The organism is Lichenicola sp. (assembly GCF_965198575.1).
Taxonomy (GTDB): domain Bacteria; phylum Pseudomonadota; class Alphaproteobacteria; order Acetobacterales; family Acetobacteraceae; genus Lichenicola.
Genome location: NZ_OZ240671.1, coordinates 3282815 through 3339012, shown reverse-complemented (window position 1 = coordinate 3339012; position 56198 = coordinate 3282815). Strand labels below are relative to the sequence as shown.

The window sequence follows — 56198 nt, the reverse complement described above, 5'->3', positions numbered from 1 at the left end:
ATACTCGCCGTGCGTGCGCAGGGCCCCGCGCGCCACCAGTTGGCGGATCACCCCGCGCCAGAACCCTTCCGGCTTCTCCCGCCCGATCCCGAACAGCGCCAGGGCGTCGTGACCGTGGCGCTTCACCGCCTCGGTCGACTTGCCGCACAGCACCGACACCACATGCACGGCGCCGAACCGTTGTCCGGTGCGATAGATCGCCGACAGCACCTTCTGCGCCGCCACGGTGCCGTCGAAGGTCAGCGGCGGTGACCGGCAGTTGTCGCAATGGCCACAATCGGTCGGCAGGATCTCGCCGAAGCAGGCCAGCAGCGCGCGCGTGCGGCAGCCGACCGTTTCGGCCAGCCCGATCATCATCTCCAGCCGCTGCCCCATCACCCGCTTCTGCGCCGGCGGAGCCTGGCTCTGGTCGAGCCAGTGGCGGGCGCGCGCCATGTCCTCGGCGCCGAACAACAGCAGCGTGTCCGAGCGCTCGCCGTCACGGCCGGCGCGGCCGATCTGCTGGTAGTAGCCCTCCGGGCTGTCCGGCATGTCCAGATGCACGACGCTGCGCACGTCCGGCCGGTCGATCCCCATGCCGAAGGCGATGGTGGCGCAGATCACGATCGGCTCGCCGGAGCGGAAACGCAGCAGGCCGGCGCGCTTCTCGATCGGCGCCAGCCCGGCATGGAACGGGATCGCCGGCCAGTTGCGCTCGCGCAGGGACCGGGCAATCCGCTCGGTCTTGTTGCGGCTGCCGCAATAGACGATCGAGGCCTCGTCCTTGTGCCGCCCGAGCAGCTCGAGCAGCTGGGTGAGCTCGGAGCCTTTCGGCCGGGCGGCGATATGCAGGTTTGGGCGGTGGAAGCTCGCCACCAGGATCTCGGCATCGGGCATCGCCAGCGCGTCGATGATGTCGGCGCGAGTGCGCGGATCGGCGGTGGCAGTCAGCGCAATCCGCGGCACCCCGGGCAGCCGCTCCGGCAGCTGGGCCAGCGCGCGGTATTCCGGCCGGAACTCGTGACCCCAGGCGGACACGCAATGCGCCTCGTCGATGGCGATGACGGAGATTTCCAACCGCGACAGCCGGTCCAGCATACCGGGCGACAGCAGCCGCTCCGGCGACACGTAGAGCAGGTCCAGCCTGCCCGCCGCCAGATCCGATCGGATCCGCGCGGCGTCCTCGCTCTCGAGTTCGGAATGCAGGGCGGCCGCGTTCACCCCGACCTGGCGCAGGGCTGCGACCTGGTCGTCCATCAGCGCGATCAGCGGCGACACGACCAGCCCCATGCCGGGACGGCAGAGCGCCGGCACCTGGTAGCAGATGCTCTTGCCGCCGCCGGTGGGCATCAGCACCAGTGCGTCGCCGCCCGCCATGACGCGATCGACCGCCTGCTGCTGCAGACCGCGGAAGCCGGGAAAGCCGAACACCCGCGCCAGCACCGCGGCCGGGCTGTCCGGATCACCACCATGGTCAGGATCCGCCGACCGTTCGAGCGTGGTCAGCATGGTCGGGTCAGGGCGATGCGAACCCGATCTCGACCCGGCGCGCGGATACGCCCGGCTGCTCGTTCGACGGCGCACGCGGGCTCTCGCGGATGCGGCTGGCTGCCACGCCATCGGCCTGCAAGGCTGCCGCCACCGCCTGGGTACGCGCCTCGGACAACGCCTCGTCGGCATCGAGGTCGCCATGTGCCGCCGCATAGCCCGCGACCAGCACGGTGACGTCCGGATGCCGGCTGGCGGCACCGGCAGCATGCAGCACCACGCCGCTGCCCGGACCATCGATCGCGGCGGAGCCCTTGGTGAAGAACACGACGTATTTCCGCCCGATCTCGTTGTCGCCAGCACTCAGGGTGGCGCAGCCCGAGAGCAGGCAGAATCCGACAAGGCATGACAGCCGACGCATGGGTGCTCGTTCCGATGTTGTTGCGGATACAGGTGCGGCCAAGGCAGGCCGAGCGTCAATCCGGGCGTGCCGCTTCCTCGGCATCATCGCGGGGGTTGGGGCGGCCGCATCAGCCTGCGGCGGCTGCGGCAAGGCCTCCGGAGAGCCGCCAGATGCGGTCGAGTCGCTCGACCCCGGTGAGCCGGTGCGCGATCAGGATGACGGTGCGGCCCGCCGCGACCTGGTTCAGCGTCGCCAGGAAGGCCTGCTCGGTTTCGGCGTCCAGCCCCGCGCCGGGCTCGTCGAGGATCAGGATCGGGGCCGGCGACAGCAGCGTGCGGGCAAGGGCGATTCGTCGGCCCTGGCCGCCCGACACGCCGGTGCCACCCTCCCCGATCCAGCTCTCCAGCCCATCCGGCAGCCCGCGCACAAACTCCGCGATCGCCGCCTGCTCGAGTGCCTGCCACAGGCTTGCATCGTCGGCATCCGGGCGGCCCAGCAGGAGGTTGGCGCGGATCGTGTCGTTGAACAGGTGGGTGGACTGGCTGAGCCAGCCGATCGAGGACCGCAGCGTGGCGTCGTCGAGGTCGCCGAGATCGACCCCGCCCAGGCTGATGCTGCCCGATTGCGGGATCGCCACTCGAAGCAGCAGCGCCGCCAGGCTCGACTTGCCGGACCCCGAGGGCCCCAGGATCGCCACGCGCGCGCCTTGCGGGATCTCCAGGGTCAGGTGCTCGAACACCGGCGGCCGGTCGGGCTGCCAGCGGAAGCCGACGTCGCGGAAGCGGATGGTATGGCCCTTCTGGACCGGCGCCGTGGCACGCAGCAGCGCCTGTCGAGCCTCGTCTCGCTGCAAATCCCGGCCGGGCGTGTCGAGCCCGACCACCCTGGCGGCGGCGTGTGCCACGTTCCCGGCGAGCGCGCCGGCGCGCACCAGCCCGCTTGCGGTCTCGAAGCAGGCGAACAGCACGAACAGCAGCAGTGTCGCGAAGATCGGATCGGTGCGCCCGAAGGCGAGCCCCGCCACCGAGGCAAGCACGACGACCACCGCAAGCTGCTGGCACAGGAAGGATGCCGCACCGGCCAGGGCGGTGCGCTGCGCCAGCGTCTGCTGCAACGACAGCAACGACGCCTCCCGGCCCTGCACCCCGGCCAGCATCCGGCCCTCCCCGCTGAAGGCGCGGACCTCGCGCAGCCCACCGACCAGGTCCAGCACCGCGATCCGCAGGCGCGCCGCACGACCTGCCAGTGCCGCGGAGTCGCGATACACCAGGATCGCGGCAGCGAGTGGCAGCAGCAGCGCCGACAACACGAACAGCAGTGCCAGCGCCACCGCGAGAGCCGGTCCGTGCCGCAGCGCCAGCAGGAACAGGATCGGCAATGCGATCACGGCGCTGGCCAGCGGCACCAGGATGCGCAGATAGAGGCCGTCGAGCGCCTCGACGTCGCCGACCATCCTGGAAAGCAGGTCGCCGGAGCGCCGGAACCCGAGGCCGCCCGCGGCACTGCGTGCGACCCGCCGGAAGAACCACACCCGCAGGTCGGCGAGTGCCCGGAACGTCGCATCATGCGTCGAGAGTCGCTCGCCATACCGCAGCAGCACCCGACCCACACCGAGCACCCGCAGCAGCAGCGCGGATGCCAGCACGAGCCCGGCGCCGGTGCCGGCGAGTCGCAGACCCGACGCTCCGAGCAGGGCCAGTCCGGCCACGAACGCCACCATCGACACCAGCAACCCGATCAGCAACCTGAGCGCCCGGGGTCGCCAGAGCGACAGGATCGCCAGGACCGGACGCAAGCCGCCGGTGCGGGGATCATCGCCGGCGGTCGACGCGGTCACCGGTGTCGACGGCGCGGCATCACCCGGAGCCGCGGTCATGCGGATGCGTCCTGTGGCAGAGCCGGAGCCGGCCGCCCCTGCACGATGCGGCCACGCGCGAGGTCGATCCGGCGTCCGGAGAAGGCGTGCGCTGCAGAGGAATGGCTGGCCAGCAGGACCGTCCGGCCGACCGCGAGCCGACGCAGGCTGTCCAAAATCTCGAGCTCGGTTGCCGGGTCGAGATGAGCGGTCGGCTCGTCGAGCAGCAGCAGCGGGGCATTGCGCAGGAACGCGCGCGCGATTGCCACACGCTGCGCCTGGCCGCCGGAGAGCCCGTAGCCGCCTTCGCCGATCCGCGTCTCCAACCCCTCGGGAAGGGTGGCGACGAAGCGGTCCAGGGCTGCGGCCCGCATGGCGCTGGCAAGTTCGTCCTCGGTGGCACCGGGCCGGGCGAACAGCACGTTGTCGCGCACGCTGCCGGCAAACAGCAGCGGGCGCTGGCCGATCCAGGAGGTCATGCGGGACAGCGCCTCCGGCACGATCGTCGCCAGATCTGCGCCGTTCAGCGTGATGCGACCCTCCTCCGGGCTCACGAAGCCGAGCAGCATCTCGATGATCGTCGACTTGCCGCTGCCCGACTGCCCTGCCAGCACCACCGTTTCGCCGGCCGGGATGCGGAAGCTGATGTCGTCGAGTGCCCGCCCGCGTGCCGGATCCCAGGAAAAGCCGACATGGTCGAAGGTCACGCTGACGCCGTGCGCGGCGACCGTCCGGACTGGAGCTGCCGCCACCTCCGGACCTGCACCCGGCAGGCCGGCGGACGCGGCGGGCACGATCGCGGGCGACAGGTCGTCCAGCGCCTCCGCCGCTCCCGCCGCCTGCATGCGATCCTGGTAGGCCAGCGCAAAATTGCGCAACGGGACGAAGAACTCAGGTACCAGCAGCAGCGCGAACAGCGAGCGCGGCAGCAGCGATGCGCCGACCCAGGATGTGGCCGCACCGCCGGCTGCGAGGAGGGTGCGGCCATCCAGCAGCGCGATGATGATGAGCGCCGCCGCCAGCGCGCAATCCAGTGCGGCGGAGGACAGGAACGCCACCCGGAGCACCCGCATGGTGCGCTGGCGCAACTCGTCCGCGGCGACGCCGAGCTTGGCAGCCTCGTCGTCGGCGCGTCCCGCCAGCACGATCGTCGCGATGCCGCGGACGCGATCGAGGAAGCGCGCCTGCAACCGGCCCATCGCGACGAACTGCCGCCGGGCTGCCACCGCGGCGCCGATTCCGAACACTGCCTGCGACACCGGCACCGCCAGCCCGCACAGCAGCAGCACCAGGGCGGCGCGTGGCTGCACCACCAGAACGACCACCAGCACCAGTCCCGGTGACAGCACGGCGAGGCTGGCCGCCGGGATCCAGCGGCCGAAGAACCCGTCCAGGCCCTCGATCCGATCCACCACCAGGGCGGTCAGCGCGCCACTATGTTGCCGACGAAGCAGCGACGGCCCCTGCGCCAGGATCGACGCCAGCGCCTCCCCCCGGAGCCTGCGACGCGATCCCGCAGCGGTGGCGGCGGCGGCGGTCTCCTGGCGGATCTGCAGCAGCGCCCGAAGCACCGCCAGCGCCGCGAACACCGCGACCGGCCACCACATGGCCGGGCCCGCCCCGCCTCGCTGTCCCGGCGCCATGGAATGCCCGCCACCGAGGCCGGCCAGTGCGGAGGCGAGGACCGCCGCAACACACCAGGCCTGACCGATCGCGAGGGCGGTCGAGGCCACGCCGCACAGGATCGCCGGCATCGCCTGGCGCCTGCCGATCCGGGACTGGGCGCGCGACCAGGCGCGAATGACGGTGCGGTTGCTGCTCATCTCACAGCCGATCTAGACACGACGGGGGACGATGCACAGGCCCGGGCCAGGAATTGCCGGGGCATTGCTCAAACTTCATGTGCGAGGCGCTGCCGGGCAGCCCGCATCACACGGGTGTTTCAGCCAGCTCATCGGCCTCGGAATAGGTCTCGACCTTGGGATGCAGCGGCACCAGCAGGGTGTAGCGCGTGCCGGTCGGCTTCTCCGTTCCCGGCCTGCCCTCCACGACCTCCAACGTGGCCGCGAGCTGGCGGGCGAAGCCGCGGATCAGCTGGATGCCAAGGCCGTCGCGAATCCCGGTCTCGGTCTCGGCGCGACCCGCCGGGATGCCGATGCCGTCATCCTCGATCACCAGGGTCGCGAACCCCTCGGTCTCCTCGGCGAGCTTCACCGACACGAGCCCGCTGCGTCCGGCCGGGAACGCGTACTTGATCGCGTTGCTGACCGCCTCGGTGACCACCAGCGCCAGCGGCACCGCCTGGTCGGTCGACATGACGATCTCCGGCGCCTCGATCTCGAGCCGGATCCGCCGGCCCTCCTTCTCGCCGATCGCCTGGAACAGCTGGCCGCACAGCTCCTCGAGGAACGATTTCATGTTCAGCGTATGCAGCTCGCCCTCGGAGTAGAGGTAGCGGTGCAGCGTCGCCAGCGCCCTGACCCGGTCCCGCGCCGAGGCGAATTCCGCCCGTGCCTCCGGCTGGCGGATGCGGTTGGCCTGCAGGTTCAGCAGCGACGCGATGATCTGCAGGTTGTTCTTCACCCGGTGGTGGATCTCCTTGATCAGCAGCTCCTGCTTGGCTTCGGCCCGTCGTAGTCGCTCCTCATGTGCCGCCAGGGCACCGGTGGCCTGGGTGAAGGCGCGCGACAACTGCCGCAATTCGACAGGCGTCATCCGGGTATGGCCCGGATCGTAGGCCCCAGCCCGGCGCCACTCCTTGACCGACTGGGTGATCGCCTTGAGCGGTGCGACGATCAGCACGTCCGCACCCATCGCCACCGCGGACATCCCGGCCGCCAGCAGCGCCATGATCGACAGCACGCGCCACAGGAAGGTCGATCGCGCAAGTCGTTCCTGGCGGCTGGGCTGGGTCAGGACCAGCAGCGAGACATCGCCGATCAACGGTTCGAGGGCACTCCCGACGTCGCCCGAGCGCGCCGCGTCGGCCTGACCGGTCCAGCCGCAATCGTTGCAGAGCGGCAGCCGCTGGCCATCGCGTGAGACCAGCCAGGCCTCGGTCTGGCCCCGTGGCCCCAACATCGAACGCCACAAGTCAGCCCGCTCGAGCTCGTCACGGTTCCAGCCCAGCGGCATCTCGGCCACCAGGGTGCTGCTGCCGTTCCCCGGCACGGCCAACCCGAGCGACATCTGCAACATGGGGCGGGTCTGATGTGGTCCGGTCGGGAGCACCGGACGGAGCGACACGACCCCCGCTGTCGGAACCGGGTCGTGCACGGCCGACCGGGCGGCCGCCGGCGGCGCAAGGACAGGATCGGAAGCCGTATAGGACGCCGGACCCGCCGGGTCGCCGCAGACCACCGACCGCCCGGAATCGAGCACGTCGAGACGGCTCAGCTGGGCGCCCTGGAAGGCCATGGCCAGGCGCAGCAGCGCGTGGCAATCCCCCGGATTCTGCAGCCCGGGCTGCTGCGCCAAGGCCCGGAGCATCCTCTCGACATCCGAGACCTGCTCGTCCGAGCGGATCTTGAGGGCCTGCGCCACGGTCGCCGCGCGGGTCACGCTGGCGTCGCGCGTCGTCTGGAAATTGTGCCAGGCCAGCAAGGCAGCCAGCGCCGCCATCGGCAGCACCGAGAGCAGGATGATCGTCATGAGCCGCGCGCTGACGCTGTCCAGGATACGCGAAGCCCGCCGGTGTCGCACGGTGTGGCCGGACTCGTCGTGCACCTCGGACGGCAGCATCTCAGCCGCCGCGATCGTCCTCGATCAGCTTGAGCAGATCATCCGGCACCGGCTCGTTCGCGACATCGTCGAACATCTGGTGAAGGCCTCGCTGCAACCACTGGTCGAATGCGTTGTCGGACTTCCGCTTCTTTTTCGGCTGAGAGTGCGAACGCCCGGTCGGAGGCTCGTCGTTCGCAGGCGTCATCACGCTGAGTCATCCCGATACTGAATTCGCAGGCGTCAGAACACGGAAACGAGCCCGAAGAGGGCCCGTTCCATCGGATCGTTCAAAAGCTTTGGACCGACCGGTGATGCGAGGCGATCTCGCCACACCGGCCGGCACGTCACATGTCAGGCGACGGCACGACCTGCACGGCTGGCCTCGAGGATACGGGCGTCCATCGCCCGGCTGATCGCACTCGCACGGGCCGCCGCAGCGCGGTCGTCCGCGCGCTCGGGCGCCTCACCGGTGAGCCAGGTCTCGAGCTGACGGCGTGCGCGGAACACGCGGCTCTTGGCGGTGCCGACTGCGCAACCGGTCGCCTCGGCCAGGTTCTCGTAGCTCATCCCCTGCACCACGACCATGATCAGCGCCTCGCGCTGGTCGGCCGGGAGACGGGTCATCGCCTTGCCGAGATCCTTCAGAGCCAGACGATCCTCATGCGGCGCCTCGGTCGCGAAAGCGGAGGCCGGCACATCGTCGATGTCGGTCGTGTCACGGCGCTTGCGCAGGTTCGAGATGAACCGGTTGCGCAGGATGCGATGCATCCAGGCCGGGAAATTGGTGCCGGGGATGAAGCTGTTCTGTGCCGACAGGGCGTTGCAGACCGCATCCTGCACGAGATCCTCGGCTGCTGCGCGATTGCGCGTGAGGGCCAGAGCCTGAACCCGCAGCTTGGGAAGGATCGTGATGACCTGGTCGTGGAAGCTTTTCGACATGGGTGCAGTCGCTCCGTGAAGTCTGAACGAGCAATGACCGGGAATTTGCGGGGGTTGCATCGTCATGCTGCATCAGCACTTCACGAAATCGGGAGCATGCTGCGCCGGGCCCGACCGAGCACGCGGTCTGCTACGGCACCGCCCATGCGGTCCGCTACAGCGAGAAACCAGACTGTGCCCGGAGGTGCCGCGCGGCGCTGACGAGTTGTGTGGCGTCCCGGTTTGGAGCAAGCCTTTACATGAGGGGCTTCATCCGCGACCGTGCGGCCGCGATACCGGCTTCGGCGCATGCGGGGTTCGTGCCGGGACCGGCGTTGTGATCAGCGGCCTTGCTCACGGTCCGACATGATGGTCGGCGACACGTGATGGGGCGGAGGCCAGGTGCGGACCTGACCTTGCCACCAGCGCCAGCACCGCCGGCGGCGGCGTTTCGTCCAACCAGGGCGCGGGAGTGTCGGTGTATGGTGCACCGGTGATCCGCGTCCGCCGACAGAGGAGGCAGCCATGACCGATCGTCAGCATCCGGATGCCACCATGTCGGCACCGCCCGCATGCCGGAGCGCGAAGGTCCAGGCAGAGCGACGGGCGGTGCGCGGGTCAGCTTTCCTGCTGCTCGCGGCTCATCGTCCGGGCCAACTGCCCGCGCGCTCGCGAGACCCGCGCCTTCATCGTCCCGACCGGCACGCCGCAGATGGTTGCGGCCTCCTCGTGGCTGAGCTCCTGGGCGCCGACCAGCACCAGGGCCTCGCGCAGCAGCGGCGGCAGCGTCCACAACAGCCGCTGCAGGTCGGACAGCTCGCTTCGACGGTGTGCCTCGGGCGCCTGCAGGTCGACAGCGTCGGGCACCTGCTCGCTCAGCAGCTGGGTCTCCCGCCGGCGTCGCCGCATCTGCTCGTAGAAGGCGTTGCGCTCGATGGTGAACAGCCAGGCCTTCAGGTTGGTGCCGGGCTGAAACGAATGCTGCGCCGCCAGCGCACGCACCACGGTGTCCTGCACCAGGTCGTCCGCAGCCGTCGGGTCGCGGGTCAGGAAGCGGGCAAAGCCGCGCAGATCGGGCAGCAGTGCCGCCATCAACCGATGGACGTCGTTCGACCCGGGCGCGCTCTCCCGTACGGATCCGTCCGTCCCGGAAACATCGTTGCTCTTGTCCGGGATTGCTCCAAGCTCCAGCTCGACCCCAAGCTGCGGCTCGTCCGGCAGATCATCCACCTGCAATCCAATTCCTATCCAGAGAGAGACGCCTGATGGCCAGTACGCGGCGCGATGACCTACTCCGCGCCCTTCCCTACGCTCGACGTTATGCGCGCGCCCTGACCGGAAGCCAACCACGCGGCGATCTGCTGGTGGCCGAGAGCCTGCGCGAGATGCTGGCCTCGACCGACGACACGCTGACACCGCGTTACGGCCTGTACTATTGGGTCACGCGGCGTTTCGATTCCGGCATCTCGACGCTGCCGTCGCTGGTCGACGGGCTCAACTCCAAGCAGCGCCAGCTGCTGCTGCTGACCGCGCTGGAAGAGGTGCCGATCGAGGAAGCCGCTCCCATCGTCACGCTCGAGCTCAACGATGCCGCCGCCCAGCTCGCCGATGCGCGCGAGCGCCTGCGTGCCTCGGCCGCGACCGACGTGCTGATCATCGAGGACGAGCCGATCATCGCCATGGACATCGAGGAGCTGGTGATGGGGTGTGGCCACAGGGTCGTCGGTGTCGCCTCCACCGAGGCGGATGCGGTGCGGCTGGCGCAGGCCACCAAGCCCGGACTGATCCTGGCCGACATCAATCTCGGCCTGGGCGGCGATGGCACCTCGGCGGTCAGCCGCATCCTGAAGCACCATTATGCGCCGGTGATCTTCGTGACCGCCTACCCCGAGCGGCTGCTGACCGGCGAGGCGGTCGAGCCCGCCTTCGTCATCACCAAGCCGTTCGAGCCGCTGACCCTGGCGATCGCGACCTACCAGGCGGTAAGCGGCGGCGTCGACCTCCAGTAGCTGCCGAGGAAGGAACTGGGAGCGCCCGATTGTCACGCGCGGCGCGGAACCGGGCTGCGCGACATGACGTTCGGCGAGGATGCCCGACGCAATCGAGCAGGGTGGCCGGCAGGCTGGCCGCCCGCGCCGGAGCGGTCGATCGCGGAGCAGTCAGGCGGCCTGGGGGCGGATCTCACGCCAGCTGATCCATAGCGGAACTGATGGGGAAGAGATGGACGTGATGGAACCGGCCAGGCATGGCGCATCGGAAACCGCAGGCGCGGATGTCGCCATCGCCGGTCAAGACGCAGCAGATGGTCGTCGCACGGCCCCGCTCAGGCTGGTCCTGGGCGGTCTGGCCGATGCGCCCGCTTCATTGCCCAGCGGCTTCGACGGCCTGCTGATCCACGACATGTTCGCCGAGCAATCGACGCCGGGACTGATATCGACGCTTGCCCCGGTGGATGTGGCGACAGCGATCGCAACGCATGCCAAGCGTGCGCGGACGGTACTGGCCGATCTGCTCGTCGATCGCGTCGTCGCAAGTGGTGACGTGGCGCTGCACCGGTCGGACCTGTTCCCGCAGCCGCGCCGCGAACTGGCGCTCGATCCCCGCCACGGCTTCACGGAAACCATCGCCGAGGCGGTTTTGGGCGACGAGCGCTCGGCGGCCGCCGTCGGCAGGTTCTGGGGCGAGGCCATCGCCGCACTGGCGCCGCATGGGCTTGGGGGTGTCCGTCTGCTCGGCCTGTCCGCGCTCCCCGCCGCCAGCCGGGCGCCGCTTCTGCGTGCGCTGCGAGCCGCCGCACCGAGTTCGCTGCTCGTTGCCGACACCGCCGGCATCCCCTGGGAAGAGCTCGCCGGGCTGACCGGTATCGGCCTCGACGGCGTGCTCTGCTCGCTTGGGTGGTGGGACTGGCGTGCCGGCTGGTTCCAGCAGGAGCTGGAGCTGCTGCGACAGGTGGGACCGGTGCTGGCACTCCTGCCGGCACCCGGCAGCGACGGCGCCGACGACCCGGCCAGGCTGCGCCGCGCTCTCGGTTTCGCTGTTGCCGAGGCGATCGGATGGATCGTGCCGCAGGCGATCGCCACGACCCTGGATGCGGGCAAGCTGGCGACCATCGCCGATCACACCGCCGGCCTCGGGCTGCCGCATCTGCTGTCGGCGCCGGGCCAACCGGTCAGCACGATCATGCGCGGCGCGGCCGATGATCCGCGCTTCAGCCGCGACGCGACGCTGCTGCTGCTGAACACCCTCGCCGACCGGCCCGCCGCCTTCGATCCGGCCAGCGTGTTGCCGTCCGTCGGCGGCGCGTTCGGCCCGTTCGCGCCGGTCGATGACACCGATACCGCGCACGGCCAAGACAAGCTGGTTCCCGGCCGGGTGGTCACCCTGCCGCCGGGCGCGCTTTGGGCATTCAGTGCCACGCGCATGCGCAACGGCACGCCGCTGCCGCTCGACAGCCAGTCCGCGGTGCGCGCAGGTGCCTGGGCGCGGCTTGCCCTGGAGGCGCCGACACCTTCGGTGGATGGCGGGTTGTTCCCGGTCAAGCGCACCGCCGGCGAGTTGGTCGAGGTCGGCATCGACGTGATCGGCGATGGCCACGACACTCTGGCGGTCGCGTTGCAGTGGCAGGGCCCGGGCGAGGCGCTCGACGAGACGGCGTGGCACGAGACCCGGATGCGCCTGCTCGGCAATGATCGCTGGCAGGCCGCCTTCCCGCTCGAGACCCGCGGGCTGCATCGCTACCGCGTCGAAGCCTGGCGCGATGTGTGGGGCACCTACACGCACGAGCTGGCTGCGAAGCACAATGCCGGCGTGAACACGTCGTTGGAGATCATCGAGGGTATCGGCCACGTGCGTGCGGCCCTCAAGCGTGGCAACGTCGCGCTGGCCGAGGTGCTCGATGCGCTCGAGAGTGGTGATGCCGACGCGCAGCGCGTGGTGCTGCTGTCGGACGAGCTGGCAGCCTTGATGGACGCCGCCGACGCGCGCCCGTTCAGCGTGTTCAGCGCCGAGATCCCGGTCGATGCCGAGCGCACCGGTGCCGGTTTCGCAAGCTGGTACGAGGTGTTTCCGCGCTCGATGAGCGACGACCCGAAGCGCCACGGCACCTTCCGAGACGTCGAGCGCCACCTGCCGCGGGTGCGCGCGATGGGGTTCGACGTGCTGTATTTCCCGCCGATCCATCCGATCGGCAGCACCAACCGCAAGGGTCCGAACAATACCCTGACGCCGGGGCCGGAGGATGTCGGCAGCCCCTATGCCGTAGGCACCGCCGAAGGTGGGCATGACGCAATCCACCCGGAACTGGGAACCCTCGCCGACTTCCTGCACCTGCGCGAGGCGGCAGAAGTGCACGGCCTCGAACTGGCGCTTGATTTCGCGATCCAGTGTTCGCCCGACCATCCCTGGTTGCGCGATCACAAGGACTGGTTCGACTGGCGCCCGGACGGCACCATCCGGTATGCCGAGAACCCGCCGAAGAAATACCAGGACATCGTCAACGTCGATTTCTATGCCTCGGGCAGTGTGCCAGACCTGTGGCTGGCGCTGGCGAATGTCGTGCTGTTCTGGTGCGAGCAGGGCATCCGCCTGTTCCGTGTGGATAACCCGCACACCAAGCCATTCCCGTTCTGGCAATGGATGATCGCTGAAATCCGTGCACGCTATCCGGACGCGGTGTTCCTGGCGGAAGCCTTCACCCGGCCGAAGGTGATGAACCGCCTCGGCAAGGTCGGCTTCAGCCAGAGCTACACCTACTTCACCTGGCGCAACACCAAAGTGGAGCTGACGGAATATCTGACGCAGCTTACCGAGGACGCGCCGCGGGACTTTTTCCGGCCGCATTTCTTTGTCAACACGCCTGACATCAACCCGGCTTTCCTGCAGGACACCACGCGCGGCGCCTTCCTGATCCGCGCCGCCCTGGCCGCCACGTTGTCGGGGCTGTGGGGCGTGTATAACGGTTTCGAATTGTGCGAGGGGACCAGGCTTGCGCCCGGCAAGGAGGAGTATCTCGACAGCGAGAAATTCCAGATCCGCGCCTGGGACTGGAACCGCCCCGGCAACATCGTTGCCGAGATCACGCAGCTGAACCGAATCCGCCGCGAGAATCCGGCGCTCCGGTCGCATCTCGGCATCAATTTCCTGCCGGCGGCCAACGATGCGGTGCTGTTCTTCGAGAAGACGACGAAGGACCGCAGCAACACCATCCTCGTGGCAATCAGCCTCGATCCGCATCACGTGCAGCAGGCCCGGATCGACCTGCCGCTCTGGAAGTGGGCCCTCCCCGACCAGGCCTCGCTTGCGGCCGAGGATCTGGTCGGCGGCCATCCGTTTACCCTGACCGGCCGAACCCATGACATCACCTTGACGCCTGATCAGCCCTATCTCATCTGGCGCGCCGGCCCCGCCACCTGAACTCCCGCGGCGGCGCGCGATCCGGCCGTCCTTCTTCCAAGTCCAGCAATTCATTCCTCCAGGACCTGCAGCCTGCCATGACCACACAAGCGACGTTGCCGCCGATCGAGGATCCGCTCTGGTACAAGGACGCGATCATCTATCAGATCCACCTCAAGTCGTTCTTCGACGCCAACAACGACGGCGTCGGCGACTTCGAGGGCTTGTTCCAGAAGCTCGACTACATCGTCGAGCTCGGCGTCACCGCGATCTGGATGCTGCCGTTCTACCCGAGCCCGCGTCGTGACGACGGCTACGATATTTCCGACTATCGCGGCGTGCATCCCGAATACGGCACGCTGAACGATGTCCGCCGCTTCGTGGTGGCGGCGCACGAGCGCGGCCTGCGTGTGATCACCGAACTGGTCATCAACCACACCTCCGACCAGCATAGCTGGTTCCAGCGCGCCCGCCGCGCGCCCGCCGGGTCGCCCGAGCGGGACTTCTATGTGTGGTCCGACACGGATGAGAAGTACAGCGGCACGCGCATCATCTTTCTCGATACCGAGAAGTCGAACTGGACCTGGGACGACGAGGCACAGGCCTATTACTGGCACCGCTTCTACAGCCACCAGCCCGACCTGAACTTCGACAATCCGGCGGTCATGGAAGAGGTCCTGTCGGTGATGCGGTTCTGGCTCGATATCGGCATCGACGGGCTGCGGCTCGACGCGGTGCCGTACCTGATCGAGCGCGACGGGACCAACAACGAGAACCTTCCCGAAACGCACGTCATCATCAAGCGGATCCGCGCCGAGATCGATGAATACGCACCGGGTCGGATGCTGCTCGCGGAAGCGAACATGTGGCCGGAAGACGCCCAGGTCTATTTCGGCCAGGGCGACGAGTGCCACATGTCGTTCCACTTTCCGCTGATGCCGCGGATGTACATGGCGATCGCACGCGAGGATCGCTTCCCGATCACCGACATCATGCGCCAGACCCCGGCGATCCCGGACAACTGCCAATGGGCCGTCTTCCTGCGCAACCATGACGAGCTCACGCTCGAGATGGTCACCTCGTCGGAGCGCGATTATCTCTGGGAGACCTACGCGTCCGACAAGCGCGCGCGGATCAATCTCGGCATCCGGCGTCGCCTGTCGCCGCTGATGCAGCATGACCGTCGCCGCATCGAGCTGATGAACGGCCTGATGCTGTCGATGCCCGGAACGCCGGTGATCTATTACGGCGACGAGATCGGCATGGGCGACAACATCTATCTCGGCGACCGGGACGGTGTGCGCACCCCGATGCAATGGTCGATCGACCGCAATGGTGGTTTCTCCCGCGCCGATCCGGCCGGGCTGGTGATGCCGCCGATCATGGACCCGATCTACGGGTTCCAGGCGGTCAACGTGGAGGCGCAGTCCGCCGACCAGCATTCGTTGCTGAAGTGGATGCAGCGCATGCTCGACGTGCGCAAGCGCCACCGCGCCTTCGGACGTGGCACGCAGGAGTTCCTGTATCCCGGGAATCGCAAGGTGCTGGCCTATCTGCGTACGCTGCAGGGTGCCGGGGAGCATGACGAGACACTGCTGTGCGTCTATAATCTGTCGCGTTCGGCGCAGGCGGTCGAGCTCGATCTCCGGGACTTCAACGGCCGTGTGCCCGTCGACGTGATCGGCGGTTCGGTCTTCCCCCGCGTCGGGCAACTCACCTACCTGCTGACCCTTCCGCCATACGGTTTCTACTGGTTCATGCTGGCGACCGAGCAGGCTCTGCCGAGCTGGCATGCCCCGACATCCGAGCCGCTGCCCGACCTGTCGACCATCGTGGTGCGGAACACGCTGACCGAGATCGTCACCGGCGCGTCACGCACCGTGATCGAGAACGAGGTGCTTCCGGCATACCTGCCGAAGCGGCGCTGGTTCTCGTCCAAGAGCGAGGCCTTTGGGAAGGCGACGATCGCCTATGCCGTGCCGCTCAGCGACGACCGCGACAACAGGGCGATGCTGAGCGAGATCTCCGTCACCGTCGGTGGCCGTGTTGAGCGCTACTGTCTGCCCATCGGCGTGGTCAGCGAGGACACCGCGATCCCGCTCGCACAGCAACTGGCGCTGAGCCGCATCCGCCGCGGCCCGCTCGTCGGATACGTCACGGACGGTTTCGCCACCGACAGTTTCAGTGTCGGCATCATGCAGCTGATCGCGAAGAACGCCGTGATCCAGCTCACCGGAGACGCGGCCGGCCAGCGCCTTGAGTTCCGCAAGACCGACCGTCTCGACCAGATCGAGCAGCCGACGGAGATGGCGATCCGTCGCCTTTCGGCAGAGCAGTCCAACAGCTCGCAGATCATCAACGACCAGCTTGTCCTCAAGGTGGTTCGCAAGGTGCTGTCCGGCGTGCATCCGGAAGCCGAGATCTCGCGCTACCTGACCGAACGCGGCTACGCCAACACGCCGCCGCTCTACGGCGAGGTCACGCGCTACGACACGGACGGCACGCCCAACACGCTGGTGCTGGTGCAGGGCTTCGTGCGCAACCAGGGCGATGGCTGGCAATGGACGCTCGAGTATCTGGCACGGGCGGCCGAGGATACGCTGGTGGAGACCCCGGATGCGGCAAAGCCCGGCGTCGAGCACGAGCTCGATGCCGATCTCTACAGCAACTATTCGAGTTTCGCGCAGGCGCTGGGACGGCGACTGGCACAGCTGCACGACGTGTTCGCGATGCCTTCCGCCGATCCGGCGTTCCATCCGGAGGTCGTCACGGAAGCGGACCTGCAGTCGTGGGCAGACGGGGCGATCGAGCAGATCGACCGCGCGATCGCAGCCCTGACGCCCCTGGCTGCCGGCCCGGAGGAGGACGCAACCGCGATCCTCGCGCGTCGCGTCGTCGGATTGCATGAGCGCCTGCACGGGCTCGCGCGCCGGCTTGCGGCGACCGGCACCGGGTCGCTGCGCACGCGGGTGCATGGCGACTTCCATCTCGGCCAGGTTCTCGTGGTCGGCGGCGATGCCTATCTGATCGACTTCGAAGGTGAGCCTGCGAAGTCCATGGAACAGCGCCGGTCGCATTCCTCGGGCCTGCGCGATGTTGCCGGCATGCTGCGCTCGTTCGACTATGCCGGCGCCACCGCGACGTCACGGCTGCACAGCCAGAGCGACCGGGTCAATGACCGGCGCGAGCGTCTGGTCGAGCGGTTCCGGACCTCGGCAGGTGCGGATTTCCTGGAAGCCTATCGCGAGGTCCTCGAGGCCAGCGCCAACCCGTGGGTCAGACGCGAGGCCGAGCAGTCGCTGCTCGATCTGTTCCTTCTGGAAAAGGCCGCATACGAGATCCGCTACGAGGCGGATAACCGGCCCGACTGGATCGACATCCCACTTGCCGGGCTCGACGATATTGCCGAACGACTTCTCGGTGCCGGAGATCACGCGGATGTCTGAACATTTGCCGCATCCGGGAGCCATCGACTCGTTCGTTCGTGCCCGTCACGGCGACCCGTTCTCCCTGCTCGGGCCGCACCACCTCGCCGGCGGCTACGCGGTTCGGGCGTTCCTGCCGGAGGCCACCCGCGTCGAGGTGGTGGACGCGACCACCGGAAAGCTGCGCGGCACCCTGGCGAGGATCCATCCGGACGGCCTCTGGTCAGGTTCCATCGAGACCGATGTGCCGTACCGCCTGCGCGTGTCGGTTGCGGACGGGTCGGGTGGTGAGCTTACCCAGGATCTGGCGGACCCCTATTCGTTCCCGCCGCTGCTCGGCGATATCGACATCTACCTGATCTCCGAAGGCAGGCATCGCGATCTCGGCCAGGTGCTCGGTGCGCACGTGATGGAGATCGAGGGCGTATCCGGCACGCGCTTCGCGGTGTGGGCGCCGAATGCGCATCGCGTCTCCGTCGTGGGATCCTTCAATGGCTGGGATGGCCGCCGCCACCCGATGCGTGTGCGTGGCGGGTCGGGGGTCTGGGAGCTGTTCGTGCCGGGCGTCGTGCCAGGTGCGATCTACAAGTACGAGCTGGTCGGGCCTGACGGCAACCTGCTGCCATGGCGCGCCGATCCGGTCGCCTGGGCCACCGAGGCTCCGCCCGCGACCGGTTCTGTGGTCGATGATCCGGCACCGTTCGTGTGGACCGACCAGGCCTGGATGGCGCATCGGGCAAGCACCCAGGCGCCGAACGCGCCGATCTCGATCTACGAGCTGCACGCGATGTCCTGGGGCCCGCATGACGGCACGCAGGCGAGCTGGCAGACGCTCGGCGACCGGCTGATCCCGTACATCGTCGAGCTGGGCTTCACCCATATCGAACTGATGCCGATCATGGAGCATCCGTTCGGCGGTTCCTGGGGCTATCAGGTGCTGGGCCAGTTCGCGCCGACCGCGCGCATGGGCACGCCGGCCGAGTTCGCCGGCTTCGTCGATCGCTGCCACGCGGCCGGCATCGGCGTGCTGCTCGATTGGGTGCCGGCGCATTTCCCGACCGACGCGCACGGTCTGGCGAATTTCGACGGCACTTCCCTCTATGAGCACGGCAATCCCTTCGAGGGCTATCACCAGGACTGGAACACCTACATCTACAATCTCGGCCGCAACGAGGTGCGCGGTTTCATGATTGCAGGCGGGTTGTTCTGGCTGCGGCATTTCCATGTCGACGGGCTGCGGGTCGATGCCGTCGCCTCGATGCTGTATCGCGACTACAGCCGCAAGCAGGGTGAGTGGGTGCCGAACATGTATGGCGGCCGCGAGAACCTGGAATCGATCGCCTTCCTGCAGGATCTCAGTCGTGCCGTGAAGGAAACCGCACCGGGTGCCATCCTGGTCGCCGAGGAGAGCACGTCGTTCCCGGGAGTCACCCGCAGCGCCGACGAGGGCGGCCTCGGCTTCGACTACAAGTGGAACATGGGGTGGATGCACGACACCCTGCATTACATCGAGGAAGAGCCGGTCAACCGGAAATGGCATCATGGCGAGGTTGCATTCGGCCTGGTCTATGCCTTCTCCGAGCGCTTCGTGCTGCCGATCTCGCATGACGAGGTGGTGTACGGAAAAGGCTCGATGATCGGCAAGATGCCGGGTGACGACTGGCAGAAATTCGCCAACCTGCGAGCCTATTACGGCTTCATGTGGACCCATCCCGGCAAGAAGCTGCTGTTCATGGGCAGCGAGATCGCGCAGTGGCGGGAATGGAACCACGATACCGGCCTCGACTGGTGGCTGCTCGACGACCCACGCAATCGCGGCGTGCAGCAGCTGGTGCGTGACCTGAACACGATCTATCGCGGCGAGCCGGCGCTTCATGTCCGTGATACGGAGGATGGCGGATTCCGCTGGGTGGTGCTGCATGATGCCGAGCAGAGCGTCTATGCGTGGCTGCGCTTCGGAGAGTACGGTCAGCGGCCGGTTCTGGTGGTGTGCAATTTCACCCCCGTCGTGCGGCACGGTTACACCATCGGCGTATCGCAGCTGGGCCACTGGGCGGAACTTCTGAACAGCGACTCTTCGCGTTACGGCGGGTCGGACGTCGGCAATTTCGGCGGTGTGGATGCGGTATCCGAGCCGGCGCATGATCAGCCTGCGTCTCTCACGGTGACCCTGCCGCCGCTGTCGACGCTCATTTTCGCCCCCGTCTAGGTCGCCATCATGAGTGTTGATGAAACGGTGCTGCGCAGCCTTGCCGAACGGGCCGGGCTTTCGCTCAGATGGCGCGACGCATTCGGCGACATGCACGAGATCGCCGCCGAGGATCTGCAGGCGATCCTGGACGCGCTCAATCTCGGAGTCTCGAGCGAAGCCGAGGCGCATGCGCTGATCGCCAGGCTCGATACCGAGGATGCGACGCCGGCGCCTCTCATGACCGGGGATGCCGGTGCGGAGCTCGGTCTTCCGGTCGCGGGCGGAGCCTGGCGGCTGCGGGGCGAGGACGGCAGCACGCTGTCCGGGACCGCCACCATACGGGACGGGCTCGCCTGGCTGACGCTGCCGGAGCAGCCCGGCTATTACCAGCTGGAGATCGATGGCCGCGAGCTGACCGTTGCGGTGGCGCCGCCTCGCTGCTTCACGCTGGAAGACGCCCTTGCCGCGGCGAACGCTGCGACGGGCGAGGCGCCGGCCCGCGTCTGGGGACTGGCGCAGCAGCTGTATGCGCTGCGTCGGCCGGGCGATGGCGGGGTGGGCGATTTCGCCGCGCTGTCCGGTTTCGTCCAGGAGGCGGCACTGCATGGTGCGGCCGCCGTCACCATCAGCCCGGTGCACGCGCAGTTCTCGGCCGACCCCGACCGTTTCAGCCCCTACGCGCCGTCCAGCCGGATCATGCTGAACGCGCTGCACATCGCGGTGGACGCGCCGGGCGACGATCCCGGCGAAGAGGCGCACCGCCTGGAGGCGCTGGACCTCGTGGAATGGCCGGCGGTTGCGCGCGACCGGCTGGCGCGGCTGCGTCGTCGCTTCGACCTGGGCGGCGCCGAGGATCCGGACTTCCTCGCCTGGCGCGCGGCGGAGGGCGACAAGCTCGAGGCGCACGCTCTGTTCGAGGCATTGCACCAGCATCTGTGGCGCGAGCAGCAGGGTGCCTGGAACTGGAAGGACTGGCCGGACGACTTCCACGATCCGCAGGCGCCGGGCTCGCTCGCCTTCGCCCGCGACCATGCGCAGGAGGTCTCGTTCCACGCCTGGCTGCAATATCGCGCCGATCGCCAGCTGCAGGATGCACAGGCGGCAGCGAAGGCGGCGGGGATGCCGATCGGCCTGATCGCCGACCTGGCCGTGGGCACCGATGCCGGCGGCAGTCACAGCTGGAGCCGTCAGGGCGAGACGCTGGTCGGGCTGACCGTGGGCGCGCCGCCCGACCTGCTGCAGCGGGAGGGCCAGAACTGGGGCATCACCGCATTCTCGGCGCGTGGTCTGCGTGCGAACGGCTACCGCGCCTTCATCGAGATGCTGCAGGGTGCCATGCGCCATGCCGGTGGCGTCCGGATCGATCACGCGATGGGGCTGAACCGGCTCTGGATCGTGCCGGAAGGACGCAGCGCCGCACGGGGCGCCTATCTCCAGATGCCGGAAGCCGACCTCTTGCGGCTGACCAGGCTGGAAAGCGTGCGCAACCGGGCGATCGTGCTCGGCGAGGATCTCGGCACCGTGCCGGAGGGCTTCACCGACCGGCTGCAGGATGCCGGCGTGGATGGCATGCGGGTGCTCTGGTTCGAGCGCGACGACGAGGGGTTCCAGCGGCCGCAGGACTGGACCCGCCAGGCCAGCGCGATGACCAGCACGCACGACCTGCCGACCGTTGCCGGCTGGTGGAAGGGCGTCGATATCCGTCACCGCCTGGAGCTCGGCGGCAGCGTCGAGGACGAGCGGAAGGAGCTCGCCGCGCGCGAGGCCGATCGCGCCCTGCTCTGGCAGGCGATGCAGGAGAGCGGTGCCTGCACCGGGCCGCAGCCGGCCGTGTGGGATGTCGTCCCGGTGGTGGATGCCGCGGTGGCACAGGTCGGCGCCTCTGCGTGCGAGATCGCGATGATCCCGACCGAGGACGCGATCGGCCTCGAGGAGCAGCCGAACATTCCAGGGACCACGACTGAGCATCCGAACTGGCGCCGGCGGCTGCGCGACCCGGTCGGTGCGGTCCTGTCCGGCGAGCGCACGGAGCTACGGCTGCGCCGGCTCGACCAGACGCGGCGCGGCTGAGGCCGAGAGAGGGGACGATTCGGCCGCCGCGGAGCCTCGATTTCGACAGCTGGCTCACGACGCCGGACATCGTCTCCAGGCCGGAGACGATGGCGCTATCGCTCCCGTCAGGAAGTTGGTAGTTGTAGCAACTTGTTGACTGTTTGCCGGTTAACATGACCCGGCTGACGAGCACCTACGATTTTGGTCGTATGTGACCGGGCCGGGCTGGTGGGACTGCTTGCGGCAAACCGAGAGCTGCGCGCCTATCAACGCCTACGGTGCTGGGGAATGTGCAATGAGCAGACTGGTCGTCGTATCGAACAGGGTGAGCATTCCGACCGGTGACGCCAAGGCTGGCGGCCTTGCCGTCGCGCTGAACGACCTCATGGAACGCCAGGGTGGACTCTGGTTCGGCTGGAGCGGCCAGACATCCGCCGGTCCCGAGCGCACGGCGACGCCCTCGATCGTGCAGCACGGTTCGGTTGAATACGCCACGATCGACCTGACGCCCGAAGAGCTCGAGCTTTACTACAACAACTTCTCCAACGGCACGCTGTGGCCGCTGCTGCATTCGCTCCCCGAGCAGATGAATTTCGACCGCCGCAGCCTGCAGGGCTATCGCGCGGTGAATGCCCGGCTCGCCGACGTGCTGCTGCCGCTGCTGCGCCCCACCGACACCATCTGGGTGCACGATTACCATCTGCTGGCGCTGGCATCGGCACTGCGTGTGCGCAACGTCACCTGCCCGATCGGATTCTTCCTGCACACGCCGTTTCCGAGCCCGGACATGCTCTCGAGCGTCCCGGAAGCCTCGCAATTCATCCGCGACCTGCTCTCCGCCGATCTGCTCGGTTTCCAGACCGCGAACGATGCCGAGAACTTTGCCGCCTCGGCGCAGCGGATTGCCGGTGCGGCGCGTCTCGCCGGCGGCGGCTTGCAACTCGGCAACCGGCAGATCCGGGTCGGGGCGTTCCCGGTCGAGATCGATCCGCACGAGTTCGCCGAGATGGCCGAAGCCGGGCACCGCTCCGCCGAGACCGCCCGCCTGCAGCGCAGCCTCGACGGCCAGAGCCTGATCCTCGGCGTCGATCGGATGGATCCCACCAAGGGCCTGCGCCATCGGCTGGCGGGGTATCGGCGACTGCTGGAGAGCCGGCAGCAATGGTCGCGCCAGACCACCTTCCTGCAGATCGCAGCTGCGAGCCGCCAGGACGTCGATGCCTACCAGACCCTCCGCGACGACCTGGAAGGTGCAGCCGGACGCATCAACGCCACGCTGGGCGAGCCGGACTGGACGCCGATCCGGCTGATCAGTCGCGGCGTGCCGCGTGATGCCATCGCCGGCTTCATGCGGGAGGCCCGAATCGGCCTGGTCACGCCATTGCGGGACGGCATGAACCTGGTCGCCAAGGAATATGTCGCGGCCCAGGATCCGGACGATCCAGGCGTTCTCGTGTTGTCGAAGTTCGCCGGCGCCGCGCGTCAGCTCGGTGCTGCGATCCTGGTCAACCCTGTCGACCCGGACGAGATCGCCGACGCACTCGACCTTGCCCTGCGGATGAGCCGGCCGGAGCGGCAGGACCGCTGGAAGGCGTGCTGGGAGGCGATCAAGGATGCCTCAGCGCTTGGGTGGGGCCGGTCGTTCGTCTCCTCGCTGTCGCGCGCCGGAACCGAGGTGCCGCGTCCCGCACGCCCTGCGCGGACAATCCAGGAGGCTCCGATCGAGCGCCGGACCGGGACCGGCAACGATATCCGCATCGTGTCGACCCAGCCGCCGCCCTCCCGGACGATGAACTGACACGCTGCAGGCGCCCTACGACACGGCCGCGGCTCGGACCACCTCTCGCGAGCGTGATCCGGGCCGTTTCATTTTGCCGCATGACCGCCACAGCAGGCTGCTCTCCTCGCTCTCCCAGGGTTAGGAGCCGCAGCGCCGATGGACGTCCAGACCGACACCTCTAGCCTGCGCATGCGATCCGGCAGGCTGTTGCTGGCCGGATGGCTGCTGTTCGGCGGCATCGCCTCCCCGCGTCTCGCGCACGCTCAGTGGGGCGGACATGATCCCCGTGGCGGCGGTCGCGGTGCCGGTGACCATGGCGGTCCGCCCGGTGGTGGACAGCGTGGTGGCGGTGGCGGCAACTTTGGCCGTGGGGCATGGGGCGGCGGTGGTCCCGGACCTGGTGCACATGGTTTCGGCAATGCCGGCTTCCGGGGACGGCCCGAGCAGGGCTTCCGCGGTGATCGACCAGGCGGCGTGGACGGTAGCCGCTATGGCGGCCGGTTCGCGCGGGGCGATGATGGTGGCGGGTATCGCGGCGGTGCCCACTATCCTGACGTCCACCGCAGCCGATTCGGCGGCGAGGCTGGTATCTGGGGCGGTCGCGGGTTCGGTCGCGGTGATGAAGGGCGGCTGGCCGAACGCGGCGCCGGATGGCGCGGATCGCGCAGACTGGCAGGCGGTGCGCTGCTCGCAGGGGCCGGTGCCGGGTTCGCTGCCGACTATTTCTGGCGCTCACAGGGCTGGTGGCGCTCCGGCTACGGCTGGAACCGTGACGACTGGCTTTGGAACGACGCCGCGGTGGGGGGTGGGCCGGCCGAGTTGTTCGTGATGCCACCGATCGTGTTCGCGCCGCCGCCACTCTACGTCGTGCCGCCACCGATCATCCTCGGCCTGCCCAGTTTCCTGCCGCCCGTCCCGGTGGCGTCCGCGCCGGTACCGCCGCCGGTGGTTGCCGCAACGCCTGCGCCGCTCGAAGCGGCGCCCAGGCAGCTGTTCTATGCCGCACTGCCTCCGCCGGTGGTGGTTCTTCCGCCGGAGCCGGTGATGATCGAGGCGGCCGCACCGCCGGTGATCTTCGCTCCCCAGGTGTATCCCCTGGCGATCGCGCCGCCGCTGCTGGCCCTGACAGCCTTCGCACTCGGTGACATCGCGATCAGCCGTTGGGGCCGCAGCGATTGGGGCGTCTGGCGTGGTTCCGTGGGGGATGCTCACGACAGCTTCAGGCGGTCGGCGCTCTACCGCTCCTCATATCGGGGCGTCGGCTGGGGCGGCTGGCAGCGCAGGTGGGGCCACGGGCCTGAGGAAGCCGGCTGGCGCGGCGGCGGGTGGCATGCCACCAGCGCTGGGGGTCGCGGCTACGCAGGTGCCGGTTACGACGGCCGCGGCTACGACGGGCGCGGTTACGGAGCGCGCGGTTACGGCGGGCGCGGCTATGGCGGGCACGGTGACGGAGTGCACGGTTACGGCGGCTCCGGCTTCGGTGGCCATGGTTACGGTGTCCCCGGGCCAGGTGGCCGTAGCTTCGGCGCACCTGGGTTCGTCGGAGGTGGTTGGCAACGTGGCGCAGGTGGGCGGCCGGAGGGTGGTCACGACGGCGGCCGGGGCGGTCGCGGCCGTGAAGGAGGGCGCTGACATGGATCGGGCAACGGAGAGCATCATGAGGAACAGTCGCGTCGTCGGAGTGCTGCTGGTCGCACTGGCGATGCTGCCGCATGCCGGGTCTGCGGCCCTCGCCGCCACGCACCCGGCCGCCCCGGCGCAGACCGAGGCCCAGGCGGCCGAACAGCGCATCCAGACCTTGCAGGCGGCGCTACAGATCAGCCCGGCCCAGATGCCGCAATGGACCAGTTTCGCCCAGGCGATGCGCGACAACGCCAGCGCCACCGACGCGCTGTTCCGCAACCGGGCGACCAGCGCCGCCACGATGAACGCCGCCGACAACATGAAATCCTACGCCAGCGTCGCGCGCGCCTATGCCGACAACACGCAGAAGCTGTCGGACGCGTTCCAGACGCTGTATGCCGCGCTGTCGGACCAGCAGAAACAGACCGCCGACACGATGTTCCGCCAGCAGGCGACGGAGCAGGCCGGCACGAAGAAGTAGCCGCCGGCACCGCGCCGCAGCGAAGGGTCATTTGCCAGCCGGGGCGCCATCGGCGAGAACCCCGGCATGGCGCCACCCCTGCTTCTGCTGACCGACATCACCCTCACCCTCGGCGGTGCCCCGCTGCTCGACCGCGCCAGCTTCGGCGTGTCCCCCGGCGAGCGCCTGTGCCTGGTCGGGCGCAACGGCTCCGGCAAGTCCACCATGCTGAAGATCGCGGCGGGCGAGCTGCAGGCAGACTCCGGCACCCGCTTCCTGCAGCCCGGCACCACCGTGCGCACCCTGGCGCAGGAGCCCGACCTCTCCGGTCACGCCACCACGCTCGATTATGTCCGCGCCGGCCTCGGCCCCAACGACGCCGAGCATCGCGCCCCTACCCTGCTCGCCGAACTCGGCCTCGACGGCACCGAGGACCCGCGGCGGCTCTCCGGCGGTGAGGCCAGGCGTGCTGCGCTGGCCCGTGCGCTGGCCCCCTCGCCCGACCTGCTGCTGCTCGACGAGCCGACCAACCATCTCGACATGCCGGCGATCGAGTGGCTGGAGCGCGAGCTCGCCTCGCTGCAATCGGCGATGGTCATCATCAGCCATGACCGGCGCCTGCTCGAGACATTGTCGCGCAGCGTCGTGTGGCTCGATCGCGGCGTCACCCGCCGGCTGGACCAGGGGTTCGCGCGCTTCGAGAGCTGGCGTGAGGAGGTGCTGGAGCAGGAGGAGCGGGATGCCCACAAGCTCGACCAGAAGATCCTGCGCGAGGAGGACTGGATCCGCTACGGCGTCACCGGCCGACGCAAGCGCAATGTCCGCCGCGTCGGCGAGTTGGCGGCGCTGCGTCAGGCCAGGCGGGAGGCGATCCACAACCCGCAAGGGCTGAAGCTCGAGGCCAGCGGCACCGGATTGTCGGGCAAGCTGGTGGCCGTCGCCGAAACGATGTCTAAATCGTTCGACGGCCGCCCGATCGTGCAGGATCTCGATCTGCGGGTGCTGCGCGGCGACCGGCTCGGCATCGTCGGCTCGAACGGTGCCGGCAAGACCACGCTGCTGCGGCTGCTGACCGGCCTGGACAAGCCCGACACCGGCAGCATCGGGCTCGGCAGCAGCCTGTCGGTGGTGACGCTGGATCAGCAGCGCGCCAGCCTGGACCCGAACGCCACCCTGTCCGACACCCTGACCGGTGGCGGCGGCGACATGGTGCAGGTCGGTACCGAGAAGCGCCACGTGATCGGCTACATGAAGGACTTCCTGTTCCGCCCGGAGCAGGCCCGCACCCGCGTCGGCGTGCTGTCCGGTGGCGAGCGCGGGCGCCTGATGCTGGCCTGCGCGCTGGCCCGGCCGTCGAACCTGCTGGTGCTCGACGAGCCCACCAACGATCTCGACCTGGAAACGCTCGACCTGCTGCAGGAGATGCTGGGCAGCTACGCCGGCACCGTGCTGCTGGTCAGCCACGACCGCGACTTCCTCGACCGCGTCGCGACCTCGATCCTGGCCGCGGCCGGCAAGGGTCGCTGGATCGAATATGCCGGCGGCTACAGCGACATGGTGGCGCAGGGCGGCGGCCTCACCGGGGGTGCCATGTCGGGCGGTGGCGGTTTGTCCGGGAGTGCAGGGCCACCCGGCAAACGACGTCAGCCGGCGAACGCTGCCGCCCGCAAGCTGTCATTCAAGGACAAGCATGCGCTCGAGCAGTTGCCGAAGGAGATCGCGGCGCACGAGGCCGAGATCGTACGGCTACGCGCCAGGCTGGCGGATGCAGGCTTCTACAATCGCGACCCGGCGGGTTTTGCCGCTGCCACCGTTTCCCTCACCAGGACGGAAGCCGCACTGACCGCCGCCGAGGAGCGCTGGCTGCAGCTCGAGATGATGCGCGAGTCACTCGGCGGCAACTGAGAGGCTGACGCTCGTCCACTGCGCGATATCGGCCGGCAGCGCTTCGGTCGCTGCCTCCGCGTCATGCACCGTGTCGGCGTCGAGCAGCAGGTGCATCGTTCGGTTCGCCATCCCGACGATCGCCCGACGCGCGGCGGCGGCGGCGCATCCGGGATCCCGAGGTCCGGTCCCGTGCCCCGCCAACCGCACCCGCACCGGTCTGGCCTGGCAGGCCGCGCCGTGGTGATCGCTCATCTGGTGCGCCGCGCGGGCCCGGTGCCTCGTCGGGGCATGCGATACCGTGCTCGCTCGCCGCTTCCGCCAGGATCTGGCCGATGCGCTGCATGGCGGAGCTGGTGACATGCCAGGTGTGGCGAGCATGCTCATCACGGTCGATCGGTTGAGGCTTCAACGTGCAGCCGGCCCGGCGACGCCGCGCAACCTGGTCGATTGGAGCTCGCAATGACAGCCACGCCTCCCAGCGCAGCCCGGGACCTGGCCGCACGGCGGTGTATCGCCTGCGGTCGGGACGCGGCGCCGATGACCCCCGAGGCGGTGGCGGATCTGCTGCCGGCGATCCCCGACTGGTCGCTGGCGGCGGATGGCACGGAGATCGTCCGGCGGTTCGCGCAGCCCGACTTCGGCCGGGGATTCGCCCTCGTTGCGCGTATCGCCGCCCTTGCCGAGGCGGCGGGGCATCATCCCGACCTCGGGCTGGGCTGGGGGTACGTCACGGCATCGCTACGGACACACGCGATCCAGGGCCTGCACCTGAACGACTTCATCCTTGCCGCACGGATCGACCAGGCCTTCGACGATCAGACCTCCGGTGACCGGTCGCCTGTCGATCGGCCTTGAATCTTTGCCAAGCTTTAACCTCGGCCGCCTATGCTGCGGTCAACGGGTCATGGCCCGCGGCGATCGTCCGTGCGTTGCGGACAGTGAGGGACCGTCCGAATGCCTGCCAGACAGAACCAGCAGCTGCGCTCGACGCTCGCGACATCGCGGTCGGAGAATGACAGGCTCCGCAGGCTGCTGGCGGCGGCATTGCGAGAAACCGCGGGCGCCCCGACCGGTGCGCCGTCGCAGTCCTACGGCAAGGGGTCCGCAAGCTCGAACGAGCTGCTGGCGAACGCCGTCCTCGACAAGACGATGAGCCTGACCGAGGCGCTGTTCACGGCGGGCAATACCGCTTTGCGCAACAGCGAGAACCAGTTCCGCCAGCTGGTGGAAGCGGCGCCGAACGCCATCGTCATGGTCAACGCGACCGGCCGGATCGAGATGGTCAATGCGCGCACCGAGCTGCTGTTCGGCTACAGCCGCGAGGAGATGCTGGGGCAGCCGCTGGAAATGCTGCTGCCGATCCGAATGCGCGAGAGTCATCCGGCGCTCCGGAGCGACTTCATGGCCCAGCCGATCTGCCGGCCGATGGGATCGGGCAGCCCGCTCTTCGGTCGCAAGAAGGACGGCAGCGAGGTCGAGGTCGAGATCGGCCTCAGCCCGATCGAGACCGACGAGGGCATGATGGTGCTGTCGGCCATCGTCGACATCTCGGGCCGCGTGCGGATGGAGGCGCAGGTCCGGCAGTCGCAGAAGATGCACGCGATCGGCCGGGTGACGGCGGGCGTGGCACATGATTTCAACAATCTGCTGCTGGCGCTGGGCGGCAGCCTGGAGCTGCTGCTCGATGCAGTGGCCGATCAGCCCGCCGCCGTCGAATGGGGCCAGATCGCGCTGCGGGCGACCACGCGTGGCAAGGAGCTCACCGACCGTCTGCTGTCGTTCTCGCGCAGGCAATTGCTGGTCGCCCGGCCGATCGTGATCGAGACGCTGTTCCGCGAAGTCAAAGGCCTCATCGGCCATCTCTTCGAGACCAACATCAAGGCCAGGACGGAGCTGGTGATGGTGCCGTGCCAGCCCGAGCTGGCGGTGCTGGCCGACCTGGCACAACTCGAGGCCGCGCTGATCAACCTGGCGGTGAACGCGCGCGACGCCATGCATTCCGGGGGCGTGCTGCGGATTTCCGCGTACGAAGCCGAAGGCGACCCGGCGATCGTCGCACCGGGCCGCTACACGGTGATCTCGGTGGCCGATAGCGGCTGCGGCATGGATGCCGATACCCTGGCCCAGGCCTGCGAACCGTTCTTTTCCACCAAGGGGCCGAACGGCACCGGCCTCGGTCTGTCCATGGTGCACGGATTCGCCCGGCAGTCGGGCGGCGAGACGCAGATCTCGAGTGTCGTCGGCGAGGGGACGACCATCGATCTCTGGCTACCCTCGGCGCGGGTGCGCCCGGCCAGTGATGCCAAGCCCGCCACGGCCCCTCCCTGCCTGGCCCAGATCCTGGTCGTCGATGACTCGCTCGACGCGCTGCTGGTGGTGTCTGCCTTCCTGCGGCTTGCCGGCCTGGATGTGACCACCAAGACGAGCGGCGCGCTTGCCCTTGCCGAACTGGCGCGCGGCTGCCGGTTCGACGCCATCATCACCGATTTCGCGATGCCCGGCATGAACGGGCTGGAGTTGCTGACGCGCGCCCGGGACATCGACCCGGCGATGGCCGGCATGATCATCACGGGCTTCTCCGATCCGGGTCTGCTGTCCGAGCTCGATGGCATCGTCGTGCTGCGAAAGCCATTCAACCGCGCGGAACTGACGATGGCGGTGCTGGCCCTGATCCCCGGCCGCTGCCCGACGGGTCCCGGGAGCAGAACCACCGCAGCGAGCGCCGACAGGGTGCTCACGCCGATCGTCTGACCCGGATCCTCTTGCTGCCTGGCGTGCGGTCGCCGCCTCTTCGTGCCCCGGACCGCCGATGTCAGCCGCCGGAGCGACCGATCAGGCCCGATCGTTCCATGCGCCGCCGGGCTTCCTGGATGCCGTCGGTGACCGCGATCGCGGCGGCGAGCGCGCGACGTCCGGCCGCCGCATCGACCAGCACCGGAGCGCCATCGAGGCAGGCTGCGGCGAACGCCTCGTGCTCGGCGGCGAGCGTGTCGTGCTCCTGCCAGCTCACCGCCTCGCGCCGGAAGCCGCCGGTGCCGGGCAGCTTCAGCCCGCGGTCGCGACCGATCATGGTCAACTCGCGCGCCACGAAATCCGCCGACAGATAGCCCTCCTCGGAGAACAGCCGCATCCGCCGCTCGGTCTTCAGCGAGATCCGGCTGGCGGTGATGGTGGCGACACAGCCATTGGCAAAGCGCACCCGGGCGTTGGCGATGTCCTCGTGCGCACTGCTGACCGCGGCCCCCAGGGCGTCCACATCCTCGATCGGGCTGTCGACGATCGCCAGCACCAGGTCGAGATCGTGGATCATCAGGTCGAGGATGACCGAGACGTCGGTGCCGCGCGGCTTGAACGGCGCGATCCGCGTCGCCTCGATGTAGAGCGGCCGGGTAATGCGCTCGGTGATCGCCTTGTGCTCGGCGGAGTATCGCAGCAGGTGGCCGACCTGCAGCACCCGGCCGGTCTCGGCGGCGCGCGCGATCAGCCGGTCGGCCTGCTCCAGGGTGGAAGCGATCGGCTTCTCGATCAGCACGTGACGGCCCGCCCGGAGTGCCGCTTCGGCGAGCTCGAAATGCGCCTCCGCGGGTGCCGCGATGATCAGCGCGTCGCACGCTTGCAGTAGCTCGTCGAACGGCAGCGACGGCGCGCCGCCCGCCTCCTGGCCGACCAGCGCCGCCCGTCCGGGATCCGGATCATGGATGCCGGCCAGCACCGATCGCCTGGACGCCATCACCTTCAGTGCGTGGAAGCGGCCGAAATGCCCCGCGCCGGCGATGCCGATGCGCAGTTGTGGTCCGTCCGAGGGCCCGGTCGTTCGCGCAGGACGTGCCATGCCAACTCCGCTCAGCGATCGAGCCTGTTCCTGCCCATGGCGCCCCGGCTTGGCAAGGGTGCGGCTCGATGCGACAGGGCCACCGTGATCGCCTGGCATCCAGCGCCACCATTGCATCCTGAAGGGCGGCCCGGCATGTTCCGCCGCTCCCGCCCGGCACGGCATTCCCGCGCAGCATCTGGGCGGGGTCCTCGGGGAAGGTGGCCGCTCCGCCATGATGTACTATAGCCGCGTGAAGACGGCCTCCGTGCTGGCCGTCTGCCTGCTCGGCCTGCTGCTGTGCCTGCCGAACGTCGCCCGCATGCCGGGTGCGAGCCTCCCCTGGCGGCAGATCCACCTGGGACTCGACCTGCGCGGCGGCTCCTACCTGCTGATGCGGGTCGATCTCGGCACGCTGGCCCGCGAGCGGCTCGAGACGCTGACCGACCAGGTGCGCCAGTCGCTGCTCAAGGACGGGCTCGGCTACCGCAACCTCGCCTCCGACCCGAAGCTCGAGGCCGTCACCTTCACGCCGCGCCAGCCTTCCGAGCATGACCGCGACGTTGCCGCGCTGCAGGCGATGACGACCGCGACGCCGAACGAATTCGCCGTCTCGACGCTCGGCGACGGCCGCATCGCCGTCACCCTCTCCCCGGTGGCCCTGCGGACCCGCGCGCGCGACGCCGTGGCGCAGTCGATCGAGATCGTGCGTCGCCGGATCGACGCCACCGGCGCGGTCGACCCCACGATCACCCGCCAGGGCGACGACCGCATCGTCGTGGAACTGCCCGGCATCACCGACCCGAACCGCATCAAGCAGCTGCTCGGCACCACCGCCAAGATGACCTTCCACCTGGTGGCCGAAGGTGTGGCACCCACCGGACCTGCCCCGCCGGGCGTGGACCTGCTGCCGATGCAGGACAATCCCAAGGTGATGGTGCCGGTGATGCACCATGTCGACGTCGACGGCGCCGACCTGACCAACGCGCGCGCCGGACAGGACAACCAGAACGGCGAGTGGGCGATCGACTTCACCCTCGACAGCGTCGGCACGCGCGAGTTCGCCGAGGTGACCCGCGACAATCTCGGCAAGCCGTTCGCCATCGTGCTCGACAACAAGGTCATCACCGCCCCGGTGATCCGCGGCGTGATCCCGAGCGGCACCGGCGAGATCACCGGCAGCTACACCGCCCAGTCCGCCACCGACCTCGCGTTGCTGCTGCGCGCCGGCGCCCTGCCCGCGCCGCTCGAGGTGATCGAGCAGCGCAGCATCGGCCCGACCCTGGGTGCGGATTCGATCCGCGCCGGCGCCATCAGCCTCGCTGTCGGGCTGTTGCTGGTGGTGACGTTCATGGCGGTGTTCTACGGGCTGTTCGGCTGGTATGCGAACCTCGCTCTGGTCGCCAACCTGATCCTGATGGTGGCGATCCTGTCGCTGTTCCAGGCGACGCTGACGCTGCCCGGCATGGCCGGAATGCTGCTCACCCTCGGCATGGCGGTCGACGCCAACATCCTGATCAACGAGCGCATCCGCGAGGAGGTGAAGCGCGGCCGCACCCCGCTCGCCGCGATGCAGGCCGGGTTCGAGCGCGCCACCTCGACGATCATCGACAGCAACGCCACCGCCCTGCTGGCGCACGTGATGCTGTTCGTGTTCGGCACCGGGCCGGTGAAGGGTTTCGCGCTCACCATCACCATCGGCATCGTCACCACGCTGTTCACGACGCTGCTGCTCTCGCGGATGCTGATGGTGCGGTGGTATGCCCTCACCCGCCCCACCATGCTCCCCGTCTGAGAGTGTTCGTGAATGCGCTCTGCCGGCGATCCGACGCGCTTTTCTGCGCTTCCGGTGCTCACGGCCATCAAGGCCGCTCCGCTCCGGTTCTCGAAAAACACGCCGGGCGCGCCGCGGAGTGGCGCCGCTCTCGCTCGGCAGAGCCCATTCTCAAACACTCTCCTAGGTTGATGCCGATGTCTCCGCCGATTAACCCGACACCGAGCGTCGCCCAGCCGCTGCTTCGGCCGCGGATCCGGTTCGTCAAGGATGGGACGCGCATCCAGTTCATGCGCGGGCGCTTCCTGGGGCTGGCGGTGTCGGCGTTCCTGTCTGCGGCGTCGGTGGTGCTGTTCTTCTATCCGGGGCTGTCGCTCGGCATCGACTTCAAGGGCGGCATCACCGTCGAGGCACGCACCCAGGGTCCGGCGGACTTCGCCAAGATCCGCGCCGGTCTGGCAGCGCAGCACGTGAACGCTGCCGGGCTGCAGCGCTTCGGCGCCGACAACGACGTGCTGATCCGGCTCGACGCACCGCGCCTGGGTAACGGCAGCGGCAAGGATGCGGGGTCCGAGGCGGCAACCCAGTCGCTGGTCGAGCGGGCCCGCATCGGCATCACCCAGGCCCAGCCCGGCACGACGATCCTGCAGGCGGATGCGGTGGGCGCCTCGGTGTCGGCCGAGCTGTTCCGCAACGGGCTGCTGGCGCTCGGCATCAGCCTGCTGATGATCCTGGCCTATATCTGGTTCCGCTTCGAATGGGAGTTCGCGGTCAGCGCGGTGGCGACGCTGGTGCTCGACATCACCAAGACCATCGGCTTCCTGGCGATCACCCGCTTCGAGTTCGACCTGGTGATGGTGGCCGCGATCCTGACGGTGCTGGGCTACTCCACCAACGACAAGGTGGTGGTGTACGACCGGGTGCGCGAGAACCTGCGCAAGTACCGCACGATGCCTTTGCGCGAGCTGATCGACCTCTCGATCAACGAGACGCTGAACCGCACCCTCGGCACCTCCTCGACGGTGTTCCTGGCCGCCCTGCCACTGGCGCTGTTCGGCGGCCACACCCTGTCCGGCTTTGCCTGGGTGATGCTGTTCGGGATCGTCGTCGGCACGTCATCGTCGATCTTCATCGCAGCACCGATCCTGCTGCTGCTGGGCGAGAAGCGGCTCAGGCGGGACGCGCAGAAGCCGGTGGCGCAGAAGCCGCCGGCGCCCCGCACGCGTTGAAGCGGCCGATCAGGGCGGAACGCGACCACTCGGGGCCGCGAGCCCAGGCGTCGGATCTGGCCGCAGATCGTTGTCGCCGGTGAAGTCGACCAGTGCCTGCAGCGCACGCTCCGCTCGCACGCTGCGGGCGTCGCCAGGCTCCAGTTCGGCGGTGACGACGGCCGCCAGGGCGGCACGGTCATACTGGATCAGCTGGGCGATCTCGGCCGGCCCAGCCCGCCCGGAATGGCCGTAGCTCAGCGCCATGCCGCGGGCGATCAGGTAGCCATCGATCAGGGTGGCAGGAGAGGCGTCCGCCGCCCGCGACGGACCGAAGCCGCTCATCGTGCAGCCGCCCACGGTCAACGCCAGTATCGTCACCGCCAGGCCCGCGAGCCCGGACCGTACGCCGCTGACCGCCGCGCGGCCCGAAATCCCGCCTGCCGTGCCGGACGGCTTGCGCGTCGCAGCGTCTCGCATCTCTCCATCGCGCAGTGGCCGCAGGGGTGTCGCTGACAGCCGGCGGAACCCGCTTCGACGCCCGACGCTGAACATCCGGCTGCCCAATCTCAATGTTTCACCCAAGGATCACGTCATGAGCTTCTTCGGTTCGATCGTCGACAAGATCGTGCATTATGCGACGTCGGCGCTGGATCCGTCTGCGGCGGCGACCACAACGCCCTCCGCTCCGTCTCAAGCGACCGCAGCCACTCCGGTTGCAGACGCTGCCGGAGCAGCGACATCCGGCCAGACTGCGGCTCCGGCCGCGGCCTCGGCGGCGCCGCTGCAATCCGTCGATATCGGCGCGGTGCTGTCCGGGCTCGCCGCCCAGAAGGGCGAGACCCTGAACTGGCAGACCTCGATCGTCGACCTGCTCAAGCTGCTCGATCTGGATTCGAGCCTGTCTGCCCGCAAGAGCCTCGCCGAAGAGCTGGGTGTGCATGCCGGCGCCGACGGGAGTGCCGAGGAGAACATCGCCCTCCACCACGCCGTGGTTCAGAAGCTGGAAGAGAACGGCGGCACCGTTCCGGCCAGCATGAAGGGCTGACCGAAGCGGGATCGGCGCCGGCGGCGCTCAGATCGAGAGCGTCGGTGGCGCCTGCGGCTCGATCGGGGCGTCCCGGCGGGCCAGCAGGTCACGGATCTCGACCAGCAGCAGTTCGCTGCGCGTCGGTTCCGCGGCCGCTTCCTTCTTCTCCTCGCGGACATGCAGCCGCGTCAGCAGCTTCACCACCCAGAAGATTACCAACCCCACGATCAGGAACTGGATCACCGCGTTCAGGAACACGCCGATGTTCAGGGTCGGCGCGCCGGCCTTCTGCGCTTCTGCCAGCGTCGCGAAATGCGGGCCGCGCAGCGTGATGAAGATGTTGGAGAAGTCGATGCCTCCGACCACGAGGCCGATCAGCGGCGTGAAGATGTCCTTCACCAGGCTCTGCACGATGGTGGTGAAGGCGGCGCCGATGATGATGCCGACGGCCAGGTCGACGACATTGCCGCGCATGATGAAGGCGCTGAACTCACCGACCCAGCCTGGGGCGCGTATCGCGGGCGGTCTGAGTGACATGCGGCGTTCCCCCACTCTCGTTCTTGCGAAACGATAACCGACGCCGCAGCGCCTCTCAACCGGGCGCCGCCGTTACACCAGCTCCGCCCGGAACCGCTGTGACGGCGATACCAGTTCCCCCTGCGCCTGCACCAGGCGCAACTCGGGCGCCCCTGCCAGTCCGGTCTCGCGCAGGATCCCCCAGACCGAGGACGCCGCCAGCTCGAGTGCCTGCACCGGATCGCCACCCTGGCGCAGGTGGAACAGGAACAGGGCGGCGATCAGGTCGCCCGCACCGTTGACGCCGACCGCCAGGCGCGGCGTCCGCAGCAGCAGGGTGCCCCGGTTGCAGGCGAGCAGGAGGTCGATCGCCTCGGGCGGGGTCTCCGCGACATCGACGCTGGTCACCAGCACGCAGCATGCACCGCCCGGCCGCATGAGCTGCCGCAGCCGGGTGGCCGCGTCCACCAGTCCGGCCAGGGTGTGCAGGCGATCACGCGGCTCCGGCCCGAGCTGCTCGAGCTCGAACTGGTTCGGGGTGAGGATGTCGGCCTGCGCCACCGCCTGGTCGCGCAGCATCGCGGGGATCCCGGGCTGCACGTAGAGACCGATGCCGCGATCGCCCATCACCGGGTCGCAGCAATACAGCGCGTCTGGTCGCAGTGCCCGCACCTGCTGCACCGCGTCGAGCACCGCCTGCAGCGTCGCCTGGTCGCCGAGATAGCCGGACAGCACCGCGTCCACCTGCGCCAGCACCCCGAGCCGCGCCATGCCCTCGACCAGCGAGGCGACCATCGATCCCGTGAAGACCTCGCCGGTGAAGCTGCCATGGCCGGGATGGTTGGAAAACTGTACGGTGTTGACCGCCCAGACTTCGGCACCGAGCCGCTGCAACGGAAACAGCGCAGCCGCATTTCCGACATGTCCGTATGTGACCCATGACTGGATCGACAGGATGTTCACGTCCCGCTCCGCCGCAGGTCGCTGGCGAGTGGGATGCGAGCCCGACAGGAGAGAAGAAGATGCTGCATCACGTGCGTGCTCCGCGTTTGGATCATGTCGCCCTCCCGGGCACCTTGCGTCGTATCGGCGCGGCCGGCCTGCTTGCCGCGGGGCTCATCGGACTGGCCGTACCTGGAGCCCTGGCGCAGGCCACGGACCCCGCAGGCACGGCGCCCGGAGCACTCTCGGCGACCTCGGATGCGGCTCCGCCTGCCGCAGACCAGGGTCCGATCAGCATCAACACCTTGCAGTCGAAGCTCGGCAAGGAGAAGGCGGCCCGCATCGAATCCCACATCACCACGCTGCACGCGTCGCTCAGGATCACGCCGGCGCAGGAGCCGTTGTGGCAGAATTTCGCCGGTGTGATGCGCCAGACCGTCGTGCAGATGGACGCGGTGTATGCCAAGCGGCAGGGCGGCCACGGCTCGATGAACGCCGTGCAGGACCTGCAGTCCTACGGCGAGGTCGAGGACACCAACGCCCGCAACGTCCAGCAGCTGCTGCCGCCGTTCAAGGCGCTGTATGACAGCTTCTCGGCCGAACAGAAGAAGACCGCCGACAACGCCTTCGAACGCTACACCGACAAGGCGGTGAAGAAGTCGAACTAGCCTGGCTCGGCCCCGCCCCCGGTTGATCCGGGGCGCGGGCTCCTCTATACGCGCCCGATTGCGCCCCGGTCGGCATCGGCGGCGTCGGCATCCCCAGGAACCTGCATCATGAAGCCCGGCATCCACCCCGCCTACCACACCGTCAACATCGTCATGACCGACGGCACCCAATTCACCACCCGCTCCTGCATGGGCAAGGAGGGCGACACGCTGCGGCTCGACGTCGACCCGAAGTCGCATCCGGCCTGGACCGGCGTGCAGCGCATGATGGATACCGGCGGCCAGGTGGCCAAGTTCAACAAGAAGTTCGCCGGGCTGGGCAATCGCAAGCAGGGCTGAGCTTCCGCCTCCTCAAGAGCGATCGATTTTTTGAAGTGCCGCCCTTGACCCAGGGGCGGCACTTTCCAATTCTTCTCTCGTCGGGGATGCCCAATCGGGGTTTCCGGCAGATCAAAGACTGGACCGGCTCCGCCCTCGCGGGGAGCCAATCGAACCTTGCTCATGGAGGTTTCCAATGACCTACGACTTCTCGCCCCTTTTCCGTACTGCCATCGGCTTCGATCGTCTGGCCCGGCAGGTCGACAGGGCAACCCAGGCGGCCAGTGCGCCGTCCTACCCCCCTTACAATATCGAGCGGTCCGGCGACGACAGCTACGTACTGACGATGGCCGTCGCGGGCTTCGGGCCTGAGGACATCGAGCTGGTCGTGCAGGACAACACCCTGGTGGTGTCCGGTCGGGTCGGCGAGCAGGATGGCCGTGAACTGCTCTATCGCGGCATCGCCGCGCGGGCGTTCGAGCGCCGCTTCGTGCTGGCTGACCACATACAGGTCGAGCAGGCGGACATCGCCAACGGTCTGCTGCAGATCGGCGTCAAGCGCGTCGTTCCCGAGGCGCTGAAGCCACGGCGTATCCCGGTCGGCAATGCGGCCGCCCGGATCTCCGGTCCGGCGAATGACGGCGCCGGCGCCGGCGAGACGCAGGCCGCCTGATTACCGGACACTCGTTTCCGGACGGTAATTACCGAGCACTGGAAGGGGTCGGGCAACCGGCCCCTTTTTCTTTTGCCGCCATTTCATCCAGCAGGGCTGTCATGGCTTGACCCGCTGCTGCCCCGACGCCCATATCCGCCCCATGTCGTGCCCGTCCGGGGGCACATTCCCAAACAAGCTCCGGTGCGAGCCGGTCATGGCGCCGCACCCGTAGAGGAGAGCACCATGACGTTGCCCCTGATGCCGAAGGCCACCGCGGTCTGGCTGATCGAGAAGACCGCCCTCACCTTCACCCAGATCGCCGAGTTCTGCGGCATGCATCCGCTCGAGGTGCAGGCGATTGCCGACGGCGAGGTGGCGCAGGGCATCGTCGGGTACGATCCGGTGGCCAACCACCAGACCACCGCGGAGGATGTCGCGCGGTGCGAGAAGGATCCCGAGGCGCGGCTGACGGTGCTTTCGGAAAAGAACCCGGTGACCCGCCGCTCGCGTGGCGCGCGCTACACGCCGGTTGCCAAGCGCAACGACCGTCCCGACGCGATTGCGTTCGTGCTGCGCAACTATCCGCAGCTGAGCGAAGTCCAGGTGATCAAGCTGCTCGGCACCACAAAGGACACCATCGCCAAGGTGCGTGACCGCCAGCATTGGAACAGCGCCAACATCAAGCCGCGTGATCCGGTCATTCTCGGGCTGTGCAGCCAGACCGACCTGAACGCCATGGTCGCGACCGCCAACGAGCGCCTGGTGCGTGATGGCCAACATGTACCGGCGCCGCCGGTGCATCAGCCGGACGAGGAAGCCGCCTGAGGGCACTTCCGGCCCGGACAAGGGGAAGCGGTGATCCCGCTTCCCCGACAGGATCTTCAGTTCCGCTGGCGCAGACGCTCCAGCTCTTCCTTCACCCGCAACTTCTCGCGCTTGAGGCGCGATAGCGTGCCCTGGTCCGGTGCCGGCCGCCTGTCCTCGTCGAAGATCCGCGAGTCCAGCGACGCGTGCCTCGTCCTCAGGCTCTCGATGCGTGACGGTAGGTTCATGGTGCCTCCGGTTCATCAGGTTGCAACCTGATGACGCTAGACCCGCGGTCCCGTCGGGTGCCACACCTAAATTGAGCGATGGCGTTCCCGCATGCTATGCCATCCGGATGCTGATCGACCGCGATACCCTGCTCCGCAGGCTGCATGAACTGCGAAGCGAGCACCGTGACCTCGATACCGTCATCGGGCGCCTGGCGCCGCAGCCGATCGACCAGTTGCAGATCCAGCGGCTGAAAAAGCGAAAGCTGCTGCTGAAGGACGAGATCTCCTGGCTGGAGAGCCGCCTGATCCCGGACAGCATCGCCTGACATGATCTCACCAGCATCGGGCGCAGGCGCTGCGCCGGCGTGCCCGGCATCGAGAGGACTTCCCCCACGATGAGTGACACCGAATACGGCGTGGATTCAGAAACCAGCTCGGATCTGCCCGGCGACACGCGGGATCCCCAGGTCGGCATCATCATGGGCAGCCAGTCGGACTGGCCGACCCTGTCGCACGCCGCCACCCAGCTCGAGACGCTCGGCATCAGCTTCGAGACGCGCATCATCTCGGCCCATCGAACGCCCGACCGCCTCGCCGAGTATGCCCGCAACGCCACCGACAGGGGCTTGCAGGTGATCATCGCCGGCGCCGGCGGAGCGGCCCACCTGCCCGGCATGTGCTCGGCCTGGACGATGCTGCCGGTGCTCGGCGTCCCGGTGGAAAGTGCGACGCTGAACGGCATCGACAGCCTGCTGTCGATCGTGCAGATGCCGGCGGGCGTACCGGTGGGCACGCTGGCGATCGGCAAGTCCGGGGCGATCAACGCGGCCCTGCTGGCAGCCGCGATCCTGTCGCTGTCCAACGAAGCGCTGCGGGCCCGGCTCGAGGCCTGGCGCTCGCTGCAGACCGCCGCGGTGCCGGAAGTTCCGGCGGCCTGAGATGGACGCTGAGCAGGGCCTGCCGCCTGGTGCGCTGCCGCCAGGGTCGGTCATCGGCATCGTCGGCGGCGGCCAGCTCGGGCGGATGTCGGCAATGGCGGCGGCCAGGCTCGGCTATCGCACCCACATCCTGACCCACGAGGCAGAGGGTCCGGCGGCACAGGTTGCCAGCGGCGTAACCCTCGGCGCGCATGACGATCCGGCGGTGCTGCGTCGGTTCGCCGACGCGGTCGATGTCGTCACCTTCGAGTTCGAGAACATCAGCGCCGACGGGCTGGAGTTGCTGGCGTCGCTGAAGCCGGTGCGCCCGGACGGGGCGATCCTGCGCATCAGCCAGGACCGCCTGGCCGAGAAGCGCTTTATCGAGGCGGCGGGCGTGCCGGTGGCGCCGTGGCATGCGGTGGAGGACCGCGCCGCCCTGGATGTTGCGGTCGGGACGCTCGGACTGCCGTTCGTGCTCAAGACCACCCGGCTCGGCTATGACGGCAAGGGCCAGCGCGTGATCCGCAGCCCGGACGAGCTCGATGCGGCCTTCGACGCGCTGGCGCCGCACCCGCTGGTGGCGGAGGCGTTCATCGATTTCGCGTGCGAGCTCAGCGTCATGGTGGCGCGTGGGCTGGATGGCGGTGCCGTGGCCTACGACGCCGTGCAGAACCACCACAGGGATCACATCCTGAACCTCACCCTGGCGCCGGCGCCGGTCACGCCCGGGATCGCCGCCGAGGCCCGGGCGCTGGCGTTGCGGATCGCCGAGGCGCTGTCGCTGGTCGGGCTGCTCGGGGTCGAGATGTTCGTGGCCGCGGATGGCCGTCTGCTGGTCAACGAGATCGCGCCGCGGCCGCATAATTCCGGCCACTGGACGATGGATGCCTGCCCGGTCAGCCAGTTCGAGATGCACGTGCGCGCGGTGGCCGGCCTGCCGTTGCCCCCGGCGGTCCGGCATTCCGACGCGGTGATGAAGAACCTGGTCGGGCCCGGGGAGATGGCGCTGTGGCCGCAGATCGTGGCGACCCCGGGGCTGCTGCCGCATCTGTACGGCAAGCAGGAAGCGCGGCCGGGTCGCAAGATGGGTCACGTCAACCGGCTGTTCCCCAGGGGCGCCCTGCCCGGCGCGTTCGGGATCGCTGCCGCACTCGGACCGTTGGCGCATGATGGATCATTCTCGGAGGCCTGAGCTGGCCGGCCCGGGGGGAGTGGCTTGACCCGGTAACGGCGCCGTTACTAATTGGGGTCAGACGTGGTGACTGGTGCCGATGGTCGATCCTGAGCCCGACGCGGAACGACGAATGCTCCGCTCGATCGGTCGGCGCCGGATGCTGCGGACCCTGATCATGGCTGTCCCGCTGGCTGCAGCGTGGTTGTTGCTGTCCCACTGGATCGCCCAGCGCTGGGCGGTCCAACCCAACCTGGCCCGCTTCACCGTCGCGTTCATCCTCTTCGTCCCCAGCGTGCTGTTTCCGAGCTGGCTCCGCGCGGTCCTCCCCGACCGGGCCACGACGCAGCACGCTTCATGGCTGGACAGGCAACGCGTGGAACGGCGGACCAGAACAGGCCGGATGTTTGCCGTGATCAGTCTCGGGGTCCTGCTTCTGCTGCAGTGCGCGGCCGTGCTGGAACCGGAGACCGCGAGCCCAGCGTTCTCCGACGGCGACGTCGTTGTGTGGTTGCTTCTGACGATCTCCCTGAGCTTGCGATGGCGCCCTGCCGATCTTGGCGATGACGGCGCACAGCGACGCACGCTGGTCGCCGCCAACCGCGCCCTCCTGGTGACCCTGCTCGCCTGCGTCGCGGCAATCCTGCTCGATGCCTACCGGGGCCACGGGACATTGCGCCCTGCCCTGGAAGCGGCCCTGCTGATCGGCTGCCTGACCCTGCAGCTCAGCCTGATCATCGGCGAGCGGCAAGACGCGCTCGCGAGTGAACGACCCGATAGGACCGTGATCAGTCCAGCAGCCCCTCGTCGCGAAAGCTGATCCAGCGAGCGTTGCCGACGATCAGGTGGTCGTTCACGACGATCCGCATCACCGTGCAGGCCTCGACCACCCGTTTCGTCATGGCGAGGTCCTCGGGCGATGGGGTCGGGTCGCCGCTCGGGTGGTTGTGCACCAGGATCAGGCCGTGCGCCGCCAGTTCGATCGCCCGCCGGGCCACCTCGCGCGGATAGACCGGCGTGTGGTTGACGGTGCCGCGCGCCTGCGCCTCGTCGGACAGCAGCCGATCCCCTTCATCCAGGAACAGCACGCGGAACTGCTCGATCCGCTCACGCGCCAGCACCGACGTCAGGTAGTCGAGCAGGACCGCCCGATCGGACAGGATCGGACAGCCCAGCATCCGCGCGCGCGCCAGCCGCAGCGCCGCCTCATGCAGCAGCTTGAGGGCGGAGAGGCTATGCGTGCCGAACCCGGCGATACCCCGCAATTCCCTGAGCGGCGACGCCAGCAGGCCGGCCAGCGAACCGGACCGGGCCAGGGCGTCGTCGGCCAGGCGCTCGACATGATCGCAGGCCGGCATCACCCGTTTCAGCAGTGTGAGCAGCACCTCGTGGCCAACGGGCAGCAGCGCCGTCGGGGGCAAATGACCGGCGAGTGCCCCGATCGGTCGCGCGATCAGGAGACTGCCGGCATCGGCAAACCCGTCCGACATCGCATCCTCCTCGCACGCCCCGAGGCCATATTGGTCCGGTTCCGTAACGGACTATCGGCGCGCCGCGTCTCGGAGTCGAGCATTGGCTGCACCATGTAAGGAGCTGCATGACAAACCTCGCGAAGCGTTCCTCCTCCCCACGGCGCGAGCAGCAGGCCGTGCTGCTCGATCTCGACGGCACCCTGGTCGCCTCCCACAACGGCATCATCGGCGCGATGCACCGGGCGCTGCATGATCTCGGCCACGATATGGACCCCGCGCGCGACCTCACCTGGGTGATCGGGCCACCGCTGCACGACATCATGGCGCGGCTGCTGGGCGAGTTCGGGGACGACCGGGTGGGCCAGGCGGTGGAACGCTACAAGCACCATTACGAGGGCGGTGGGCTGTTCGACAGTCCGCTGTTTCCTGGCATCCAGCTGGCCGTCGAACAGCTGGCGGCGAGCGGGCGACGGCTCTTCCTGGCGACATCGAAACCGGTGCACACGGCGCGTCGCATCCTCGACGCGCGTGGATTGTCGCCGCTGTTCGAGGGGATGTATGGCGCCCGCCCGGATGATTCCGGAGCCGAGAAACCGGAGCTGATCGCCGGGCTGCTGCAGCGTGAGGCAATCGCGCCGGAGCATGCGGTGATGGTCGGCGACCGCCGCTTCGATATTGCCGGCGCGCACGCCAACCGGATGCGGGCGATCGGCGCGCTATGGGGCTATGGCGGCCGCGCGGAACTCGAGGAAGCCGGCGCCGACGCCCTGGTGGATGCCCCGGACGGGCTGGTGGAGGCGGTGCACACGCAACTTGCCGCGTCGGCCGCGCACGGCTGAGCCGCTACTCCTTGCTCTCGAGGCCGAGCCGCTGGTGCCATTCCGCGATCGACTCCTCCGGATACTCGTCGAAGCTCTTGTCCTTGGCCCTGATCGACGGCTCGACCCAGTTGGCCTTCGAGCCGAGCATCAGGTGGGTATGCTCGGGCGCGGTCGGCAGGTCGGTGTCGATGGCGGACGCAAAGGGGTGGATCAGCTCCGGCCAGTGCTTGTCGAACAGCCACAGGGCGCTCCCGCACAGGCCGCAGAACACCCGCTCCGCCTCGCTGTGCTGATCCGGCTCGCCGTCCTCGCGCAGGATCGCGTGGTAGCTGCGCGTATGGCTGCGGCCTTCGACCTGCAGCGTGGTCGCGTCGCCGGCGAGATTGATCGCGTAACCGCCACCGCCCTGGGTCTTGCGGCAGATGCTGCAGTAGCAGAGCTGATACGGCACAGGGTCCCGGCTCTCGAGCGAGAACCGCACGGCGCGACAATGGCATGATCCGTCCAGGTGCATGATCGACCCCCCTGCAGCCTGAATGCCGGCACGCGACGACCGGTTCCTAAATGAATGTTCAGAAACCGTGTTGCGGAGCGAAGCGGGTTGCCGGGTGGCCGGGAGCCGGCAATAAAGGCCGCCGAAATCGAGATGGGTTGACGCGGTGGCGAGCAGGCGAGCGGTTCTGGCAGTGACGGCGGCAATGATGCTGGGAGGGTCGCATTACGGTGCGGCCATGGCGCAGAGTGCGTCGGGAAACCCGCCGGGTCATGCACCCGCATCCGGCGGTGGCGATATTCCGGCGCACTTCAAGCCGGTGCTTGGGGAATACGACTACGACAAGCGCGACGTCATGATCCCGATGCGCGACGGCGCCAAGCTGCACGCCGTCGTCATCGTGCCGCACAGCGTCAAGCACGGACCGATCATGCTCGACCGGACGCCGTACAGCGCGGACCAGATCACCGGCAAGGTCGAGTCTCCGCTGGTCGCCGAGAGCATGCGCTACGTTTTCCGTGACCTGGTGCAGGCCGGCTACATCGTCGCCGTCGAGGATGTGCGCGGAAAATACAAGTCGGACGGCGACTACGTGATGAACCGGCCGGTCATCGGACCGCTGAACAATACCAAGGTCGATCACACCACCGACGCCTACGACACCATTTCATGGCTCGTGAAGAACGTTCCGGAATCGAACGGTCGTGTCGGTACCATCGGCACGAGTTACGATGGCTTCACGACGCTGATGAGCCTGATCAATCCGAACCCGGCACTGAAGGCGGCGGTGCCGATCAACCCGATGGTCGATACCTGGATGGCCGACGACTGGTTCCATCACGGCGCATTTCGCGAAGAGATGATGGATTACATCTACAGCCAGACTGCGACAAAGAGCTCGACCGACGAATGGTGGGCGACCGGGCATGACGATTTCTCGCTGTACATGCGCCATGGCTCGGCCGGGGCGTTCGGCAAGTCGATGGGAATGGAGCAGCTGGCGTTCTGGCAGCGCCTGACCGAGCATCCGGCCTATGACGCGTTCTGGCAGGGCCAGGCGGTCGACAAGCTGCTCGCCCGTACGCCGCTGACGGTGCCGACATTGTTCGTGCAGGGACAATGGGACCAGGAGGACATCTACGGCGCCATGGCCGCGTACGAAGCGACGGCGGCCAAGGGCGATGACGCCAACCGGTTCCTGGTGATGGGGCCGTGGTATCACGGACAGGCCAACGGAAAAGGCACGTCGCTCGGGCCATTCGATTGGCAGCAGGATACCGGGGCCTGGTTCCGCAAGCACGTGATGCTGCCGTTCCTCGATGCGCACCTGAAGGATGGTGCGCCGCCGGCGAATATCGCGCCGGTCACCGTGTTCCAGACCGGGACCGACACGTGGCGGACCTATTCCACCTGGCCGCAGGCGTGCGAAACATGCGCCGACACCGGGAAGGCCCTTTACCTGCAGCCGAACAGCGGACTGTCGTTCGACAAGCCGACGTCCACGACTGCGGCGTTCGATGAATACGTCTCGGATCCGGCCAAGCCGGTGCCGTACCGACTGCGTCCGATCCGGCCGACCTACGCGGAAGATTCCACCTGGCACACCTGGCTGGTCGATGACCAGCGCTTCGCCGACGGACGGCCGGACGTGCTGAGCTACAGCACCGCCCCGCTGACGGCGCCGGTCACCATCAGCGGCGCACCGGTGGCGCATCTGCTGGCCTCCACGACGGGCACCGACGCGGACTGGGTGGTCAAGCTGATCGACGTCTATCCGGACAGCGTGCCGGAACAGCCGGAGCTCGGCGGCTACGAGCTCGGCGTCAGCATGGACATCCTGCGCGGCCGCTACCGCGACGATCCGGCGCATCCGAGCGCCATTCCGGCGGGCAAGACGGTGGGCTACACGCTGGCATTGCCGAACGTGAACCATGTGTTCCTGCCGGGCCATCGGATCATGGTGCAGATCCAGTCGACATGGTTCCCGCTCTACGACCGCAACCCGCAGAACTACGTCGCCAACATCTTCTTCGCCAAGCCGAGTGATTACACCAAGGCGACCGACCGGGTGTTCCATGCCCCGGACGCGGCCAGCTACGTGCAGCTGCCGGTGGTGGCGGGCAGCGACGGAACCGAAGTCGCGGGGCCGTAAGACAAACCACGCGGTCCCGGCGCCACCTTCTCCGCGCGCCGGGAAACGCGGTGGCGCCGTCGGTGATCCGAGCACGACCTGTCGGTGAAGACGTCAGAACAGCGAGATCATGCCGACGCCGGCGATCATCAGGACCGCGCCGGCGATCCGGCCCAGGCTCGCCGCATGCTGCGGCAGGCCGAGCAGCCCAAAATGATCCAGGGCCATCGCGAAGATCATGTTCGAGGCGATCAGCATGCCGGAGAACGGACCGGCGCCGATCTTCTGCGTGAACAGCAACCCGGTGAAGACCGCCACCGCACCGGCAACTCCACCGAGCGGCGCCCACCACGGCATCTGCGCCAGATTGGCGATCGTCGGCAAAGGCTTCGGCACGACGAACAGCAGCGTGATGAAGACGAAGGCGATCGGCAGGAACGACACCGACGCGGCAAGGAACGGATTGACCAGCGACTTGTTGAGCTGCGCGTTCATGGCATTGCCCATCGCCTGCAGGATGCCGGCGGCAACGATCAGCGGATAGATCAGCGACTGCATGGGTCGGTCTTTCTTCGTGAATGGTTCAGGCGAGCAGCAGCCCGACCAGGGCGAGCAGCAAGGCGGGCGGCATCACCAGGGCGCCACGTGCCAGGAAGCGGCCGAACGACACCTCGAGACCTTCCCGGCGCAGGGCCGTCAGCCACAGGATGGTGGCGAGCGAGCCGGTGATCGACAGGTTGGGGCCGAGATCGACACCCACCAGCAGCGCATCCACGACCGGCGTCGGCAGGTGAGCCTGCACGATCGCCTGTCCGGCGATCAGCCCGGCCGGCAGGTTGTTCATCAGGTTGCACAGGATCGCCAGCCCGATGCCGCAAGCCCAGGCGGTCAGCCGCATGTCGCTTCGTGCCGCGTCGTGCAGGGCGTCAGCAAGCTTCGTGAGCAATCCGGTATGGGCGAGTCCGGCCACCAGGACGAACAGCCCGGCAACCAGCGGCAGCACCGCCCAAGACACGTCGCGCAGCGTCTCGCGCAACGCCGGCATCCGATCCTGCCCGCGGGCCAACAGCACGACGGCCACGGTGGCGACACCCGAGAGGCAGGTCGGCAGCCCGAGCTGCAGGTCCGCAGCGGACGCGCCGAGCAACACGAGCGCCGTGACGACGATGCCGCCGAGTGCCGCCCAGCCGGCAGCCGAGAGTGCCGGCTGCGGGATATCCGATCCGATCGGATCCGCGAGGGCCTTGCGCTCGACCAGCCGCAGCATGACGAAGGTCGCCACGATCGCTAGCACCGAGGGCAGCAGGAAGCGGCCGAGCCAGGTGGCCAGCGGTGGCATGTGTCCGCCGTACAGCACCAGGTTCGCCGGGTTGGAGATCGGCAGCACGAACGAGGCGGCGTTGGCGATGAAGGCGCACACGAACAGATGCGGCAGCGGGTCGGCCTTGGCGGCGCGGGCGGCGGCGAACACCGCCGGGGTCAGCACCACCGCGGCCGCGTCGTTGGACAGGAACGTCGTGACCACGGTGCCGACCGCATAGACGAGCAGGAACAGCCGCCGTGCCGAACCGCGCGAGCGGCGCACCGCAAAGGCTGCGAGCCAGTCGAACAGGCCCTCGCGCCGCGCCACCTCGGAGAGCAGCATCATGCCGACCAGGAACAGATAGACGTCGCCGCCCCGCCTGACCGCCGCGAGCGCCTGCCCCCACGGCAGCAAGCCGAAGCCCACCAGCAGCGCCGCGCCGAGCACCGCCCACACCGCCTCGGGCAGCTTCCAGGGCCGGATGATCACGCCGGCGGTCGCCAGGAACGCGATGGCAAGGGTGGCGAGCGTCGCGCCGTCGAGGCTGGGCGGCATCGGTCAGGCCTCCGTCGGTTGCAGGTCGGGATTCGGGATGTCGTCCTGACGCGTTTCCGGCATCAGCAGCAGAAAGAACAGCAGCGCGCAGGTGGCGACCGCGGCCAGGCCGAGGAACCCGACGGAGTAGCCGAAGCCCTGCACGACGTAGCCGCCGATCACGTTGCTCAGCGTGCCGCCGACGCCGACGGCGAGTGCCACCAGGCCCTGCATCAGGTTGAAGCGTCCGGTGCCGCGGGTCAGGTCGGCGGCGATGATCACCGAGATCACCCCGAAGATGCCGGCGGCGATGCCATCGAGCAGCTGGATCGCCACCACGCCGACCGGGTTGCTGGTGAAGGAGAACAGCACGCCGCGGATCGGCAGGATCACCAGCGCCACCAGGAAGATCGGCTTGCGCCCGATGCCGGCCCGCATCGCCCGCCCGACCGCCCAGGCGACGCCGACCATCACCAGCTGCGCGCAGATGATGCAGGCGCTGAGCGCCATGGTGTCCTGGCCGGGATGGGTTTTCGCCAACACCTGTCCGGCGAACGGCAGCATCGCCGCATTGCCGAAATGGAACAGCACCACCGCGCCGATGAACACGCCGACATGCGGACGCCGCAGCAGGTCGCGGAACGAGACCGGGCGGTCTGCGTGCTGCGGATCCTCGCCGCCACGGGCGATCTCGTTGTCGATCTCGGCCGGCCGGATCAGCACCACGGCGATCGCGCTGGCCACCGCGAAGGCGCACACCAGGTAGAAGATCCAGTCGGTGCCGACATACTGGCCGAACACGCCGGCGAGGCCGGCAGCGGCGAACGAGCCGGCGTGGTTGAAGCTCTCGTTGCGACTGATCCGGGCCGGCAGCAACCGACGCCCGACCAGGCCGAGCGATACCGCGGCGATCGCCGGCGGGATGATCGCGGAGGCCGCACCCAGCATCGCCTGCGCCGCCAGCACCGGCCAGAAGCCATGCGAGAGCACGATCAGCAGGCAGCCCAGCCCGACGAACAACCCCGAACCGGCGATCAGGGCGCGCTTCCAGCGTGTGCCGTCGACCAGCAGCCCGGCGGGGATCTGGAAGATTGCCGCCGCGATCGAGCTTGCCGCCATCGCGACGCCGATCGGGCCCGGCTGCCAGTGGCGGGTGCCGGCGAGGAACACCGAGAGGTAGGGCCCGACGCCGTCACGCACGTCGGCCATCAGGACGTTGACGCTGTCCAGCCCGCGCAGGCTCTGCCGCGAGGGTTGCCCCTTGCCGGCGTCGGTGACCGTGCACACGCTGTCGCTCACCATGCGCGGCCGTTCCGGTTCGGTCCCAGCCGTCCGCCCGGGATGCCCTTCTCCGGCCATGCGCCGACCCTGAAGCGGTCCTGGCCATCGGTCTCGCGGAGCGGGGGCGGCGCCAGTCCCGGGCCCGGGATCCAGGCGTTCACGGTGTCCTCATCGGTGCGGCCGACGGCGTCCTCGACCAGCACCGTCACTCCCACATGGCCCGGCGACACCGCGACGACCGCCCGCCACACCGACATCGTTCCATGGCTGGCTTGTCGCGTCATTGCCAGTAACGGACCGTCGGCGATGCGGCAGGAGGCGTGAACGATCTCGTGAGGGCTCCAGGCCCGGGCGCGGACCTCCATGTGCCCGGGCGGGACGCTGCTGGCGCGCGCCTCGGACGCCGCGGTGAGCAGACGCAGATCGGTCGGCGCCGTAACGATGCAGAACGGCGACGGGTGTTCGAGCGTCCTGAACCGCCAGGCGACGGCACCCGCCTCCACGACCGTCACGGCAAATCCGACCGGCCCCTCCTCGACCTGCCCGGTCGAGCGGACGGCAACGGAGATGGCGTGGCCGTCGTTCAGGATCTCGTTGTAGTGCGTGTGCCCGGTCGATACGGCGACCACGCGGTGTTGCGCGAACAACGCGGCCAGCTCATCCGCCGCATCGCGCAGATCGGCCGCGAAGGCGTGCATGAATAGTGCCGTCGGCAGGTCGAGCCTGTCGGCTTCGGCGAGCTCCTGCGCCAGCCACGTGCGCTGCGGCGCGCCCAGACGGAAATCCGGGCCGCCTGAACCGGCCGAGACGATGTCGAGGAAAACGCACCGCACGCCACCGATGGTTTCGGCACGTGGCAGGTCATGCGCGCCAAGCGCTTCCCGGTACGCATCGAGGTTTCCGGGCACGAAATCATGGTCGCCCGGGATGATGCGGAGCGGCAACGCCAGCGTATCGAGCGACCTGCGGATGAGGCGATATTGCGCGGCGGCGCCCTCGTTGGCGTTGTCGCCGGGGAGGAAGACGAAGTCGACGCCATCCGCGAACATCGTGTTGGCGACTGCGACGATCTCACGCAGATCCGCGAGACAGCGGTCGCCCTCCGCTGTCACGTGCAGGTCGCCGATCTGCATCCAGCACAGGTCGCTCATGGTCCGGTCGTTCCGTTGCTGCAAGGGGTCATGAGCGGCCGTTCTGCCGGCGGCAGATCGTTACGGTGCAGGCGGCGGCGGGGGCGGACCGCCCGGGTTGCCTGGGGGCGGAGGCGGCGGCGGCGGCGGGGCCGCGAGTTCGGCCAGATGCTGTGGATCGGCGCCGATGGCAGTCGCCGCGATGACGTGGCCGCGCTGGTCCTGGACACCCTCGCCGCGCGCCGCGATGCTCTGGCCGGGCTTCAGCTGGTCGGCCAACCGGTCCGCTTCCGGCGGCGGTAGATGCACCATCGTGCCGTCCTGCAGCAGCACGCCGTTCAGGTCGCCGCGCGGGCCATGCAGCTGCATCCGGATCACGCCCTGCACCAGGCTCGGATCGGCGATTTGTGGCGGCGGCGGCGGCGGCGGCAGGCGTCCCGGCCGGTTGCGGCTCGCATCGTCGACGATGCTGTGGCCGCTCGCGTCTTCGGTCAGCGACAGGGCCTGCACCAGCGGCAGGGTGCGTGCCTTCAGGCCGCGGATGGTGACGGCAGCACCGGGCTTCAGCAGCGCCACCACCTGCGGACCGAGATCGGGCGGGAAATGCACCTCGGTGCCGTCCTGCAGGATCAACCCGTCGACATCGCCGCGCGGCGTCAGGTCGTATTGGCCGACGACGCCATGAAGCGGCGGCAGCTGGCTGAGATCGGGATCGGCCAACCCCTGCGCCACCGCAGCGGCGGCTCCGGCACCGAGCAGCGCAACCGTGCCGAGGAGGAGGATCCGTCTTGAAAATGTCGTCATGTCTGGGCTCCCTTGGGGCGGATCGGGCGGTGAGTGCGCTGGATCCGTGGCTCCTCGATCGCAAGCCGCGTGCCACCTGCATCCGGTTGAAAAGACTGCAATTCCGCACGCGCCATGACGATGCATCGTCCGACTTCCGGACACGTGCCGTCCGCACTCCGGTCGATCGACGCCGGCTTGCATAGCTGCGGCCGAACGGGCGTTATCTGCGGGCGATGCACTCTCTTCGATCCCGCCTCTGGGTGCTCTGGGCCCTGGCGCTGGCGGCCTCGATCGGGGTCGGGCTGCTGCTGATCCAGCTCTACCGCACCTCCACCACGGCGCAGGTGGAGCGATCCGAGGCTGTGCTGGCCGGTGCCTGCGACAGCATCCGCGATCGCTACCGCTTCTACATGGCAGGTTCCGGCGCCACCCCCGCCCCGGCCGCCGCCCTCGCCGATCCGGGATTGCGCGCGGGCCTGACCCAGGTCGTCGTCGCCGGGCTGATCGGGCAGGCGGGGGTCGAAGGCGGCATCTGGTCGGCGACCACCGGATCGCTCGCCTATGCCTTCCCGACCTACGAGGGCACCGGACCGAAGAGCGACCTGCCGGTGGCCGAACTGCCGACCATCCGGAGCGCCAACCAGCAGGCGGGACGGAGCGAGCGAGCCGTGCTGCAGCGCGTGGCATCCGGCACCCAGACGCTCCTCGTTGCCGCCTGCCCGATCTCCGGGCCCCCATCCGGCCCGATCGACGGCCTGACCGGCTGGACCATGACCCGGGTGCGCCAGGCGCAGGGCTATGACCGGTTGCGCGCCGGGCTCGGGCTGCTGCTGGCGCTGGTGCTGGGCATCGCCGGCTGGGGGACCTGGCTCACCGCGGCTTGGGGGCGCCATGTCGGTAGGATCGAGACTGCGCTGGCGGCGCACAGCATCGAGGACCTGCCAACGCTGCCACGGACCGGCGAGCGCGAGCTGGACCGGATCATTGCGGCGCTGAACGATGCTGGAGGCCGGCTCGCGGCCGCCCGGACCCGCTCGACGGAGATGGCGTCGCGGGTCGCTGCGGCCGAGCGGCTGGCCGCGCTGGGTCGGGTCGCGGCCGGCGTGGCGCACGAGATCCGCAACCCGATGGCGGCGATGCGGTTGCGGGCGGAGAACGCGCTGACCGGCGATGCGGCGAGGCAACGGCCGGCGCTGGAAGCCAGCCTGGAGCAGATCTCCCGGGTCGACCGGCTCGTCGACGAGCTGCTGGCGATGACGCTGCGGCGCAGGCCCGAACGGCAGACGCTGGAGCTGACGGATTTCCTGCAGGCGCGCGCCGCCGACCACCGGGAGCGTGCGACAGCGGCCGGCATCCTGCTCTCGGTCGAGGGCGCCGCCGGACGCGCCGCGTTCGATCCGGAGCTGATCGGCCGGGCGCTCGACAACCTGCTGCTGAATGCCATCCGGCACACCCCGGCCGGCGGTCGGGTGCGGATGCAGGCGGACGGCGATGCGGATACCGTGCGCGTGGCGGTGAGCGATAGCGGGCCGGGCATCGACCCGGCGTTGCGCTCGCGCCTGTTCGAGCCGTTCGTCACCGGGCGTCCGGACGGCACCGGCCTCGGGCTGGCGATCGCCCGCGAGATGGCGGAGGCGCATGCCGGCTCGCTGGTGCTGACCGAGCCGGGCGGCGACGGGGTCGGCGCGACCTTCCTGCTGGAGCTGTCCCGGATGCCACCATGCCCACCATCCTGATCGTCGATGACGACGCCGCCTTGCGGGTCGGGCTGGCGGAAACGCTGTCAGACCTCGGGCACCGGCCGATCCAGGCGGCGGACGGCGACGCGGCGTTGCGGCTGCTGGCCGGACAGCCGGTCGATGCGGTGCTGCTCGATCTGCGGATGCCCGGCATGGATGGGCTGGAGGTGCTGGCGCGCATCCGACGTGGCCCTGCGCCGCCGCCGGTGGCAGTGCTGACCGCGGTGGCGACGGCCAGCAACACCATCGAGGCGATGCGGCTGGGCGCCGTCGACCATCTCGGCAAGCCGGTCGGACGCAACGACCTTGCGGCATTGCTGGAGCGGATGCTGCCCGCGCGTTCGCAGCAGGGGGGCGCCGTCGCTGCGACCGGCGGACCACGCGAGCAGCTGGTCGGGGCTTCGGCGGCAATGCGCGAGGTGCAGAAGCTGATCGGGCTGCTCGCCGACGGTGATGCGACGGTGCTGATCACCGGCGAGACCGGCACCGGCAAGGAGGTGGTGGCGCACGCCCTGCACCGTCACGGCAAGCGGCGCGCGGCGCCCTTCGTTGCCGTGAACTGTGCCGCGATCCCGGCGGATCTGCTGGAGAGCCAGCTGTTCGGCCATGTGCGCGGCGCCTTCACCGGGGCGATCGCCAATCACCCGGGCGCGTTCCGGGAAGCGGATGGCGGCACGCTGTTCCTCGACGAGATCGGCGACATGGAGCAGCCGATGCAGGCCAAGCTGCTGCGGGTGCTGCAGGAGCGGGTGGTGACGCCCGTCGGTGGCCGGCCGGTGCCGGTCGATGTGCGGATCGTCGCCGCCTCGCATCGCGACCTGCCGCTGGCGGTGCGCCAGGGCCGGTTCCGCGAGGACCTGTTCTACCGGCTGGGCGTCGTGCCGGTGCTGCTGCCGCCGTTGCGCGACCGCCTCGCCGACATCGTGCCGCTGGCCGAGCACTTCCTGTCGCTGGCGGCCGGGGATGGGCCGCCGCAGCGCCTGTCGGCCGGTGCGGCGGCGATGCTGCTGGCGCATCCGTGGCCCGGCAACGTGCGCGAATTGCAGAACGCGGTGCAGCGGGTGACGGCGCTGGTGCGGCGGCCGGTGATCGACGCCGGCGACCTGGATTTCCTGGGCGGCGCGACCCGGTCGCCTACCGAGGCAGACGCGCCCGCCATGGACTGGCTGGCCGGAGAGCTGGAGCCGGCGGTGGTGCGGCTGGAGACGGCGATGATCCGTCGCGCGTTGGCGGCGACCGGGGGCAACCGCACCGAGGCCGCCCGGCTGCTCGGCATCCACCGGCAGCTCCTGCACACCAAGCTGCGACGCTACGGACTCGACGCGGCGGGTCCGGCCGACGCGGAGCCGATCTAGACGCCGCTGGTGGCGCGTTCGCCGGCCCCTTGGCTGAGCGCGACGGTCCCTTCGCTGAGCGCGACGATCCGCTCGCTGAGATAGGCGGCATCGCGTCCGACCCCGGACATGCGGCCGGAGCCCCAGCTGTGCAGCCACGGCAGGCCGAGGAAATACAGCCCCGGCAGCGGGGTGACGCCGCGATGGTGCGTCGGGCGGCCGTCCGGGCCGGTCACCGGGAGGTCGATCCAGTGGTAGTTCGGTCGGAAGCCCGCGCACCAGACGATGCTGGTGATGCCGGCGGCGCGCAGGTCCAGGCTCTCGAGAGCGTCCGCCGGCGGGTGCCACGGCGCGACATACGGATCGTCGACCGGCGCCTGGATCCCCTGCTCCGCGATGAAGCCGTCGATCTCGTGCTTGATGGTCGCGTTGGCGGCGTCGGCGTTGTCGAGATTGGCGGCGAGATCGGGGGCGAACCGTGCCGCGCCGTCCGAGATGTCGGCGAGGCTGCCATGCAGCTGCATGCCGGCGACGGCGAAGCGGCGGAGGTCGATGTCGTGGCCGCCGCCGCGGGTCCCGACATAGTGGTTGGTTCGGTCGCGCACGCGCTCACGCAACGGATGCGCGTCCACCGGCACGTCGAAGTGGCCCATCGCGTGCTGCCACGCGACGACGTCCCTGCCACGGTAGGAACGCGACACCCGCGGCGCAGCGCCGACGCACAGATGCACGACGCGGCCGGCCAGGTGCAGGTCCTCGGCGATCTGGGCGCCCGACTGCCCGGTGCCGACCACCAGCACGGCACCCGGCGGCAGCGCCCCGGGGTTGCGATAGTCCGACGCCAGCACCTGGCGGATGGACGGATCCAGCTTGGCTGCCGACGACGGGAGGACCGGATCGTGATAGCCGCCGGTCGCCACCACCACCTGGTCGGCGTCGAAAGTGCCCCGGCTGGTGCGCAGCGTGTAGCCGGCCAGGGTCCGCGCGCCCAGCCGCTCGACCTCGACCCCGGAATGCACCGGCGGATCGAAGGAGCGGGCGAACCCGTCGAGATAGGCGACGATCTCGTCCCTGGGCATGAAGCCGTCCGGGTTGTCGCCGGCATACGGATAGCCGGGCAGCTGGCACTGCCAGTTCGGCGTGAACAGGCAGAAGCTGTCCCATCGCTCGTGGCGCCAGGCGTGGCCGGGTTCGTTGCGCTCCAGCACGACATGGTCGATGCCGGCGCGGCGCAGATACCAGCTCAACGACAACCCGGCCTGGCCGGCACCGACGATCGCCACCGGTATATGCGCCGGCAATGTCTGTCCGCTGCTCACGCCGTCCATCGTGGTCTCCTGCTTAGCGGAGAAGCTCTCCTCGACCAGCGACGGCGCGTAGCATGGATCGGCAAACCCGTCCGGCCATCAATGCACGATCCCGGGCGACGGTCGGCCGTGTCGCCGAGGATGTCATGAAGCGGGGCCGCGGCCATGCTGCAGCGGGCGTTCCATGACAGCCGTTCAGAGGCTGAACCCGGGCGGCATCAGTGCGGAGAGCGCCTTGCGCAGCGGCTCCGGTGGATCGGGAAACAACAGCCGGAGCATGGTCGCCGACGCGGGCGAAAGCGGCTTCTGGCTCGGCAGGATCAGGCCATAGCGCCCGGCCGATATCTTCCTGGCCAGCGGCAGGATCGCGAGCTGGCCACACGCCTCCTGCTGCAGCGCCACCGCTTCCGACACGATGCTGAGCGCGTTCGTCGCCGTCACGTAGGCCAGCGTCATGAGCAGCGAGTTCGCGCTGACGATCCGCTCCGGGGGCTGCAGACCGGACTGGTGGAACATCGCATCGACCCGTGCGCGCAGCCGCGATCCGCGCGCCTGCAGGATCCATGACTCGTCATGCAGCTGTGCCGGGGTCAGGCGCGCATGCGACCGGAGCGGATGATCGACGTGCCCGATCAGCAGCAGGCT

51 protein-coding genes (2 of these 51 running past the window's edge) are annotated in these 56198 nt (G+C 68.9%); 26 read left to right on the top strand and 25 right to left on the bottom strand.

Annotated features, from left to right (window positions below; genetic code table 11):
• The 8 genes from recQ to ACOEQ2_RS15130 form a co-directional block, all read right to left on the bottom strand.
• Nucleotides 1–1488: the 5' portion of a DNA helicase RecQ gene (recQ, locus tag ACOEQ2_RS15165; RefSeq protein ID WP_419728790.1), read on the bottom strand. It extends 393 nt beyond the left edge of the window; 1488 of the gene's 1881 nt are visible here — the first part of the coding sequence; it begins with the start codon at nt 1486–1488; the stop codon falls past the left edge of the window.
• A gap of 7 nt (nt 1489–1495) precedes the next feature.
• Nucleotides 1496–1888, bottom strand: coding sequence for an OmpA family protein (locus ACOEQ2_RS15160; protein ID WP_419728789.1), 393 nt, complete (start codon nt 1886–1888; stop codon nt 1496–1498).
• 109 nt (nt 1889–1997) lie between these two features.
• Complete coding sequence (gene cydC / locus ACOEQ2_RS15155; protein WP_419728788.1) at nt 1998–3746, bottom strand: thiol reductant ABC exporter subunit CydC; 1749 nt, start codon at nt 3744–3746, stop codon at nt 1998–2000.
• On the bottom strand, nt 3743–5548 hold the full coding sequence (gene cydD, locus ACOEQ2_RS15150) for a thiol reductant ABC exporter subunit CydD (protein WP_419728787.1): 1806 nt from the start codon (nt 5546–5548) through the stop codon (nt 3743–3745). Before cydD ends, cydC begins: the two co-directional genes overlap by 4 nt.
• Nucleotides 5549–5654: 106 nt before the next feature.
• Nucleotides 5655–7466, bottom strand: a complete 1812-nt coding sequence (locus ACOEQ2_RS15145; protein ID WP_419728786.1) for a sensor histidine kinase — start codon at nt 7464–7466, stop codon at nt 5655–5657.
• A gap of 1 nt (nt 7467) precedes the next feature.
• Nucleotides 7468–7653: a NepR family anti-sigma factor gene (locus ACOEQ2_RS15140; RefSeq protein ID WP_419731244.1), complete on the bottom strand. Its 186-nt coding sequence runs from the start codon at nt 7651–7653 to the stop codon at nt 7468–7470.
• A 146-nt stretch (nt 7654–7799) separates the two neighbouring features.
• Nucleotides 7800–8387 (bottom strand): sigma-70 family RNA polymerase sigma factor, encoded by a 588-nt coding sequence (locus ACOEQ2_RS15135; RefSeq protein ID WP_419728785.1) that lies wholly within the window; start codon nt 8385–8387, stop codon nt 7800–7802.
• A gap of 597 nt (nt 8388–8984) precedes the next feature.
• Nucleotides 8985–9458: a sigma-70 family RNA polymerase sigma factor gene (locus ACOEQ2_RS15130; RefSeq protein ID WP_419731243.1), complete on the bottom strand. Its 474-nt coding sequence runs from the start codon at nt 9456–9458 to the stop codon at nt 8985–8987.
• Between the two features lie 173 nt (nt 9459–9631).
• On the opposite strand from ACOEQ2_RS15130, the gene ACOEQ2_RS15125 reads away from it, so the two are divergent.
• From ACOEQ2_RS15125 to ACOEQ2_RS15100, 6 genes are all read left to right on the top strand, one after another.
• Nucleotides 9632–10375, top strand: a complete 744-nt coding sequence (locus ACOEQ2_RS15125) for a response regulator (protein ID WP_419728784.1) — start codon at nt 9632–9634, stop codon at nt 10373–10375.
• Between the two features lie 220 nt (nt 10376–10595).
• Nucleotides 10596–13778 carry an alpha-1,4-glucan--maltose-1-phosphate maltosyltransferase gene (locus ACOEQ2_RS15120; RefSeq protein WP_419728783.1) on the top strand — a complete coding sequence of 1061 codons (3183 nt, stop codon included), beginning with the start codon at nt 10596–10598 and terminating at the stop codon, nt 13776–13778.
• A 77-nt stretch (nt 13779–13855) separates the two neighbouring features.
• Nucleotides 13856–17203, top strand: a complete 3348-nt coding sequence (treS, locus tag ACOEQ2_RS15115) for a maltose alpha-D-glucosyltransferase (protein ID WP_419728782.1) — start codon at nt 13856–13858, stop codon at nt 17201–17203.
• Entirely contained in the window at nt 17196–19391 is a 2196-nt protein-coding gene (glgB, locus tag ACOEQ2_RS15110) for a 1,4-alpha-glucan branching protein GlgB (RefSeq protein ID WP_419728781.1), read from the top strand. Before treS ends, glgB begins: the two co-directional genes overlap by 8 nt.
• 9 nt (nt 19392–19400) lie before the next feature.
• Entirely contained in the window at nt 19401–21443 is a 2043-nt protein-coding gene (gene malQ / locus ACOEQ2_RS15105; protein ID WP_419728780.1) for a 4-alpha-glucanotransferase, read from the top strand.
• 277 nt (nt 21444–21720) lie between these two features.
• Nucleotides 21721–23223 (top strand): alpha,alpha-trehalose-phosphate synthase (UDP-forming), encoded by a 1503-nt coding sequence (locus ACOEQ2_RS15100; protein ID WP_419728779.1) that lies wholly within the window; start codon nt 21721–21723, stop codon nt 23221–23223.
• A 120-nt stretch (nt 23224–23343) separates the two neighbouring features.
• On the opposite strand, the gene ACOEQ2_RS15095 is transcribed toward ACOEQ2_RS15100, so the two are convergent.
• On the bottom strand, nt 23344–23751 hold the full coding sequence (locus ACOEQ2_RS15095) for a hypothetical protein (RefSeq protein WP_419728778.1): 408 nt from the start codon (nt 23749–23751) through the stop codon (nt 23344–23346).
• Between the two features lie 449 nt (nt 23752–24200).
• Nucleotides 24201–24353: a hypothetical protein gene (locus ACOEQ2_RS15090; RefSeq protein WP_419728777.1), complete on the bottom strand. Its 153-nt coding sequence runs from the start codon at nt 24351–24353 to the stop codon at nt 24201–24203.
• 177 nt (nt 24354–24530) lie between these two features.
• Between ACOEQ2_RS15090 and ACOEQ2_RS15085 the strand changes: the two genes are divergently transcribed.
• From ACOEQ2_RS15085 to ACOEQ2_RS15075, 3 genes are all read left to right on the top strand, one after another.
• The gene (locus ACOEQ2_RS15085; protein ID WP_419728776.1) at nt 24531–24653 is read left to right on the top strand and encodes a pentapeptide repeat-containing protein; all 123 of its coding nucleotides are present in this window, start codon (nt 24531–24533) and stop codon (nt 24651–24653) included.
• Nucleotides 24654–24862: 209 nt separating this feature from the next.
• Nucleotides 24863–25309, top strand: a complete 447-nt coding sequence (locus ACOEQ2_RS15080) for a Spy/CpxP family protein refolding chaperone (RefSeq protein ID WP_419728775.1) — start codon at nt 24863–24865, stop codon at nt 25307–25309.
• Between the two features lie 66 nt (nt 25310–25375).
• The gene (locus ACOEQ2_RS15075; RefSeq protein ID WP_419728774.1) at nt 25376–27193 is read left to right on the top strand and encodes an ABC-F family ATP-binding cassette domain-containing protein; all 1818 of its coding nucleotides are present in this window, start codon (nt 25376–25378) and stop codon (nt 27191–27193) included.
• On the opposite strand, the gene ACOEQ2_RS15070 is transcribed toward ACOEQ2_RS15075, so the two are convergent.
• Nucleotides 27176–27427, bottom strand: a complete 252-nt coding sequence (locus ACOEQ2_RS15070; protein WP_419728773.1) for a hypothetical protein — start codon at nt 27425–27427, stop codon at nt 27176–27178. The two genes, ACOEQ2_RS15075 and ACOEQ2_RS15070, sit on opposite strands and share 18 nt — an antisense overlap.
• Before the next feature lie 285 nt (nt 27428–27712).
• Between ACOEQ2_RS15070 and ACOEQ2_RS15065 the strand changes: the two genes are divergently transcribed.
• Together ACOEQ2_RS15065 and ACOEQ2_RS15060 are read left to right on the top strand one after the other, a co-directional pair.
• Complete coding sequence (locus ACOEQ2_RS15065) at nt 27713–28030, top strand: 4a-hydroxytetrahydrobiopterin dehydratase (protein WP_419728772.1); 318 nt, start codon at nt 27713–27715, stop codon at nt 28028–28030.
• A 99-nt stretch (nt 28031–28129) separates the two neighbouring features.
• On the top strand, nt 28130–29926 hold the full coding sequence (locus tag ACOEQ2_RS15060) for a PAS domain S-box protein (RefSeq protein ID WP_419728771.1): 1797 nt from the start codon (nt 28130–28132) through the stop codon (nt 29924–29926).
• 61 nt (nt 29927–29987) lie between these two features.
• On the opposite strand, the gene ACOEQ2_RS15055 is transcribed toward ACOEQ2_RS15060, so the two are convergent.
• A complete protein-coding gene (locus ACOEQ2_RS15055) occupies nt 29988–31007 on the bottom strand; it encodes a Gfo/Idh/MocA family protein (protein ID WP_419728770.1) in 1020 nt (339 codons plus the stop codon).
• Between the two features lie 214 nt (nt 31008–31221).
• On the opposite strand from ACOEQ2_RS15055, the gene secD reads away from it, so the two are divergent.
• Both secD and secF read left to right on the top strand, forming a co-directional pair.
• Complete coding sequence (secD, locus tag ACOEQ2_RS15050) at nt 31222–32781, top strand: protein translocase subunit SecD (RefSeq protein ID WP_419728769.1); 1560 nt, start codon at nt 31222–31224, stop codon at nt 32779–32781.
• A gap of 176 nt (nt 32782–32957) precedes the next feature.
• A complete protein-coding gene (secF, locus tag ACOEQ2_RS15045; protein ID WP_419728768.1) occupies nt 32958–33989 on the top strand; it encodes a protein translocase subunit SecF in 1032 nt (343 codons plus the stop codon).
• A 9-nt stretch (nt 33990–33998) separates the two neighbouring features.
• On the opposite strand, the gene ACOEQ2_RS15040 is transcribed toward secF, so the two are convergent.
• Nucleotides 33999–34448, bottom strand: a complete 450-nt coding sequence (locus tag ACOEQ2_RS15040) for a hypothetical protein (protein ID WP_419728767.1) — start codon at nt 34446–34448, stop codon at nt 33999–34001.
• A 115-nt stretch (nt 34449–34563) separates the two neighbouring features.
• On the opposite strand from ACOEQ2_RS15040, the gene ACOEQ2_RS15035 reads away from it, so the two are divergent.
• A complete protein-coding gene (locus tag ACOEQ2_RS15035; protein WP_419728766.1) occupies nt 34564–35016 on the top strand; it encodes a DUF3597 domain-containing protein in 453 nt (150 codons plus the stop codon).
• 27 nt (nt 35017–35043) lie between these two features.
• Here ACOEQ2_RS15035 and mscL read toward each other — a convergent pair whose 3' ends face one another.
• A complete protein-coding gene (gene mscL, locus ACOEQ2_RS15030) occupies nt 35044–35535 on the bottom strand; it encodes a large conductance mechanosensitive channel protein MscL (RefSeq protein WP_419728765.1) in 492 nt (163 codons plus the stop codon).
• A 72-nt stretch (nt 35536–35607) separates the two neighbouring features.
• Nucleotides 35608–36477 carry a pyridoxal kinase PdxY gene (pdxY, locus tag ACOEQ2_RS15025; RefSeq protein ID WP_419728764.1) on the bottom strand — a complete coding sequence of 290 codons (870 nt, stop codon included), beginning with the start codon at nt 36475–36477 and terminating at the stop codon, nt 35608–35610.
• 59 nt (nt 36478–36536) lie between these two features.
• Here pdxY and ACOEQ2_RS15020 point away from each other — a divergent pair, with 59 nt between their 5' ends.
• The 4 genes from ACOEQ2_RS15020 to ACOEQ2_RS15005 all read left to right on the top strand — a co-directional run bounded on the left by ACOEQ2_RS15020 (nt 36537) and on the right by ACOEQ2_RS15005 (nt 38922).
• On the top strand, nt 36537–37124 hold the full coding sequence (locus ACOEQ2_RS15020) for a Spy/CpxP family protein refolding chaperone (RefSeq protein ID WP_419728763.1): 588 nt from the start codon (nt 36537–36539) through the stop codon (nt 37122–37124).
• Between the two features lie 108 nt (nt 37125–37232).
• Entirely contained in the window at nt 37233–37463 is a 231-nt protein-coding gene (rpmE, locus tag ACOEQ2_RS15015) for a 50S ribosomal protein L31 (RefSeq protein ID WP_419728762.1), read from the top strand.
• A 175-nt stretch (nt 37464–37638) separates the two neighbouring features.
• Nucleotides 37639–38115, top strand: a complete 477-nt coding sequence (locus ACOEQ2_RS15010) for an Hsp20 family protein (RefSeq protein WP_419728761.1) — start codon at nt 37639–37641, stop codon at nt 38113–38115.
• Between the two features lie 225 nt (nt 38116–38340).
• Entirely contained in the window at nt 38341–38922 is a 582-nt protein-coding gene (locus ACOEQ2_RS15005; protein ID WP_419728760.1) for a DUF1013 domain-containing protein, read from the top strand.
• Between the two features lie 56 nt (nt 38923–38978).
• On the opposite strand, the gene ACOEQ2_RS15000 is transcribed toward ACOEQ2_RS15005, so the two are convergent.
• Nucleotides 38979–39149 carry a YdcH family protein gene (locus tag ACOEQ2_RS15000; RefSeq protein WP_419728759.1) on the bottom strand — a complete coding sequence of 57 codons (171 nt, stop codon included), beginning with the start codon at nt 39147–39149 and terminating at the stop codon, nt 38979–38981.
• Between the two features lie 107 nt (nt 39150–39256).
• Between ACOEQ2_RS15000 and ACOEQ2_RS14995 the strand changes: the two genes are divergently transcribed.
• The 4 genes from ACOEQ2_RS14995 to ACOEQ2_RS14980 all read left to right on the top strand — a co-directional run bounded on the left by ACOEQ2_RS14995 (nt 39257) and on the right by ACOEQ2_RS14980 (nt 42042).
• A complete protein-coding gene (locus ACOEQ2_RS14995) occupies nt 39257–39457 on the top strand; it encodes a YdcH family protein (protein WP_171834840.1) in 201 nt (66 codons plus the stop codon).
• Nucleotides 39458–39610: 153 nt separating this feature from the next.
• The gene (gene purE / locus ACOEQ2_RS14990) at nt 39611–40069 is read left to right on the top strand and encodes a 5-(carboxyamino)imidazole ribonucleotide mutase (RefSeq protein ID WP_419731242.1); all 459 of its coding nucleotides are present in this window, start codon (nt 39611–39613) and stop codon (nt 40067–40069) included.
• Nucleotide 40070: 1 nt separating this feature from the next.
• On the top strand, nt 40071–41243 hold the full coding sequence (locus ACOEQ2_RS14985; protein WP_419728758.1) for a 5-(carboxyamino)imidazole ribonucleotide synthase: 1173 nt from the start codon (nt 40071–40073) through the stop codon (nt 41241–41243).
• Nucleotides 41244–41322: 79 nt separating this feature from the next.
• Nucleotides 41323–42042: a hypothetical protein gene (locus tag ACOEQ2_RS14980; RefSeq protein WP_419728757.1), complete on the top strand. Its 720-nt coding sequence runs from the start codon at nt 41323–41325 to the stop codon at nt 42040–42042.
• On the opposite strand, the gene ACOEQ2_RS14975 is transcribed toward ACOEQ2_RS14980, so the two are convergent.
• Nucleotides 42011–42712: a JAB domain-containing protein gene (locus ACOEQ2_RS14975; RefSeq protein ID WP_419728756.1), complete on the bottom strand. Its 702-nt coding sequence runs from the start codon at nt 42710–42712 to the stop codon at nt 42011–42013. The genes ACOEQ2_RS14980 and ACOEQ2_RS14975 overlap by 32 nt on opposite strands.
• A 107-nt stretch (nt 42713–42819) precedes the next feature.
• Here ACOEQ2_RS14975 and ACOEQ2_RS14970 point away from each other — a divergent pair, with 107 nt between their 5' ends.
• Entirely contained in the window at nt 42820–43533 is a 714-nt protein-coding gene (locus tag ACOEQ2_RS14970; RefSeq protein WP_419728755.1) for an HAD hydrolase-like protein, read from the top strand.
• A 4-nt stretch (nt 43534–43537) separates the two neighbouring features.
• On the opposite strand, the gene ACOEQ2_RS14965 is transcribed toward ACOEQ2_RS14970, so the two are convergent.
• Nucleotides 43538–44029, bottom strand: a complete 492-nt coding sequence (locus ACOEQ2_RS14965) for a GFA family protein (protein ID WP_419728754.1) — start codon at nt 44027–44029, stop codon at nt 43538–43540.
• A 145-nt stretch (nt 44030–44174) separates the two neighbouring features.
• On the opposite strand from ACOEQ2_RS14965, the gene ACOEQ2_RS14960 reads away from it, so the two are divergent.
• Nucleotides 44175–46160, top strand: coding sequence for a CocE/NonD family hydrolase (locus ACOEQ2_RS14960; RefSeq protein ID WP_419728753.1), 1986 nt, complete (start codon nt 44175–44177; stop codon nt 46158–46160).
• A 93-nt stretch (nt 46161–46253) separates the two neighbouring features.
• Here the strand turns inward: ACOEQ2_RS14960 and ACOEQ2_RS14955 are convergent, their stop codons facing one another.
• The 5 genes from ACOEQ2_RS14955 to ACOEQ2_RS14935 are packed head-to-tail and all read right to left on the bottom strand — an operon-like array spanning nt 46254 to nt 51191.
• Complete coding sequence (locus ACOEQ2_RS14955) at nt 46254–46697, bottom strand: DMT family transporter (RefSeq protein WP_419728752.1); 444 nt, start codon at nt 46695–46697, stop codon at nt 46254–46256.
• Between the two features lie 25 nt (nt 46698–46722).
• A complete protein-coding gene (locus ACOEQ2_RS14950; protein ID WP_419728751.1) occupies nt 46723–47997 on the bottom strand; it encodes an arsenic transporter in 1275 nt (424 codons plus the stop codon).
• Between the two features lie 3 nt (nt 47998–48000).
• On the bottom strand, nt 48001–49278 hold the full coding sequence (locus ACOEQ2_RS14945; RefSeq protein WP_419728750.1) for an MFS transporter: 1278 nt from the start codon (nt 49276–49278) through the stop codon (nt 48001–48003).
• On the bottom strand, nt 49272–50408 hold the full coding sequence (locus tag ACOEQ2_RS14940) for a metallophosphoesterase family protein (RefSeq protein WP_419728749.1): 1137 nt from the start codon (nt 50406–50408) through the stop codon (nt 49272–49274). Before ACOEQ2_RS14940 ends, ACOEQ2_RS14945 begins: the two co-directional genes overlap by 7 nt.
• A gap of 60 nt (nt 50409–50468) precedes the next feature.
• A complete protein-coding gene (locus ACOEQ2_RS14935; protein WP_419728748.1) occupies nt 50469–51191 on the bottom strand; it encodes a hypothetical protein in 723 nt (240 codons plus the stop codon).
• Between the two features lie 215 nt (nt 51192–51406).
• Here ACOEQ2_RS14935 and ACOEQ2_RS14930 point away from each other — a divergent pair, with 215 nt between their 5' ends.
• Both ACOEQ2_RS14930 and ACOEQ2_RS14925 read left to right on the top strand, forming a co-directional pair.
• On the top strand, nt 51407–52909 hold the full coding sequence (locus ACOEQ2_RS14930; RefSeq protein ID WP_419728747.1) for a sensor histidine kinase: 1503 nt from the start codon (nt 51407–51409) through the stop codon (nt 52907–52909).
• The gene (locus ACOEQ2_RS14925) at nt 52894–54267 is read left to right on the top strand and encodes a sigma-54-dependent transcriptional regulator (protein ID WP_419728746.1); all 1374 of its coding nucleotides are present in this window, start codon (nt 52894–52896) and stop codon (nt 54265–54267) included. The genes ACOEQ2_RS14930 and ACOEQ2_RS14925 overlap by 16 nt, the downstream gene beginning before the upstream one ends.
• On the opposite strand, the gene ACOEQ2_RS14920 is transcribed toward ACOEQ2_RS14925, so the two are convergent.
• Nucleotides 54264–55574 carry an MSMEG_0569 family flavin-dependent oxidoreductase gene (locus ACOEQ2_RS14920; RefSeq protein WP_419728745.1) on the bottom strand — a complete coding sequence of 437 codons (1311 nt, stop codon included), beginning with the start codon at nt 55572–55574 and terminating at the stop codon, nt 54264–54266. The two genes, ACOEQ2_RS14925 and ACOEQ2_RS14920, sit on opposite strands and share 4 nt — an antisense overlap.
• Nucleotides 55575–55748: 174 nt before the next feature.
• On the bottom strand, nt 55749–56198 hold the 3' portion of the coding sequence (locus ACOEQ2_RS14915; RefSeq protein WP_419728744.1) for a LysR substrate-binding domain-containing protein. 543 nt of this gene lie beyond the right edge of the window; the window shows 450 of its 993 coding nt (coding positions 544–993); its start codon lies beyond the right edge, outside the window; it ends in the stop codon at nt 55749–55751.

Coding starts and splice junctions, on each gene's coding strand:
- ACOEQ2_RS15010 (WP_419728761.1), top strand. CDS start 37,639: ATGACCTACGACTTCTCGCCCCTTTTCCGTACTGCCATCGGCTTCGAT.
- ACOEQ2_RS15075 (WP_419728774.1), top strand. CDS start 25,376: ATGGCGCCACCCCTGCTTCTGCTGACCGACATCACCCTCACCCTCGGC.
- ACOEQ2_RS14985 (WP_419728758.1), top strand. CDS start 40,071: ATGGACGCTGAGCAGGGCCTGCCGCCTGGTGCGCTGCCGCCAGGGTCG.
- ACOEQ2_RS15135 (WP_419728785.1), bottom strand. CDS start 8,387: ATGTCGAAAAGCTTCCACGACCAGGTCATCACGATCCTTCCCAAGCTG.
- malQ (WP_419728780.1), top strand. CDS start 19,401: ATGAGTGTTGATGAAACGGTGCTGCGCAGCCTTGCCGAACGGGCCGGG.
- ACOEQ2_RS14965 (WP_419728754.1), bottom strand. CDS start 44,029: ATGCACCTGGACGGATCATGCCATTGTCGCGCCGTGCGGTTCTCGCTC.
- cydC (WP_419728788.1), bottom strand. CDS start 3,746: ATGACCGCGGCTCCGGGTGATGCCGCGCCGTCGACACCGGTGACCGCG.
- ACOEQ2_RS14920 (WP_419728745.1), bottom strand. CDS start 55,574: ATGGACGGCGTGAGCAGCGGACAGACATTGCCGGCGCATATACCGGTG.
- ACOEQ2_RS15120 (WP_419728783.1), top strand. CDS start 10,596: ATGGAACCGGCCAGGCATGGCGCATCGGAAACCGCAGGCGCGGATGTC.
- ACOEQ2_RS15080 (WP_419728775.1), top strand. CDS start 24,863: ATGAGGAACAGTCGCGTCGTCGGAGTGCTGCTGGTCGCACTGGCGATG.
- treS (WP_419728782.1), top strand. CDS start 13,856: ATGACCACACAAGCGACGTTGCCGCCGATCGAGGATCCGCTCTGGTAC.
- ACOEQ2_RS15020 (WP_419728763.1), top strand. CDS start 36,537: ATGCTGCATCACGTGCGTGCTCCGCGTTTGGATCATGTCGCCCTCCCG.
- ACOEQ2_RS15130 (WP_419731243.1), bottom strand. CDS start 9,458: ATGGCGGCACTGCTGCCCGATCTGCGCGGCTTTGCCCGCTTCCTGACC.
- rpmE (WP_419728762.1), top strand. CDS start 37,233: ATGAAGCCCGGCATCCACCCCGCCTACCACACCGTCAACATCGTCATG.
- ACOEQ2_RS15005 (WP_419728760.1), top strand. CDS start 38,341: ATGACGTTGCCCCTGATGCCGAAGGCCACCGCGGTCTGGCTGATCGAG.
- ACOEQ2_RS15035 (WP_419728766.1), top strand. CDS start 34,564: ATGAGCTTCTTCGGTTCGATCGTCGACAAGATCGTGCATTATGCGACG.
- ACOEQ2_RS15140 (WP_419731244.1), bottom strand. CDS start 7,653: ATGACGCCTGCGAACGACGAGCCTCCGACCGGGCGTTCGCACTCTCAG.
- ACOEQ2_RS14930 (WP_419728747.1), top strand. CDS start 51,407: ATGCACTCTCTTCGATCCCGCCTCTGGGTGCTCTGGGCCCTGGCGCTG.
- ACOEQ2_RS14945 (WP_419728750.1), bottom strand. CDS start 49,278: ATGGTGAGCGACAGCGTGTGCACGGTCACCGACGCCGGCAAGGGGCAA.
- ACOEQ2_RS15125 (WP_419728784.1), top strand. CDS start 9,632: ATGGCCAGTACGCGGCGCGATGACCTACTCCGCGCCCTTCCCTACGCT.
- glgB (WP_419728781.1), top strand. CDS start 17,196: ATGTCTGAACATTTGCCGCATCCGGGAGCCATCGACTCGTTCGTTCGT.
- ACOEQ2_RS15040 (WP_419728767.1), bottom strand. CDS start 34,448: ATGCGAGACGCTGCGACGCGCAAGCCGTCCGGCACGGCAGGCGGGATT.
- ACOEQ2_RS14940 (WP_419728749.1), bottom strand. CDS start 50,408: ATGAGCGACCTGTGCTGGATGCAGATCGGCGACCTGCACGTGACAGCG.
- ACOEQ2_RS15000 (WP_419728759.1), bottom strand. CDS start 39,149: ATGAACCTACCGTCACGCATCGAGAGCCTGAGGACGAGGCACGCGTCG.
- ACOEQ2_RS15070 (WP_419728773.1), bottom strand. CDS start 27,427: ATGAGCGATCACCACGGCGCGGCCTGCCAGGCCAGACCGGTGCGGGTG.
- ACOEQ2_RS14980 (WP_419728757.1), top strand. CDS start 41,323: ATGGTCGATCCTGAGCCCGACGCGGAACGACGAATGCTCCGCTCGATC.
- ACOEQ2_RS14955 (WP_419728752.1), bottom strand. CDS start 46,697: ATGCAGTCGCTGATCTATCCGCTGATCGTTGCCGCCGGCATCCTGCAG.
- ACOEQ2_RS14995 (WP_171834840.1), top strand. CDS start 39,257: ATGCTGATCGACCGCGATACCCTGCTCCGCAGGCTGCATGAACTGCGA.
- ACOEQ2_RS14935 (WP_419728748.1), bottom strand. CDS start 51,191: ATGACGACATTTTCAAGACGGATCCTCCTCCTCGGCACGGTTGCGCTG.
- ACOEQ2_RS15055 (WP_419728770.1), bottom strand. CDS start 31,007: ATGGCACGTCCTGCGCGAACGACCGGGCCCTCGGACGGACCACAACTG.
- ACOEQ2_RS15145 (WP_419728786.1), bottom strand. CDS start 7,466: ATGCTGCCGTCCGAGGTGCACGACGAGTCCGGCCACACCGTGCGACAC.
- ACOEQ2_RS15090 (WP_419728777.1), bottom strand. CDS start 24,353: ATGTCACCGAGTGCGAAGGCTGTCAGGGCCAGCAGCGGCGGCGCGATC.
- ACOEQ2_RS14975 (WP_419728756.1), bottom strand. CDS start 42,712: ATGTCGGACGGGTTTGCCGATGCCGGCAGTCTCCTGATCGCGCGACCG.
- purE (WP_419731242.1), top strand. CDS start 39,611: ATGGGCAGCCAGTCGGACTGGCCGACCCTGTCGCACGCCGCCACCCAG.
- secD (WP_419728769.1), top strand. CDS start 31,222: ATGATGTACTATAGCCGCGTGAAGACGGCCTCCGTGCTGGCCGTCTGC.
- ACOEQ2_RS15100 (WP_419728779.1), top strand. CDS start 21,721: ATGAGCAGACTGGTCGTCGTATCGAACAGGGTGAGCATTCCGACCGGT.
- ACOEQ2_RS15060 (WP_419728771.1), top strand. CDS start 28,130: ATGCCTGCCAGACAGAACCAGCAGCTGCGCTCGACGCTCGCGACATCG.
- mscL (WP_419728765.1), bottom strand. CDS start 35,535: ATGTCACTCAGACCGCCCGCGATACGCGCCCCAGGCTGGGTCGGTGAG.
- ACOEQ2_RS14925 (WP_419728746.1), top strand. CDS start 52,894: ATGCCCACCATCCTGATCGTCGATGACGACGCCGCCTTGCGGGTCGGG.
- ACOEQ2_RS15160 (WP_419728789.1), bottom strand. CDS start 1,888: ATGCGTCGGCTGTCATGCCTTGTCGGATTCTGCCTGCTCTCGGGCTGC.
- cydD (WP_419728787.1), bottom strand. CDS start 5,548: ATGAGCAGCAACCGCACCGTCATTCGCGCCTGGTCGCGCGCCCAGTCC.
- ACOEQ2_RS14970 (WP_419728755.1), top strand. CDS start 42,820: ATGACAAACCTCGCGAAGCGTTCCTCCTCCCCACGGCGCGAGCAGCAG.
- ACOEQ2_RS14950 (WP_419728751.1), bottom strand. CDS start 47,997: ATGCCGCCCAGCCTCGACGGCGCGACGCTCGCCACCCTTGCCATCGCG.
- ACOEQ2_RS15065 (WP_419728772.1), top strand. CDS start 27,713: ATGACCCCCGAGGCGGTGGCGGATCTGCTGCCGGCGATCCCCGACTGG.
- secF (WP_419728768.1), top strand. CDS start 32,958: ATGTCTCCGCCGATTAACCCGACACCGAGCGTCGCCCAGCCGCTGCTT.